This is a genomic window from Anaerostipes sp. PC18 (genome assembly GCF_039789045.1).
GTDB lineage: Bacteria > Bacillota > Clostridia > Lachnospirales > Lachnospiraceae > Anaerostipes > Anaerostipes hominis.
In genome coordinates this window covers 1433270-1490128 of sequence record NZ_CP121164.1, presented here as the reverse complement: position 1 = coordinate 1490128, position 56859 = coordinate 1433270, and the positions used below count along the sequence as shown (strand labels likewise).

60 protein-coding genes and 4 pseudogenes (2 of these 64 only partly in view) are annotated in these 56859 nt (G+C 44.7%); 9 read left to right on the top strand and 55 right to left on the bottom strand.

Annotation, left to right across the window (positions count from 1 at the left end):
- The 7 genes and pseudogenes from P8F77_RS08070 to P8F77_RS08040 all read right to left on the bottom strand — a co-directional run.
- Positions 1–699, bottom strand: partial view of an ABC transporter substrate-binding protein gene (locus P8F77_RS08070; protein WP_024727810.1) — the 5' portion only. It extends 291 nt beyond the left edge of the window; only the first 699 of its 990 coding nucleotides appear in the window; its start codon is at positions 697–699; its stop codon lies off the left edge, out of view.
- Between the two features lie 156 nt (positions 700–855).
- On the bottom strand, positions 856–1305 hold the full coding sequence (gene aroQ, locus P8F77_RS08065; RefSeq protein WP_287518019.1) for a type II 3-dehydroquinate dehydratase: 450 nt from the start codon (positions 1303–1305) through the stop codon (positions 856–858).
- Between the two features lie 14 nt (positions 1306–1319).
- A complete protein-coding gene (locus P8F77_RS08060) occupies positions 1320–1694 on the bottom strand; it encodes a VOC family protein (RefSeq protein ID WP_287518016.1) in 375 nt (124 codons plus the stop codon).
- A 9-nt stretch (positions 1695–1703) separates the two neighbouring features.
- Positions 1704–2533 (bottom strand): annotated as a pseudogene (locus P8F77_RS08055) (ketopantoate reductase family protein).
- Positions 2534–2583: 50 nt separating this feature from the next.
- Complete coding sequence (locus P8F77_RS08050) at positions 2584–3039, bottom strand: MaoC/PaaZ C-terminal domain-containing protein (protein WP_006567224.1); 456 nt, start codon at positions 3037–3039, stop codon at positions 2584–2586.
- 48 nt (positions 3040–3087) lie between these two features.
- Positions 3088–4677, bottom strand: a complete 1590-nt coding sequence (locus tag P8F77_RS08045) for a CoA-transferase (RefSeq protein ID WP_287518010.1) — start codon at positions 4675–4677, stop codon at positions 3088–3090.
- A gap of 76 nt (positions 4678–4753) precedes the next feature.
- Entirely contained in the window at positions 4754–5980 is a 1227-nt protein-coding gene (locus P8F77_RS08040) for an MFS transporter (protein ID WP_287518007.1), read from the bottom strand.
- Between the two features lie 242 nt (positions 5981–6222).
- Between P8F77_RS08040 and P8F77_RS08035 the strand changes: the two genes are divergently transcribed.
- Positions 6223–7095, top strand: coding sequence for an AraC family transcriptional regulator (locus P8F77_RS08035; RefSeq protein WP_287518005.1), 873 nt, complete (start codon positions 6223–6225; stop codon positions 7093–7095).
- Between the two features lie 25 nt (positions 7096–7120).
- Here P8F77_RS08035 and P8F77_RS08030 read toward each other — a convergent pair whose 3' ends face one another.
- From P8F77_RS08030 to P8F77_RS08000, 7 genes are all read right to left on the bottom strand, one after another.
- Positions 7121–7993: a shikimate dehydrogenase gene (locus P8F77_RS08030; protein ID WP_287518002.1), complete on the bottom strand. Its 873-nt coding sequence runs from the start codon at positions 7991–7993 to the stop codon at positions 7121–7123.
- 332 nt (positions 7994–8325) lie between these two features.
- Positions 8326–9333, bottom strand: coding sequence for a TRAP transporter substrate-binding protein (locus tag P8F77_RS08025; RefSeq protein ID WP_287517999.1), 1008 nt, complete (start codon positions 9331–9333; stop codon positions 8326–8328).
- 13 nt (positions 9334–9346) lie between these two features.
- Positions 9347–10636: a TRAP transporter large permease gene (locus P8F77_RS08020; protein WP_024727813.1), complete on the bottom strand. Its 1290-nt coding sequence runs from the start codon at positions 10634–10636 to the stop codon at positions 9347–9349.
- 2 nt (positions 10637–10638) lie between these two features.
- Entirely contained in the window at positions 10639–11124 is a 486-nt protein-coding gene (locus P8F77_RS08015; protein ID WP_034549458.1) for a TRAP transporter small permease, read from the bottom strand.
- Positions 11125–11448: 324 nt separating this feature from the next.
- Entirely contained in the window at positions 11449–12216 is a 768-nt protein-coding gene (gene aroD / locus P8F77_RS08010) for a type I 3-dehydroquinate dehydratase (protein WP_024727815.1), read from the bottom strand.
- Positions 12217–12229: 13 nt separating this feature from the next.
- Positions 12230–13402 (bottom strand): MFS transporter, encoded by a 1173-nt coding sequence (locus P8F77_RS08005; protein WP_024727816.1) that lies wholly within the window; start codon positions 13400–13402, stop codon positions 12230–12232.
- A 31-nt stretch (positions 13403–13433) separates the two neighbouring features.
- Complete coding sequence (locus tag P8F77_RS08000) at positions 13434–14309, bottom strand: shikimate dehydrogenase (protein ID WP_006567234.1); 876 nt, start codon at positions 14307–14309, stop codon at positions 13434–13436.
- A gap of 205 nt (positions 14310–14514) precedes the next feature.
- Between P8F77_RS08000 and P8F77_RS07995 the strand changes: the two genes are divergently transcribed.
- Both P8F77_RS07995 and P8F77_RS07990 read left to right on the top strand, forming a co-directional pair.
- Positions 14515–15405 carry a LysR family transcriptional regulator gene (locus P8F77_RS07995; protein WP_024727817.1) on the top strand — a complete coding sequence of 297 codons (891 nt, stop codon included), beginning with the start codon at positions 14515–14517 and terminating at the stop codon, positions 15403–15405.
- A gap of 126 nt (positions 15406–15531) precedes the next feature.
- Positions 15532–17529, top strand: a complete 1998-nt coding sequence (locus tag P8F77_RS07990; protein WP_024727818.1) for an NAD(P)/FAD-dependent oxidoreductase — start codon at positions 15532–15534, stop codon at positions 17527–17529.
- A 35-nt stretch (positions 17530–17564) separates the two neighbouring features.
- Here the strand turns inward: P8F77_RS07990 and P8F77_RS07985 are convergent, their stop codons facing one another.
- From P8F77_RS07985 to P8F77_RS07945, 9 genes are all read right to left on the bottom strand, one after another.
- Positions 17565–17744: a hypothetical protein gene (locus tag P8F77_RS07985; RefSeq protein WP_024727819.1), complete on the bottom strand. Its 180-nt coding sequence runs from the start codon at positions 17742–17744 to the stop codon at positions 17565–17567.
- A 147-nt stretch (positions 17745–17891) separates the two neighbouring features.
- Positions 17892–18515, bottom strand: coding sequence for an RNA polymerase sporulation sigma factor SigK (sigK, locus tag P8F77_RS07980; RefSeq protein WP_024727820.1), 624 nt, complete (start codon positions 18513–18515; stop codon positions 17892–17894).
- 385 nt (positions 18516–18900) lie between these two features.
- Positions 18901–19659, bottom strand: coding sequence for a D-Ala-D-Ala carboxypeptidase VanY (locus tag P8F77_RS07975; protein ID WP_034549461.1), 759 nt, complete (start codon positions 19657–19659; stop codon positions 18901–18903).
- Positions 19660–19754: 95 nt separating this feature from the next.
- Positions 19755–20498, bottom strand: a complete 744-nt coding sequence (locus tag P8F77_RS07970; protein ID WP_024727822.1) for a hypothetical protein — start codon at positions 20496–20498, stop codon at positions 19755–19757.
- Complete coding sequence (locus P8F77_RS07965; RefSeq protein WP_024727823.1) at positions 20488–21906, bottom strand: HAMP domain-containing sensor histidine kinase; 1419 nt, start codon at positions 21904–21906, stop codon at positions 20488–20490. Before P8F77_RS07965 ends, P8F77_RS07970 begins: the two co-directional genes overlap by 11 nt.
- A 2-nt stretch (positions 21907–21908) precedes the next feature.
- Positions 21909–22562: a response regulator transcription factor gene (locus tag P8F77_RS07960; protein WP_034549463.1), complete on the bottom strand. Its 654-nt coding sequence runs from the start codon at positions 22560–22562 to the stop codon at positions 21909–21911.
- An 85-nt stretch (positions 22563–22647) separates the two neighbouring features.
- Positions 22648–23256 (bottom strand): NUDIX hydrolase, encoded by a 609-nt coding sequence (locus tag P8F77_RS07955; protein ID WP_024727824.1) that lies wholly within the window; start codon positions 23254–23256, stop codon positions 22648–22650.
- A 93-nt stretch (positions 23257–23349) separates the two neighbouring features.
- Complete coding sequence (locus P8F77_RS07950; RefSeq protein WP_024727825.1) at positions 23350–24114, bottom strand: nucleoside phosphorylase; 765 nt, start codon at positions 24112–24114, stop codon at positions 23350–23352.
- 6 nt (positions 24115–24120) lie between these two features.
- Positions 24121–24705 (bottom strand): TetR/AcrR family transcriptional regulator, encoded by a 585-nt coding sequence (locus tag P8F77_RS07945; RefSeq protein WP_024727826.1) that lies wholly within the window; start codon positions 24703–24705, stop codon positions 24121–24123.
- Positions 24706–25087: 382 nt separating this feature from the next.
- Here P8F77_RS07945 and P8F77_RS07940 point away from each other — a divergent pair, with 382 nt between their 5' ends.
- Both P8F77_RS07940 and P8F77_RS07935 read left to right on the top strand, forming a co-directional pair.
- Positions 25088–25435, top strand: a complete 348-nt coding sequence (locus P8F77_RS07940; protein WP_270431771.1) for a phasin family protein — start codon at positions 25088–25090, stop codon at positions 25433–25435.
- Positions 25425–27005, top strand: coding sequence for an AarF/UbiB family protein (locus P8F77_RS07935; protein WP_095142890.1), 1581 nt, complete (start codon positions 25425–25427; stop codon positions 27003–27005). The genes P8F77_RS07940 and P8F77_RS07935 overlap by 11 nt, the downstream gene beginning before the upstream one ends.
- Before the next feature lie 125 nt (positions 27006–27130).
- Here the strand turns inward: P8F77_RS07935 and P8F77_RS07930 are convergent.
- From P8F77_RS07930 to mtaB, 10 genes and pseudogenes are all read right to left on the bottom strand, one after another.
- Positions 27131–27574 (bottom strand): annotated as a pseudogene (locus tag P8F77_RS07930) (GyrI-like domain-containing protein); the annotation flags it as partial.
- A 203-nt stretch (positions 27575–27777) separates the two neighbouring features.
- Complete coding sequence (locus P8F77_RS07925; RefSeq protein ID WP_024727828.1) at positions 27778–29004, bottom strand: U32 family peptidase; 1227 nt, start codon at positions 29002–29004, stop codon at positions 27778–27780.
- Between the two features lies 1 nt (position 29005).
- Positions 29006–29653: an O-methyltransferase gene (locus tag P8F77_RS07920; protein ID WP_024727829.1), complete on the bottom strand. Its 648-nt coding sequence runs from the start codon at positions 29651–29653 to the stop codon at positions 29006–29008.
- Entirely contained in the window at positions 29650–30051 is a 402-nt protein-coding gene (locus P8F77_RS07915; RefSeq protein WP_024727830.1) for a hypothetical protein, read from the bottom strand. Before P8F77_RS07915 ends, P8F77_RS07920 begins: the two co-directional genes overlap by 4 nt.
- A gap of 33 nt (positions 30052–30084) precedes the next feature.
- The gene (locus tag P8F77_RS07910) at positions 30085–31686 is read right to left on the bottom strand and encodes a ribonuclease J (protein WP_235824557.1); all 1602 of its coding nucleotides are present in this window, start codon (positions 31684–31686) and stop codon (positions 30085–30087) included.
- A 351-nt stretch (positions 31687–32037) separates the two neighbouring features.
- On the bottom strand, positions 32038–32487 hold the full coding sequence (locus P8F77_RS07905) for a Fur family transcriptional regulator (protein WP_024727832.1): 450 nt from the start codon (positions 32485–32487) through the stop codon (positions 32038–32040).
- Between the two features lie 26 nt (positions 32488–32513).
- Complete coding sequence (locus P8F77_RS07900; protein ID WP_024727833.1) at positions 32514–32780, bottom strand: DUF1292 domain-containing protein; 267 nt, start codon at positions 32778–32780, stop codon at positions 32514–32516.
- 16 nt (positions 32781–32796) lie between these two features.
- Positions 32797–33213: a Holliday junction resolvase RuvX gene (ruvX, locus tag P8F77_RS07895; RefSeq protein WP_024727834.1), complete on the bottom strand. Its 417-nt coding sequence runs from the start codon at positions 33211–33213 to the stop codon at positions 32797–32799.
- 5 nt (positions 33214–33218) lie between these two features.
- A complete protein-coding gene (locus P8F77_RS07890) occupies positions 33219–33473 on the bottom strand; it encodes an IreB family regulatory phosphoprotein (protein WP_024727835.1) in 255 nt (84 codons plus the stop codon).
- A gap of 68 nt (positions 33474–33541) precedes the next feature.
- Positions 33542–34861 carry a tRNA (N(6)-L-threonylcarbamoyladenosine(37)-C(2))-methylthiotransferase MtaB gene (gene mtaB, locus P8F77_RS07885; protein WP_024727836.1) on the bottom strand — a complete coding sequence of 440 codons (1320 nt, stop codon included), beginning with the start codon at positions 34859–34861 and terminating at the stop codon, positions 33542–33544.
- 77 nt (positions 34862–34938) lie between these two features.
- Between mtaB and P8F77_RS07880 the strand changes: the two genes are divergently transcribed.
- Complete coding sequence (locus P8F77_RS07880; RefSeq protein WP_024727837.1) at positions 34939–35181, top strand: hypothetical protein; 243 nt, start codon at positions 34939–34941, stop codon at positions 35179–35181.
- An 8-nt stretch (positions 35182–35189) separates the two neighbouring features.
- Here P8F77_RS07880 and thiI read toward each other — a convergent pair whose 3' ends face one another.
- The 6 genes from thiI to P8F77_RS07850 all read right to left on the bottom strand — a co-directional run bounded on the left by thiI (position 35190) and on the right by P8F77_RS07850 (position 40853).
- The gene (gene thiI, locus P8F77_RS07875) at positions 35190–36368 is read right to left on the bottom strand and encodes a tRNA uracil 4-sulfurtransferase ThiI (RefSeq protein WP_024727838.1); all 1179 of its coding nucleotides are present in this window, start codon (positions 36366–36368) and stop codon (positions 35190–35192) included.
- A gap of 12 nt (positions 36369–36380) precedes the next feature.
- Positions 36381–37523: a cysteine desulfurase family protein gene (locus tag P8F77_RS07870; RefSeq protein WP_024727839.1), complete on the bottom strand. Its 1143-nt coding sequence runs from the start codon at positions 37521–37523 to the stop codon at positions 36381–36383.
- Between the two features lies 1 nt (position 37524).
- Positions 37525–38265 (bottom strand): 16S rRNA (uracil(1498)-N(3))-methyltransferase, encoded by a 741-nt coding sequence (locus P8F77_RS07865; RefSeq protein ID WP_024727840.1) that lies wholly within the window; start codon positions 38263–38265, stop codon positions 37525–37527.
- On the bottom strand, positions 38265–39230 hold the full coding sequence (gene prmA / locus P8F77_RS07860; protein ID WP_024727841.1) for a 50S ribosomal protein L11 methyltransferase: 966 nt from the start codon (positions 39228–39230) through the stop codon (positions 38265–38267). The genes P8F77_RS07865 and prmA overlap by 1 nt, the downstream gene beginning before the upstream one ends.
- Before the next feature lie 69 nt (positions 39231–39299).
- Complete coding sequence (locus tag P8F77_RS07855; RefSeq protein WP_024727842.1) at positions 39300–39950, bottom strand: HAD hydrolase-like protein; 651 nt, start codon at positions 39948–39950, stop codon at positions 39300–39302.
- 24 nt (positions 39951–39974) lie between these two features.
- On the bottom strand, positions 39975–40853 hold the full coding sequence (locus tag P8F77_RS07850) for a cation:proton antiporter (RefSeq protein WP_268876110.1): 879 nt from the start codon (positions 40851–40853) through the stop codon (positions 39975–39977).
- A 2-nt stretch (positions 40854–40855) separates the two neighbouring features.
- Between P8F77_RS07850 and P8F77_RS07845 the strand changes: the two genes are divergently transcribed.
- A complete protein-coding gene (locus tag P8F77_RS07845; protein ID WP_155854019.1) occupies positions 40856–41245 on the top strand; it encodes a hypothetical protein in 390 nt (129 codons plus the stop codon).
- Here the strand turns inward: P8F77_RS07845 and P8F77_RS07840 are convergent.
- The 5 genes and pseudogenes from P8F77_RS07840 to P8F77_RS07820 all read right to left on the bottom strand — a co-directional run.
- Complete coding sequence (locus tag P8F77_RS07840) at positions 41218–42087, bottom strand: AraC family transcriptional regulator (RefSeq protein ID WP_024727844.1); 870 nt, start codon at positions 42085–42087, stop codon at positions 41218–41220. The two genes, P8F77_RS07845 and P8F77_RS07840, sit on opposite strands and share 28 nt — an antisense overlap.
- A 76-nt stretch (positions 42088–42163) precedes the next feature.
- The gene (locus tag P8F77_RS07835) at positions 42164–42385 is read right to left on the bottom strand and encodes a histidine phosphatase family protein (protein WP_287517966.1); all 222 of its coding nucleotides are present in this window, start codon (positions 42383–42385) and stop codon (positions 42164–42166) included.
- Between the two features lie 7 nt (positions 42386–42392).
- Positions 42393–42854, bottom strand: coding sequence for a histidine phosphatase family protein (locus P8F77_RS07830; protein WP_268876106.1), 462 nt, complete (start codon positions 42852–42854; stop codon positions 42393–42395).
- 67 nt (positions 42855–42921) lie between these two features.
- Positions 42922–43531 (bottom strand): annotated as a pseudogene (locus P8F77_RS07825) (hypothetical protein).
- 17 nt (positions 43532–43548) lie between these two features.
- Positions 43549–43821: pseudogene (locus P8F77_RS07820) on the bottom strand (hypothetical protein); the annotation flags it as partial.
- 482 nt (positions 43822–44303) lie between these two features.
- On the opposite strand from P8F77_RS07820, the gene P8F77_RS07815 reads away from it, so the two are divergent.
- Positions 44304–45122 (top strand): Cof-type HAD-IIB family hydrolase, encoded by an 819-nt coding sequence (locus tag P8F77_RS07815; protein ID WP_024727848.1) that lies wholly within the window; start codon positions 44304–44306, stop codon positions 45120–45122.
- 89 nt (positions 45123–45211) lie between these two features.
- On the opposite strand, the gene dnaJ is transcribed toward P8F77_RS07815, so the two are convergent.
- From dnaJ to P8F77_RS07775, 8 genes are all read right to left on the bottom strand, one after another.
- The gene (gene dnaJ, locus P8F77_RS07810) at positions 45212–46360 is read right to left on the bottom strand and encodes a molecular chaperone DnaJ (RefSeq protein WP_024727849.1); all 1149 of its coding nucleotides are present in this window, start codon (positions 46358–46360) and stop codon (positions 45212–45214) included.
- A 22-nt stretch (positions 46361–46382) separates the two neighbouring features.
- Entirely contained in the window at positions 46383–48242 is a 1860-nt protein-coding gene (dnaK, locus tag P8F77_RS07805) for a molecular chaperone DnaK (RefSeq protein ID WP_024727850.1), read from the bottom strand.
- Between the two features lie 73 nt (positions 48243–48315).
- Positions 48316–48891 (bottom strand): nucleotide exchange factor GrpE, encoded by a 576-nt coding sequence (gene grpE, locus P8F77_RS07800; protein ID WP_024727851.1) that lies wholly within the window; start codon positions 48889–48891, stop codon positions 48316–48318.
- A 15-nt stretch (positions 48892–48906) separates the two neighbouring features.
- Entirely contained in the window at positions 48907–49935 is a 1029-nt protein-coding gene (hrcA, locus tag P8F77_RS07795; protein WP_024727852.1) for a heat-inducible transcriptional repressor HrcA, read from the bottom strand.
- Positions 49936–50119: 184 nt separating this feature from the next.
- Positions 50120–51853, bottom strand: a complete 1734-nt coding sequence (gene dnaK / locus P8F77_RS07790; protein ID WP_287517959.1) for a molecular chaperone DnaK — start codon at positions 51851–51853, stop codon at positions 50120–50122.
- A 25-nt stretch (positions 51854–51878) separates the two neighbouring features.
- Complete coding sequence (locus P8F77_RS07785; RefSeq protein WP_186992394.1) at positions 51879–52496, bottom strand: J domain-containing protein; 618 nt, start codon at positions 52494–52496, stop codon at positions 51879–51881.
- A gap of 1 nt (position 52497) precedes the next feature.
- Positions 52498–53334, bottom strand: coding sequence for a DUF5685 family protein (locus P8F77_RS07780; protein ID WP_024727854.1), 837 nt, complete (start codon positions 53332–53334; stop codon positions 52498–52500).
- Between the two features lie 12 nt (positions 53335–53346).
- Complete coding sequence (locus P8F77_RS07775; RefSeq protein WP_024727855.1) at positions 53347–53745, bottom strand: hypothetical protein; 399 nt, start codon at positions 53743–53745, stop codon at positions 53347–53349.
- A 170-nt stretch (positions 53746–53915) separates the two neighbouring features.
- On the opposite strand from P8F77_RS07775, the gene P8F77_RS07770 reads away from it, so the two are divergent.
- Entirely contained in the window at positions 53916–54206 is a 291-nt protein-coding gene (locus tag P8F77_RS07770; protein WP_270431801.1) for a hypothetical protein, read from the top strand.
- Between the two features lie 49 nt (positions 54207–54255).
- On the opposite strand, the gene P8F77_RS07765 is transcribed toward P8F77_RS07770, so the two are convergent.
- The 3 genes from P8F77_RS07765 to P8F77_RS07755 all read right to left on the bottom strand — a co-directional run.
- Positions 54256–54573: a TfoX/Sxy family protein gene (locus P8F77_RS07765; protein ID WP_024727857.1), complete on the bottom strand. Its 318-nt coding sequence runs from the start codon at positions 54571–54573 to the stop codon at positions 54256–54258.
- Between the two features lie 11 nt (positions 54574–54584).
- The gene (tyrS, locus tag P8F77_RS07760; RefSeq protein ID WP_148459791.1) at positions 54585–55817 is read right to left on the bottom strand and encodes a tyrosine--tRNA ligase; all 1233 of its coding nucleotides are present in this window, start codon (positions 55815–55817) and stop codon (positions 54585–54587) included.
- Positions 55818–55879: 62 nt separating this feature from the next.
- On the bottom strand, positions 55880–56859 hold the 3' portion of the coding sequence (locus P8F77_RS07755; protein WP_287517953.1) for an aminoacyl-histidine dipeptidase. 469 nt of this gene lie beyond the right edge of the window; only the last 980 of its 1449 coding nucleotides appear in the window; the start codon falls outside the window, past its right edge; the stop codon is at positions 55880–55882.

Below are 56859 nucleotides of genomic sequence, written 5' to 3'. Positions count from 1 at the left end.
ATTTTTATTGTTCGCAGCTGCATTCTCTACTCCGATGTCCTGCAGGATATTGCAGACTACATTTTCCTCTGTCTTTACCTTGATGTCTGCAGAATAAGCTCTGAGCACCAGTGCAGTCGTTTTCCTGCCTTTTGGTACTTGCTTCAGCAGGTAATCCGCTTCCTCCCTTGCTTTCTCTCCATACTCCTCATAATTATCCTCTTCTCCGGTTACTTCCGTCATTTGTTTTAAAACGTTCAGGTAATCGTCCAGAGTATTCATCCTGACAATATAATATGGAATTTTTTCTTTCTTTAGAGTCTCAGCTGTATCCATCTGCTCCTCAATGTTTCCTGAAATCAGAACCAAATCCGGCTTCAGGGAAAGAACAGCATCCAGATCCGGATATTTGACAGAACCAACATTTTTAATCTTTTTTTTGTTAAGATTTTCGTGAACTACCTCTTCTTCCAGCACATCTGCAGTAGCTCCGCATAATTCTCCTCCGGAGAGCAGCCATACATCCGACAGGGAAGCCGATAACGCTACTACTTTTTCCGGTTCTTTTTTTATCTCTACTTTTCGCCCGGTGGAATCTTTTATCACTGTATATGACTCTTCTTTTATCTGTTTTTTGTCCTTGTCATGGTTTCCCCTGCACGAGGCCAGAAACAAGACACACAGCAGAAGTAATACAGTCGCTCCGCACTTTTTATTCATAATCTGGTATATATTCCCCCTCACCAGTATTTGCCAATGATCTTGCTGACAATATTTTCTTTATTATATAGTAAAACTCCTACTGGTGCAAGTTATTGACTTAAAGTGCTTCTCTTTCAGAGAGGGGGCGGCCTTATTATTTGTTGTGGTCAAATTTTAGTTACTTGTTCTCTTAAACATTTCACCAAAGGCTTTAACTGCAAGAGTATAAGCTGATTCGCCCATTCCTGCTATCATTCCTGCCGCAACAGGAGCTATAACTGAGTGGGAGCGAAAATCTTCTCTGTTAAAGATATTTGACATATGGACTTCAAGAATTGGGCACTCTAATATTTCCAGTGCATCATGAATGGCATAGTTATAATGAGTCCATGCACCTGGGTTAATGATGACACCGTCATACTTTTCGTAGAATACCTGGTGTATTTTATCTACCATTTGACCTTCATGATTGCTTTGAAAAGTATCCACCTGAATCCCAGTCTCTTTTGCCGTCTGTGCAATCAATTCATTAATCTCATCTAAGGTAATAGTTCCATACTGCTCCGGGTCACGTTTACCGTACATATTGTGATTGACACAGTGAAGCATCATTATTTTTTTCATTTTCAATTCCTCCGTTATTCTATCCAAGGCTTTTTCTCTATAATCTCTTTCAGTACATCCCTTTTACCGGCAATAACCTCAATACACAGCCCGCTAGGAAGTGCAAACCAATTATGTCCCTGAGGCAGTTCTTTTACTCCCAAACGATAAGCCTTCTCTAAAACTTCATCTACATCTTCTGTCATAATTCCCATATGATCCGCACGGCCTTCCGGTCCTTCATAATCAATCGTCTCATTCAGCTGTATTCCAGCGTGAAGCCATACCTTTCTGTTTGGTGCCTCTCCCAATTCCATACGCACCGGCATATCAAATACTTCTTCAAAAAACCGAATATGCCAATCCAGATCTTTTACCCGGAGGGCCATGTGTTCTAAATATGAAGCCATTTTATCCTCCTATTTTTCCAGACCCGGTTCATATTCCAGCAAAAATTTTTCAATTCCTTTGACGCATGTCACGAGGGTCTTGTTTACTGGTGTTGCGATACCGAATTTTTTACCCCACTCTACAACGGAACCGTTAATAAAATCAATTTCTGTTGGGCGTTTCATTTCAAGGCTTTGTAAAATGGAAGTCTTGAATGTTCCAGGAAGTCCCTCACTGGCAGCGTACCATGCGTATTCAGGATCTTCAGATTTTAATTTTACTCCGGCAGCTTTAGCCACGTTAATCCCTTCCTGGATGGCTTCGACTGCTGTATCCTTAATATAATCCTCTTCATATAACGGCCCGTAAGGAAGTCTGGTAATACCGCAAAGGGCCCCTGCAGCCACATTGATCAGCAGCTTATCCCAAATCAGGCCTTTGATATTATCACTGACTTCACACAGCAATCCGGCTTTATTAAACTCCTCACATACTGCCTGAATCCTGTCTGTGATCTTTCCTGTCAGCTCGCCTATATAAGTATATTTGCCTTGAACTCCCGCACTGACATATCCAGGTTCCAGAAGACGTCCCCCTACATAAGTTTTGCCGCTGATGACATTTTCTTCTCCAACGACTTCTGCAATCGTCTCTTCATTGCCCAGGCCGTTTTGAAGGGACATGACAAGAGTCTCCGGCCCAATGACATTCGTCTCTTTAAGCTGTGCCACCGCTTCTTTGGTTGCAAATGATTTTACAAGTACGATCACCAGATCCACTGGTCCACAAAATAAACTTCAGACCCGCCCTGTGCTAAAGTGCCTCCAATCGTGCTTCCAAGAGAACCGGTTCCCAACATACAAATTTTCATTGATATTCTCCTTTTATTCTGAATATAATTATTTTTAGTTATTTGTCATCTTCCAGCGGGAAGAACTTAAGAATATGTACCGCTGCAACGACGATCTCGCCATGCTGGTTAAATATCTCCAGTTTAGAGAATGTTTTATTTGTCTCTTCTTCCACTCTATCTACTGTATATCTACATGTCAAGGTATCACCAAAAAATACCGGTTTAATAAAACGGAGTCTGTCATACCCATAGGAAGCACTCGGCACTGGTGATTTTACCTGTTCCTGTATTTTCGTAGATGCCGTACAGCCAATAGCAAATGTAAGAATTCCATGGACAATCCGTGTTCCATACATTGTTTTTTTCATATATTCTTCATTAAAATGCATCTGGCTGTAATCTGCTGTAATACCGCCAAATAAATAAACATCTGTTTCTGTCACTGTTTTTGTAAATTCTGCTGTATCGCCAACGTGCAGTGGAATTTCAACTTTTGCAATTTTACTCATCATAATCTCCTTTTTTATATGTACTTGATTGTTTCTTTAACTACTGTTTTTCTAAAAAGAACCTTTCATAAATTCATCATAGATCCCCATGACTCCATCGGTGAAGATTCTTTGATCCATCTGTTTCAGATTTTCTGAAATAATTGGTTCAAATCCCATCTGATCGATGATATCTTTTTTGACATCCACACCCGGAGCAGCCTCTGTAAGAACCACACCTTCTTCTGTGAGAGTGAATACGGCCCGTTCTGTAATAAATACGACTTCCTGCCCCTGTTTTAATGCCTGTTCTCCGCTGAACGTAATCTCGGAACATTCAGGAACCATTTTTTCAAATTTTCCTTCCTGTTTGATCTGTATTTTTCCGTCACCGACTTCTGTCTTCAGTCCTCCGGCACGCAGGGTTCCGCACAGTACAACTTTTTTAGAACCCGCACAAATGTTTACAAACCCTCCGGTTCCCATGATCTTTCCGTTAAATTTATGTACGTTGACATTTCCTTTCGCATCCAGCTCAGCAAAGCTTAAGAACGCTACCTCCAGTCCGCCTCCGTCATAGAAGTCGAACTGTGCCGGCATCGACATCAGCGCCTTTGAATTGATACTTGCTCCAAAGAAAATTCCCTGGGCAGTAGCGCCTCCCACCGGGCCAGTCTCTACGGTCAGTGTAAATTTATCTCCTACTCCTTCTTCTCTTGCAACTGTTCCGATACCATCGGCGATTCCTACACCTACATTGCCCACGTTGCCCGGTGCGATCTCCATCAGAGCACGCCGTGCAACAACTTTCCTCTGGTCCAGCAGAAGAGGTTCTGCTTCTCCATCCTCTGCAGTATAGTCTCCGGAAAAGAACCGGTCAGAGCCATTGTAAAGCTGTTCCTGCTCCGGATTTACAACGACAACATCTACAAGATATCCAGGAATGGTCACTTTTTTCGGATGGATGCTTCCGGCTTTTACGACACGTTTTGCCTGCAGAATCACAAGACCTCCGTTGTTATGGACTGCCTGGGCCGTTGCCAGAATATCCATATAAGTAATCTCATCTTCCAGAGAAGCATAACCTTCTGTGTCCACAGTTGTAGCACGTATAAAGCATACATCCAAAGGAACTGCCGGATAAAACAGCCACTCCTTCCCTTCTATCTCCATCAGACGGATGAGATCTTCTTGTGTCACGTCATTTAATTTACCGCCTTCATTTCTAGGATCCACAAAGGTTCCAAGCCCCACATGAGATAAAATACCGGGATGGCCGGCGGCTGCGCTTCTGACCAGCTGTGCCATAACTCCCTGCGGAAAATTGTAGGCTTCAATCTCATTTCTCTCTGCCATTTCAGCCAGACGCGGTGACTGCCCCCAATGTCCTCCGATCGCACGCTTCACCATGCCTTTTTGAGCCAGCGGTGACATTCCGCGGTCCCCACGGTCTCCCAATCCGCTGGAGTGCCATAACGTCAAATTCTTTGGCTCTTTTGTCTCCAGATATCTGTCTTTCAAGGCTTCAATCAATAGTGACGGATCTACAATGCCTCCTCCGGCTCCGCAAACCGCCAGAGTATCTCCGTCATCTATTAATTCTACAGCCTCTCTTGCAGTCATAACCTGCACTTTTGTGCCCTTTTTTTCTGGTTTACGCATGTTCAAACCTCCTGTTGAAATAAAAGTTTCGATTTATAATATTGGCCACAGCCACATCTCCCTCTGTCTTTTGCCATTACAGACTCTTTCCTTCTGCTGCCAAAGACTTTTCAATGATTGCATAGCGGATATTTACAACAACCGCCAGAACAATTCCTAAAACGGTAAATCCTACAGCTACCAACAGGGAATATTCCATACCGAACATTTCAGCCAGTTTACTTGCCATTACCGTTGCTGAAAACTGGGAGAGAGCTCCTGCAATCATAACTGCGCTGACACATTTCGCCTTGGAGGCCGGAAACAGGTCTGTCATTGTAGCTGTCACCAGCTGAAGCACACCCCCTGCTGCCGTAGCGCCGACAATGAAACCGCCTGCCACTGCCAGCGTCGTATTTCTGGAAACAAACATTAAAAATTCTGTCGCTCCTGCGATGATCGGGCAGATCAAAATAAATTTGACAGGTTTGATCCATTTCAGCAGAAATGTTGTAGCTACAACCATAAGGATAGAACCTAAAGAATACATAGACTGGATCTGCCCGGCAGCCCCTTCTGTCATTCCCAGCACATCCATTCCATAGCTTTTATTTACAGCCAAAAAGATCTGGAATGTTGCTGTACAGGTGTAACCGATAACGATCAGTGCAATTCCTTCCACTGCAAATTTTGATGCCTTGGAAACTCCCACGAAACCTTTTACTTTCTCTCCGTTTTCTGTCTCTACTTTCGGCTGCGGCGCAAACTTGGCTCTCGTCAGCAGCAGTGCATTGACGATCAGGATAATAATACAAAAGACAAATGTCCAGCCATACCACATATCATTTGCCAGCAGATAGGCAATCATCATTGGCAGAATATACTGGGCAATGGAGATGACCAGCTTTGTAAGGATACTTGCGAGTCCTGAATCCTCCAGGATTTCCATCGCTCCCGGAATAACGCCGGAGTCTAAAAATCCATTGGCAACACCGCAGAGCATTGCAACAAAGTAGCCGACCTGAGCATTCGGAGATACAAGGATTCCGGCAAAGAACAAGACGTAGACAAAACTTCCGATCAAAGTGATCGGTCTTCTTCCGAACCGGTCAGACAATGCTCCTGAAAATGGATATGTAATCAGACGTCCGATTCCAAGCGCTGATGTCACGGCAACAACTCCGGCCGCTGTGGTCCCCCACTGCTGCTGAAGGGAAGTTACATTCTGTCCTATGATCGCTGCTCCAAAACCATGGACAAAGAATGTAACGTACAGCATAAATGCTGTTGGATACAAATGCTTATAACGTTTTTCCTGTTTCATTTCTCTCCTCCTGAAAAGTGTTACATGTTATTTTTTCAATAAACGGTCAGTCATTGATCTGTGTAACTTACTACAAAAATTATACCAACTATCCTGTATTTTTCTACAATGTAAATTGTAGATTATAAAAATTATCTTGCTTTTCTATATAATATTTTGTATGATTATTTCAGATTTTCTTATTTTTTAGTCAACTATCTTGTATTATATAATAATTATCTTGTAGTGTAAGGAGTATCATTATGTTCTTAGAGGAATATCGCGAGAAAGTAAGGACCCAAATATTTGAGCCGGCTCATTCTCCAAAAATCTGCCGCTTATCACACAGCTATAATAATCCAACTTGGAATTACCAGTACCATTTACATAAAAATGAGACCGAACTGGTCTATATTTCAAAAGGATGCGGGACTTATGTCATCAATACCAATTCCTATCAATTGAAGAAAGGAATGATTCTTATTGTAGAACAAGGTGCCATCCATTCCCTGTTTTCTGATGAACATGATCCTCTGAGCTGCTGGACCTGTGCCATTTCAGATTACAAATTATGCTGCCGGTCCGATCATGGATTTATGCTGCCAGCCAATGTTTGTCCTGCCATGGATTCCGGCATACATGAAAACTATATTCACCGTCTGTTTGAGGAGTTAGACTTACTGAGGAGGTTTTCTTCCGATACTCATCTGGCAGCCTGTGATGCTTTGGCTGTTTCACTGGCAAGCATTTATCTTGAACTTTTCCTTGCCGATCCGAAAACGGAGCGTCATAAAGATTCCTCTTTTGCCCGTGATATTTTAATTTATATCAACGAAAATTATGCCTCACAAATCACTCTGAAAAAACTGGCTGAACAATTTCACATCAGCACAGATCATATCAGCCATGAGTTTTCCAAGGTATATGGGATCTCACCAATCAATTATGTAATTGACCGCAGACTGAATGAGGCAAAATGGATGCTGATCAATACATCCGATTCACTGGTCTCCATTGCTAAAAAAATCGGATACGAGAACACCAATCATTTTTCAAAACTTTTTCAGAAGAGAATGCAGTATCCGCCGCTCAAATTCCGGGAACTGTATCAGCACAAAAAGAGCACCTCGTCTTGAGATGCTCTTTTCTAAACTCTTGTATTTAATACTGAATATCCAAAACTTTTTTCATATGTTCTAACGGCATATGTTTTCCTGTCCATAGATGAAAAGCTGCGTCCCCTTGGAACAGCATCATTCCCAGTCCGTTCATACATTTGCATCCGGCTTCTTTTGCCTGCTCCAAGAGCTTTGTCTGCCGCGGTGCATATACAGTATCTGTCACAATCAGATCCGGTCTCAAAAATGAGGTGTCTGGTATTACAGACTGTCCCTCCAGAGGTTTCATTCCCACCCCTGTTGCCTGTGCGAAAAGATAGCTGTCAGCGATTTCTTCCTTCAGCTTATCTTTGTCATCCAGATCATAAAGATTTACTACACAGTCTGTATTTGATCTAATCTTTTCAATGGTCTTCTCAGCGTTTTCCCAAAACTTATCTTTGATATTAAAGATCGACATTTCCTTTACTCCGTCCAGCGCGGCCTGGATCTCAATAGCTGTGGCAGCACCGCCGGCTCCGGCAATGGTCATTTTCTTTCCGATGACGTCAATTCCGTTGTCCTTTAATGATGCCATATAGCCAATTCCGTCCGTTATATGTCCGATAAGCTTTCCGTTCTCATTCACAATGGTATTTACCGCACCGCAAAGTTTGGCTGCGGGTGAAAGTTCATCCAAATATTGTCCTACTACCGTTTTATTCGGCATGGATACATTGGAGCCCTTCAGCTGCAGGGCACGGAGTCCTTTCACTGCATCTTCAAGGGTCTCATTGGTCACCTCAAATGCAAGATACGCATAATCGAGTCCCAGCTGTGCAAATGCCTCATTGTGCATTGCAGGTGAACTGGAGTGTCTGATCGGATATGCCATCAGCCCGATCAATTCTGTATGTCCTGTAATTCTTTCTGCCATAATATCCTCCTATTATTTCTGAATATGATATCATTATAGTCAAAATAAATTTATCCTAAAAGCAACGATATTTCACTTCTGCTAAATTATCTTGTCCATTTTTTTGTCCTTACAGCCGATGATAAGAAAGCTTTCGTGATTTTCAAGCAGGTATTTTGCTTTTTTCATAAATTATCCTGTGATTTGGATTTTCGCTTGCCCATTTCATCTCCCCAACCCCTCACACATTTGTGTGCATAGTGCCCGTAGGGCTTTTTATTCCATGGGGAAAACTTTCCTATGGAATAAAAACAAGCTCTTTTATTGTTTTTCAATAAAAGAGCCTGCTGATCTTAATTCTGATTCAAATATGCATTAAAAATATCTTTTGATACATTTTCCTTAATGCTTTTATATATGTCGGAAGCCGCTTTTCTTACGTCCTCCTGAGTTTTCTTATCCAGCGTCACAATCTTCGTACCACTGTCTTTTATGACCTTCATCCGGTCCTCGATCCGTTCATCCGAAGCTTTCCTTGCATATTCCTTTGCCGTCTCTGCCGCCTCCTCAATAATCTTCTGCTGATCTTTCGGAAGGTCTTTATAAAATTCATCACTTACAATCAGAGAAATATAATGGGGCAGATGATTTGTTTCTACCACGTAATCCTGCTGTTCATAAAGTTTGCTTGACACAATGACCTCATATGGGTTTTCCTGTGCGTCTATCGTCTTCTGCTGCAGGCCGATGTATACCTCACTGAACGTCATCGGCGTCGGATTGGCTTTCAGTGCCTTCCAGAAATCCATATGGTAGCTGTTTTCCATGGTACGGATTTTCTGTCCTTTAAAGTCATCAATCGACTTCACCTCTTTGTTGGTAGACATGACACGAAATCCCTGGTCCGCATAACCAAGCAGCTTAAATCCACCTTTTTCATAAACCTTTTCCATCTTCTTATAAAATACAGGATTGTCTACGGCAGCTCTTGCCTCTTCAATCGTAGTAAAGGCACTTGGCAAATCAAAGACAGCGGTATCCGGCATAAAAGTAACCTGAGGTGCCGTATTTTGCACAACAAAAGGAATATCACCGTCAGAACAGCTCTCCAGCAGTTCCCTGTCTCCCCCCAGCGTACTGTTTGGATATACCTCAATCTTCATTTTCCCTTTGCTCAATCTGTTTACTTCATCTGCAAACTTCTGAGAATATAGCTGCGTCACGGTATCTTCCGGGCTGGAAGTTCCAAGAGGCCACGCATACCGCTGCACACCGCCATCACTTTTCTTCTTGCATCCGCTAAGAGCCAAGACAGAGACGACACATAAAGCCGCAATACCAAATCTTATCAATCTTTTCATCTGTATCCCCCTCCTATAACAGCGCCAGGCTGATCTGCGGTATAAATGTAATAAGTAACAAAGCCACAAGGAAACAAAGGATCAGCGGCATTGCCTTCTTTGCGATATCCACTACCGGGATCTGAGTCAGGGATGAAGCCACAAACAAATTGACTCCGATGGGCGGAGTTACAAAACCAATCGCCAGGTTGACTACCATCATCACACCAAAATGAATTGGATTCATTCCAACGCCCACTGCAATCGGCATCAGAATCGGTGTCAGAATCAAAATAGCCGGTGTCGTATCCATAACCATACCCACAAGCAGTAAGAAGACGTTGATTACCAGCAGAATGACAATTCCATTGTGGAATGTTCCAAGAATCCACTCGCTGACTGTCTGAGGAACCTGCATCAGCGTCAGGACTCTTGAAAATGCCACGGATGCTGCCAGTATAAATAAAATAGGCGCATAGGTATGGATTCCCTCGATCATAACTCCCCATAAGTCTTTTACATGGATACTCTTGTAGACAAATAAGCTTACGAATACAGAATAAAAAACAGAAATCACCGCTGCTTCTGTAGGGGAAGCCACACCAGTATAAATACAGCCAAGGATAATGACCGGACTGAGCAGTGCAAAAAAACTGTCTTTCAGCACAGTAAGCAGGCCTTTGTCACGAAGTGCCTGTACTTCTTTCCGGATCTTTTCTTTATCCTCACCATGTTTCCTGCAGTAAAAAACAGCATATACCATCAGCAGCAGACCGATAGAAATCCCGGGAAGAATCCCGGCGATAAACAGATCACTGACAGACTGTCCGGATGCCATTCCGTACATAATAAAAGGAATACTTGGAGGGATAATGACACCCAATCCTCCTGAAACCGCAACGATTGCTGTCGCAAATTTTTTATCATAACCGAGCTTAATTAAAATCGGGATCGTCATACTGCCCACTGCTGCCACCGTCGCCGGTGCTGAACCTGAAATTGCTCCATAAAAAAGACACGTAACGATAACTGCACATGGCATTCCCGCTGTAAATTTTCCAATAAAATATACAAATACATCAAAAATCTTTTTTGAAATTCCGCCCTTTGCCATCACCATGCCTGATAAAACAAACATCGGCACCGCCAGCAGCGGAAAACTGTCGATTCCTCCCAGCATGGAACGGATGACAAACTGGCCGCTTGCCGTAAAAGAAGAGTCAAAGATTCCCGGAAGTACCGACACAATACCGAGTCCAATGGAAATCGGTATCGCAATGATCAAACACAAAAAGAAAATAATAAATACTGATAACGCTGACATACCTACACCTCCTGATCCTTTCCAACTGCGATTTTAAACTCAATCAGCCATCTCTGTAAAATACGAATTGTCACCAGCAGAAAACTTACCAGCGGTGCTGCCTGTATGTAGTACATTGGTATATGGCATGCAGGGCTAACTTGTCCGCTTTCAAATGCACTTTTTAAATACAGGATAGAGTATGGGATCAGATACAGGAACAATGCAAGTTCAATGGTATGGTTCACCACTTTAAAGATGGCCCTTCCCCTTTTAGGAAACATTGCCACAAACTGCTCAATTTTAATGGAGATACACTTTTTTGTGCAGTAGCTGACACTGATAAAGCCTGACCAGATAAACAGGTATCTTGTGATCTCCTCCGACCAGGAAAGGGATGCTCCCAGAACATAACGCGCCAAAACCTGTATGCCCATGATCAGGACCATCCCCATCAGGAAAACTCCCATTAAAAACTCTTCTAAATTTTCATCTAACCACTTTAGCATATTAATACCTCTCTTTTGTAAGCGGAGATCTGCTGTCCCCAGCATGATTCTATCTATTTGAACATGATTCCCCGCTGTAATTATTACAGCATCCAAAAGTTAATTTTTTAACAACCAATCCACTATATTATACATGGTAATAATTCATTCCACAAATAGATTTTTCAAATAGAATTAATAATTTTTATCTATCAATATTGCAAATTTTCTCAGAGTTCAATGATCCTGCCGCCTCAAATCATCTATGGTCCGCAGAAGTAAAAAGCAGATAACCTGGGGTCAGATTATCTGCTTTTATCTTACTGTCATTTTGATTTTATAATTCTACAGTCCCTGATTTGCGTGGAGGAACTGAAGCATATCATTTAATTCATTGACTGCTGCCTGACCCGGAGCAGACGCTTTTTTCGCTGCGCCGAATGTAAGCGCCGAACCGAACACTTCTCCGCAGAGACGGCTGATCAGTCCCGTTCCTGCCATAGACATAGTGATGATCGGACGGTCTGCATGATCTGTATACATTTCCTCCGTCGCTGCAAGGAGTGTAAGTACATCTCTCCTGCAGGTCGGCATGACAGCGATTTTAGGAATATCAGCTCCTAATTCCTGCATTTTCACGAGTCTGCTGACAATTTCTTCTTTTGAAGGAGTTTTGTCAAAATCATGGTTGGAAGCCACGACCTTTACGCCGCATTCATGCGCAGCCGCCACGATATCTTTTACGATATCATCTCCCGTAAATACCTCCACATCTACAAGATCTACATATCCGCTTCTCGCTGCATTTTTATTCAGTTCTGCATACGGACCTGGCTCAATGGCTTTTTCTCCGCCCTCTTTGGATGTACGGAAGGTAAAGAGAATCGGTGTATCTGAAAGAGCTTCTCTCAAATCTTTTAACACATCTTCTACTTTGGCAAAATCGAAGACTCCCTCAAACCAGTCTACGCGCCATTCCACAACATCTACCGGGATCTCCCGGAAAGACTTTGCCTCGGCGATGATCTCTTCCTTTGTCACGCCCACAATCGGCACACAAATCTTAGGAACACCTGTTCCAATCTCTACATTTTTAACTTTTACTGGATTCATTTTCTACTCCTTATTAAGCTTTCTCTTCCATTGCCTTGTATCTCACATTGACAAACAGAGCCAATAATACTCCGACAACAGTGATTCCAATGTTCATTAATAAAATGTCTGCTTTATCCATTGTACCAGCCAGAGAAAGGATTGTATAGTTAGATAAGCTGGACGCAATCATAACTATACTCGTGATAGTTCCTTTGATTTTCGGAAACAGATCGTTCGCTGTCGCTGTCACAAGCTGAAGTACAACGGCTCCTGCGGAATATCCGACAACTGCTGATCCGATGTAGCAGATAGAAGGAGTTCTCAGCAGATAAACAAGCGCAATCATAATCGCTGCGATCAGAGGATATACGAATAAGAATCTTACCCCTTTTATCTTATTAACTAAAACAGTTGTAACAACGATAGCTACGAGAGATCCCGTACTGTAGTATGTCTGCATCACAGAAGGATCACCAATCTTTGCATATTCCTTCGCGAAATCCTGAGCACAGTTCAGCCAGAGCTGGAATGTTGCTGTTCCTGTAAATCCGATGATAATCAGCGCAATACTCTCCAATGAGAAGTTTGCATGTTTGATATCCTGGATCAGAGAAGATTTTGCCCCGCCTGCTGTCTCCATCTTCGGAAGAGGTGCGAATAAAACAAGCACGCCGATGATGGCAATGGCAACACCGCATACGTATAATAATACATTTAAGGAAAGGTTTGCTCCAACGATGGCACCGATCATAAATGGCATTAACAGCTGTGAACAGGAGATTGAAAACTTGGTGAGCATCGTTGCCATACTGGATCTTGGAGCCAGAATTTCAACACAAGCCGGGATCACACCGGTATCCAGGAATGAGTTTGCGATTCCTCCTAATACAGCTGCTATGTATGCAACCGTCATATTTGGTGACATAGCAAGGCCTAAGAAAAAGATCGCATAGGAGCCTGCGCCGATGATGGATGCCACTTTTCTTCCCAGCTTATCAGAAAGAGGTCCTGCAAATGGAAGGGCGATCAAACGTCCAAGCCCCAGCGCTGCCGCTACCATTGTTACCAGCCCGATGTCAGAAGCTCCCCACTGCTTTACCAAAGTTTCTTTTACTGCTACCTGGCCTAATACAGAACATCCGATACCATGGATGAAATAATTTAAGTATAAAATAAACGCACTGGGATAATATTTTTTGTTCATAATTGATTCCTCTCAAATTTCCTCTCTAGATTTAGTCGTATTTAATATCCAACACTTCTTTCATGTGGTCGATCGGCATATGTTTTCCGGTCCACAGGTGGAATGCCGCGTCTCCCTGGAACAGCATCATACCAAGACCGTTCATTGTCTTGCAGCCGGCTTCTTTTGCCATCTTTAAAAGTGCAGTCTCTCTCGGTGCATATATAGTGTCGGTGACGATCAGGTCCGGACGCAGGAATGACGCGTCAGGTATCACTGACTGGCCTTCAAGAGGCTTCATTCCAACACCGGTTGCCTGTGCAAACAGATAGCTGTCTGCAATCTCTTCTTTTAATTTATCTTTATCATCAAGATCATAAAGATTTACGATACAGTCTGTGTTTGCACGGATCTTCTCAACGGTTTTCTCTGCATTCTCCCAGAATTTATCTTTGATATTGAAGATTGACATTTCTTTGACACCGTCCAGTGCCGCCTGAATTTCGATCGCCGTTGCAGCTCCGCCTGCTCCTGTGATTGTCATTTTTTTGCCGATCACATCGATGTCATTGTCTTTCAGTGACTGCATGTAGCCGATTCCGTCGGTAATATGTCCTGTCAAAACTCCGTCTTCATTGACGATCGTGTTGACTGCTCCTGCCATCTCTGCTGCCGGTGAAAGCTTATCTAAGTACTTGCCTACAACTGTCTTGTTCGGCATAGACACGTTGGAACCCTTCAGTTTCAGGGCACGCAGTCCTTTTACCGCATCCTCTAATGTGTCATTGTCAACTTCAAACGCCAAGTATGCATAATCAAGTCCTAATGTGGCAAATGCTTCATTGTGCATTGCCGGTGAACTGGAATGTCTGATCGGATATGCCATCAGCCCGATCAATTCTGTATGTCCTGTGATTCTCTCTGCCATGTGTCATTCTCCTTTTCTACTTACCCTGTTGTTTCTTCACCCAAAAGTTAATTTTTTAACAACCTTACAAAAACTATTATACACGGATCTTATTGATACTTCTAATACATCTTTTAATACTTTTTAATAGATTTTTGCTATCATTTATGTTATGCTTCCTTATATAAATAGCCATTGCACTTTCCCAAGAAACGAGGTACTCTCTATGAATTTAAACCAGCTTTCTTATTTTCAAAAAATCGCAACCCTGCAGCATTATCATCAGGCAGCCAGAGAATTGAATGTATCCCAGCCCAGTCTAAGCCGCTCCATCGCCAATTTAGAAGAGGAACTGGGGCTTCCTCTCTTCCGGAAAAATGGAAGAAATATCGAGCTGACTAAGTACGGAAAGATATTTTTAGAGCATGTCAATAAAATACTCGAAGAAGTGAAGATTGCTGAGGATAAAATGAAGGCTCTGGCCAACTCCAAGGGAGGCCACATCGACCTGGCCTACGTGTTTCCACTTGCCAAATCGTATATTCCCCACCTCGTGCGCAGTTTCTTAAATTCGGAAGGTTCCAGCAATATCACCTTTTCCATGACGCAGGAAATCACTAACAAAATGCTCCGTGATCTGAAGTCTGAAAAATATGACGTCATCTTCGGCTCTTACGTATCCAATGAGCCTGAGATCGAATTCGTCCCGGTCATCAATCAGGAGATGGTTGTCATCACGCCGCTGGAGCACCCCTTGAAGCATAAAAAAGAAGTTCTGCTGGAAGATCTTCTGTCCTACCCAGTCATAGGATATGACCGCACTTCCGGCCTGGGCCAGTTTACAACTTCCATCTACCGGCAAAACCGGATGGAACCTGAGATCGCATTTGAAACCTCCGATGAAAATGCCATTGCCGCTCTCGTAGCCGAGAACTTCGGCATCGGCTTCGTGGCCCATGTGGAATCTCTGAGGGAATATGACGTGGAGATCCTTCACTTAAGCAACGTGAAACCTTATCACACTGTCTACATGGCGTACCTGAAGAACAACATTATGATCCCTGCTGTAGAGAAATTTATTGTCTTCGTAAAAAAAACGATAGACAAAAACTATTGATTTCAAAAAAAATATCAATTTGTTAAATAATTATCTTTGCTTTATAATGAACTTATCATTACAGATCACCCAAATGCAATGATAACAACCCTAATTAGAAATCGATAATCTTTTGGAGGGTACACAATGAAGTGCAATTATAAAAATATTTTCAGTCCGTTGACAATCAAAAACATGACGATGAAAAACCGCATCATGATGACACCGATGGGAACCAACTATGGAGAACAGACCGGAGAGATGAGTTTTCTCCATATCAATTATTACGAACAGAGGGCAAAAGGCGGTGTCGGTCTTATTATGGTGGAAAATGCCAGCGTAGATTCCCCTCTCGGTTCAAACGGTACAACTCAGATCAGGATCGACCACGACAATTACATGCCGCGTTTCTTTAAACTCTGTGAGACTGTCCATTCCCACGGTGCATGTATCGGACTTCAGTTAAATCATGCAGGTGCGTCCGCTCAGTCTAAACGTACTAATATACAGCCGGTATCCGCATCAAATATTCCATCCAAAGAAGGCGGAGAAATTCCCCGTCCGCTTACAAAAGATGAGATTTATGCAATTGTTAAAAAATATGGAGAGGCAGCTGCGCGCGCACAGGCTTCAGGATTTGACTGCATTGAGATCCATGCGGGACACTCCTACCTGATCAGTCAGTTCTTATCTCCTACGACTAACGTCAGAACTGATGAATTTGGAGGTTCTCCGGAAAACAGAGCCAGATTTGCAAGGCTGGTATTAGAAGAAGTCAGAAAACAGGTTGGACCGATGTTCCCAATCTTCGTCCGTCTAAGTGCCGACGAGTTTATGGAACATGGAAATACCCTGGATGATACTTTGAACTACCTCCAGTATTTCCAGGAAGAAGTCGATGTTTTCGACGTGTCTGCCGGATTAAACGGTTCCATCCAGTACCAGATCGACGCCAACTACTTAGAAGACGGCTGGAGATCTTATATGGCAAAGGCTGTCAGGGAAAAATACGGAAAACCATGTGTGACTATGGGTAATATTCGTGATCCACGTGTTGCTGACGATATTCTTGCCCGCGGAGACGCTGATATCATCGGTATGGGACGCGGTCTCATCGCAGATCCATGCTGGGTGAAAAAGGTTGCCACAGGGCACGAAGATGAATTAAGGAAATGCATTTCCTGCAACATCGGATGCGCAGGAAACCGAATCGGTGTCAACCGCCCGATCCGCTGTACGATTAATCCTACGGTAAACGACGGTGCTGATTATAAAAAGCACAAGATCAATAAACCATGCAACGTTGTCGTTATCGGAGGCGGTACTGCCGGCCTGGAAGCTGCATGTACGGCTGCGGAAGTTGGCTGCACGACATTCTTATTAGAAAAGGAAGATCATCTGGGAGGACTTTCCGTGGAAATCTCCAAGATTCCTGACAAGAAACGTCTCGCTGATTTCCCTCACTATCTTCAAGTAAGGGCATCCAGGTTAAACAACTTGTTTATCTTTAAAGGACAGGAAGCCACACTGCCGATGATCAAGGCTCTGCACCCGAATATCATCGTCAATGCCACAGGATCCAATCCTCTGCTTCCGCCGATCAAAGGTCTTCACGACCATATCGACAAGGAAGGCTCCAAGGTTGCCTCTATTTCCGGCATGATCAATCATCTGGCTGACTATCCGGAAGACTGCACAGGCAAGAAGGTCGCTGTCATCGGAGGCGGTGCCGTGGGACTGGATGTTGTAGAATATTTTGCACCAAAAGGCGCAGAGGTGAGCATCGTAGAGATGATGCCTGCCATCGGTAAAGATTTAGACCCTGTTTCTAAATCCGGTGTTAATGCACTGATGAAAAAGTATAAGGTCAACCAGATGCCGAACACTGCTCTCTGCGAAGTCAAGGCCGATTCCTTCCTCGTAAAAGCAGACGGTGAAGAAAAAGACCTGCCATTTGACTATGGATTCGTCTGTCTCGGAATGCGTGCCAACGCTCCGATCCTAGAGGAGATCCGTGAGGTATATGCGGATACCAACGTAGAAATTATCAATATCGGTGACAGCGTCCGTGCAAGACGTATCATCGACGGTGTTCAGGAAGGACATAACATTTTAAGAGTACTTTCCGACATGGAATACTTATAAATAATATTCCCCAAACTCTTTTCATAACATATTCCTTAATAGAAAGAAAGGGAACCATCATCATTGGTTCCCTTTCTTATTGTCTCTTCAATATCTTCCTTACGCACAAGTTCAAATAAATCTTTTGGCTGGAACCTGGAAGCAAAGGTTTCCCACATAAGATCCATCGCCTCCTGAAGCCTTGAACGATGCAGTTTTGCAATTTCTATCCTCATTTATTTCCTCCCCGGCTTTGGCCGGTCCTGTTTATTGATTCTGTTTTTTTCAATTATATTTGTTTCTCCGGCTTCTATCAACCGAAGTTTACTTACAGAAAATAGAAACTGCCGGGATCTAATTTACAATTCCGGCAGATATCCTGATTATAGTTTTAATCTTCTTTTTATCTTCTCAACAGCTTTTTTTTCAATACGGCTCACATAAGATCTCGATATATGAAGTTCTTTTGCCACCTCTTTCTGAGTCATGGGTTTTTTGCCATATAATCCGTATCTCATGATCAGAGTTGTTTTCTCCCTGGACGGTTCCATCTCATCCACCATTTTATACAAATCTCTGATTTTTTCCTTCAGGTCCAGTTCATCTACGATATCGTTTTCATCCGCCCCCAGTACATCCAAAAGATTAATTTCATTCCCCTCTTTGTCAATCCCAATTGGCTCATATAACGAAGTGTCCTTTGCACTCTTTCTCTCCTGCCTCAGCATCATGAGCAGTTCATTTTCAATGCATCGGGAAGCATAGGTCACCAGCCGGTGCCCTTTCTCCAAGTTATAGGTATTGATCGCTTTAATCAGCCCAATCGTTCCCACGGATATCAGATCGTCCTTATCCCTGTCAAAGTTATTATATTTTTTAACAATATGTGCAACCAGACGGAGATTGTGTTCTACTAATATATTCCTGGCCTCCATGTCCCCCAGGCGGCTTTTCTTCAAGTAATATTGTTCCTCTTCCTGTGACAGCGGTTCTAAAAATGCCTGCAAGTAAAGCAACCTCCAAGCCTTTTTAACATTGTATGCCTTCCTCTGTCCAATAGTGCTTTTCCCTCTAAAAGATATTTCACCGGCTGTAAGGGTTCTCTCAAATGTGTTAAACTTACAATATAAATTGTTTTATTTAGGAGGTCTGCTATGAACGATTTATATCATATTGATGAGAATTCAAAATGGGAAATGGTTTTGGGGAATATACAAAATATGATCCAATATCTTGATCAGGAATCCATGCATAACCAGATCGATCTTGTGGCAAGCGGTCCTGCTGTCTGTGAACTTCAGGATGCCGTCTCAGAAAAGATGGGAGCATATGAAATTGCTCTTTATAAACTTCACATGGGAATTTTTAATCTGTCTTCTTCCAAGATATTTTTTACATTCCTCCAGAAATATATTTTATATATTCTTCCAAACACATATTTTTCTTTTTCATTTCCCTTGCGGCTTTCTTTCCCACATACCGGTAATGCCACGGTTCATATCCGATTTTTGTAATATTTGTTTTATTCTTTGGATATCTGAGAGTAAATCCGTATTTCCAGCTGTTTTCCATAAGCCACTGCTGTTCTTTCCTCTTTTCCTGAGTCTCATCAAGCACCGGATAATCAACTGCCACGATATCCACAGCCAGTCCTGTCTGATGCTCACTCCGACCCGGAAGCGCAACCCATCTGGATGCCTTCTCCCTGGCCTCAGCCTCCGTACATCCCTGATTCAAATACTTATTGATATCACGCTCCAGAAGATACGTCTGGCGCTCTTCTGTCCGGTATGCAGAACAGACGGAGGGATAAAGTCCTCTTTTTCTGGCCGCATCCATCATTCTCTGCAAATCCGGCAGTATCCTCCGGTCCACCTGACATCCGTTGTTTAATGTAGTCAGGTCAGGCCGAAAACCATCCGGCACATAATTTTCATGATTTATTAATATTAAGTTCCAGGGAATATTAACTGTCTGTTCTTTTTGTCTTGGCCTTACAAATCTGCTGATTGGTATTGTATTTTTTACCGGCTGCTGCGTAGACGTACAGTACTGTATCACAAGAACCGTCAGGATCCAAGCGCCTATGATCTCTAATACAAGCAGGACAAAATACTTATGTCTCCTCTGTATATATTGTTTCTTTCTCATTGGTCCGTCACCCTTCTTTCCAGAGAATATTATCTCTGGTATTATCATACCCGGACCTTGTATCACAATTCATTCAAAATTCCATCGAAGTTGTATCATCTGCTGACACTATTTTCATCTCCATAATTTACTTCAGGGTGAATATAAAATTCCCCTTCTTCCGCAAATTTTTTGCTGAAGAATATAAATGAATAGCACACATTTTCACTGCCTGACTTGTATCTTACAAAATGACTGGTTTTTATTACTGCAATTTTGTTTGTTTCTCTCAATCCAAGGTACCGGTCCCAAATCCCTATGATCTTTTCAGCATCCACAGCCTTGATTCCAGTTCCTTTTACACTGTCGAGGCTTAAGATTTTATGTGAAGAATCATCAATGACCAGTGACAAACTTTGATCCGCTGACTGTATAGATACAGTTTGGACTCTGAGACGTCTTGCATAATTTTTTGTATCCAGATAAGTCGTGGTAGTTTCATAAAACATCATTGTATTTTTATTCAGGTCAAGCTTTGGAAACATTCCCATCTCTTTCAATTTTTTTAATTCATTGATACAAACCTTTTTGAGTTCTTCTACCTCTGCCGATCCCCACTCATAAGACTGGTTCGTCACGGCAATTTCCTCCATTGAGTTATCGGCTTCCACAATGAGTGCTAATTTTTCGGCTATGGTTAAGGTATCTGTCCGGATTTCCGATGCATCTTCCACCTTGTCCAGTTCCACCCGGCCCCTCATTTTCTTATCCTGATATCCCGATATCAGGGACGGCCATAAAATACAGGAGACTGCCAAGGCCGCTGAGAAAAGGCAGATCAAAACATTCTTAAATTTCATCGAACCTCTCCTTTCTGAGCCGAACTGTGACTGCCGTTCCTCTTTCCAGCCGGCTCTCAAATTTCATCGTTCCGCCGTGCAGTTCCACGATCCGGCGGCAAAGAGAAAGTCCAAGACCCGCTCCGCCTTCTTTTCTGGCTCTGGACTTATCTGCCATATAGAATGCTTCCGTTATCCTGTTAACATCTTCTTTTGCCATTCCTCTTCCGTTGTCTTTTATCGCCAGAATATAACCGTTTTCATCTGATCTCCCTTCAAAGCGAATCAGTCCGTCCGCATCCACTGCCTTCCTGGCATTATCCATAAGATTCACACAGAGACTCTGAAGCAGATCCGGTTCTCCCCATATGATCCCCTCCTCAAAAGAAGTTTCAAGCTGAATACCTGATGTTTCCAAAAGAGGCCCTGTAAGATGAATGACTTTTTCAGACAGCTCTGCTGCCGAGACTGGTCTCATGGAAATCTTCTGCTTGTCAAGAACGATCAGATCCATCAGCTTTAAAGATAAAGCTTCCAGACGCTTTCCCTCCTCAAAAATATAATTTGCCGCCTGAAACCTCTGCTCCTCACTGAGTCCTCTGGACCGCAGGGTATCTGCGTATCCTATGATAGAAGTCATAGGCGTTTTCAATTCATGTGCAAAGCTTCCCATAAACATCTCCTGGCGCAGTGCGGAGTCTTCAAGTTCATAGATCTTTTGTTCCAGCTGCTCTGCCATTGTATTAAAATCTCCGGCGAGAAAACCTATCTCATCCTCGGACACCACTTCCGAGCGGATCTTTAAATCGCCCGCAGCGAAGTTTCTGACCGCCCGGGAAAGTATTCTCAAAGGCCGGGTCAGCCATCTGGACAGACAAAAAACAGCAATTCCCAAAGTTACGACCAGAATAATGGATATCTTCTGATACAGCTTCATCTGATTTTCTTTTAATTCATAAATCGAGGTAATATCTCTTACATTTTCCAGGTAAAATACTTCTTCATCCACGGTGAAGCGGCAGGCCGACTGCAGATAATACCTGCCGTCCTGTTTGAGAATGGAGTATCCGGTATGTTTTTCGTCCAGAGCCTTCATTACCTGATCCGGTACACGAAAACTCAGATCAGAAAACAGCTCCCGGAAGGAACTGTCACAAATCCGAAATTTTCTTTCCTTTCCCGGAGATGAGAGACTGATAGATCCGGCCAGCTTTTTAACCGTGTTTCTCGGTGAACCGCTGTCCGGAGGAGATACGGCAATGGAAGCCCCCAAAGTTGCCCGGAAAATATTATTTTCCTGATATGACATCCCTACGGTCTGGCGCAGAGAAGACTGAAAAGAAGACTGGATCAAAAAATACCCGCCAACGCTGAATGTGAGCATAGTAAGTGAAATAATGCTTAAAAATACTTTCCAGGAAAACTTCATTGCTAATCCTCCAGGCGGTAGCCCACCTTATAGACCGTTTTTATTTTCTGTTCCCATCCGATTTTTTTTCTCAGACGCTGCACGTGCAGATCGACTGTCCTGCTGTCTCCCATGTATCCGCTGCCCCAAATCTTCTCATAAATAAAGTCCCTGAATAGGGCAATGTTTTTATTCTGTATCAAAAGCAGGAGCAGCTCGTATTCTTTGACTGTCAAATTTACGGGCTGCCCCTGTTTTTTTACGATCCTGGCTGACATATCAATCTCCAGATCTCCTGCCTTCAGACGGCTTTCTGTCTTCTGACAGCGCCTGAGAACTGTCTCTACCCTTGCCAGCAGTTCTGCAATCTCAAATGGCTTGGTCAGATAATCGTCTGCCCCTGCCTTCAGTCCCTTTACTTTATCTTCTGTATTGGCCTTGGCCGTAAGAAATATGACCGGGATCTCAAGAGGCCTGATGTAGTCCATCAGCTCATAGCCGTCTATCTCCGGCAGCATGATATCCAGAAGAATCAGATCAAATCTCTCCAGTTCCAGCCGGTCGGCCGCCTTTGCCCCGTCAAAAGCACAGACACAGCAGTATCCCGCTGCTGCAAGATTCATCTGGATTAAATTTGATATGGCCGGCTCATCCTCGACGATTAAAATACGGTTCATATTCCTCTCCTCAGCTTTCCATTTATATGTTGAAAAATATAACAGATCCTTGTATCCTTTTTGTATCCTCGACTGCAAATGTCCATTATAAATTCAGAAAATCAAACGGCTCCTTATCCTGTAAAAAGTGCATGAGCATATAGGCACACATGATGGCCACATGTTCCTCCTTCAGTATCCTTTTCACTTCTTCCCTGTCTGCAAGCACAATTTCAATCTCTTCAGAGTCCTCCTGCCCTTTTTTGCTCGGTGTGCCGCTTGCATACCCATAAATCGTTGCACAGGACTCATCCGTCATGCCGACAGACATAAAGCCCGGCTTTTCAAACATCAAATCGGCGTCGATTAATTCCAGGGAAAGCCCTGTTTCCTCCTTTAATTCCCTGATTCCTGCCTCCCGGTAGTCTTCTCCTTCTTCCACCAGACCTGCCGGAAATTCGTAGATATAATCATCGATCGAATATCGATACTGCCTGACCAGCACGACCCTGTCTCGTTTTTCACCGTAGAGGCTGTATACAATAATGCCGTCCGGATCATTGCGCTTTGTCTTTAATTTCAGCCGTTCCATATTTTTAACCCTGGAAGCGATATAGTAATTCAACGTTTTTCCAACCCGGTTTGTTCCTTTTAAATGATACAGATTCAGATGTGGATTATCTGTCAGTCTGCTGACTTCACTAATTTTTTTCATGCCGAATGCTCCTTTTCTAACGATGCATCTTTTTGTTCTGTCTGTTTATATATATATTATATCGGATATGCTGTCCCCGGGAAAGCCTTTATATTACAGGGAGGCGGCACATTCAAACGCAAGTTCCATGTATTTATTAAAACTTTTGATACCGTACTCCGCCAGATCTCTTTGTTCCCATCTGTCTGCATCGAGATTATCCGCACCATATAAAAACTGGACAAACGGAATCTTACGAAACTGCGTGACTGCCAAAGCCGCAGAACATTCCATCTCAACCGCAAGGCATCCCTGTTCTCTGCGCTCTTTCACTGTACTCCTTGTTTCCCTGTAAATCGCATCCGTGGTCCATGTCTTGCCGGTCACATAAGACATTCCGCATTTCTTTAAACTATTCTTTAATATATTTACAGACGATGTCTCCGCATGGATTTCCTCACTGGCCGGCATATAGTGATAGCTGGTTCCCTCATCTCTTACCGCAGAAACAGGGACAATTATTTTATCCTGGACAGCGGACTGGTTCAGGACCCCGCAGCATCCGAACATTACTATTTTTTTCGCTCCCAGTGCTATGATTTCTTCTAAACCGGCCGCACAGGCAGGTGCACCTACTCTGGATAAAAAAAACGCGATGCTCTTCCCGGCATAATGCATTTCATAGACTGGGAGATTCCCGTTTGCGCTGCACAATTCTGCAATCTTCTGTCCGTCATTTAACTCAGCCAGCCGGTCGATCATGTCCGCTGAAAAAGTGGTGATGCATACCTCCGGAAAATCCGTTTTTTCTTTTATAACATCCCTGGGATTTATCAACGCCGTTTTTGTATTGTCGCAGCGGTCAAATATAGTCGCCATATCTTTTTATTCCTTTCTCACTAATAAATTTCGGATTTCCTTCATCATTCTTTCCGGCACTTCTCTGTTAACCGGCATAAGTCTGCTGTACATTCTCACTCCCTGATAGGAAAAAATGATCAGGTCAAACACCGCAGATATATCGACAGGATAGAATTCCTTCCGGTCAATGCCATATTGAAGAAAGCTCTTCCATGTATGACAGGAAGTTAAATACTGACGGTACAAGGCATTCTCCCCGGCGGCATTTTCCTTCATGCTGAAATATTCATAAATCGCAGTGCTCAAAGAGCCTTCACTGTCGATCATTTCCTCCTGATAGCGTTTTAAAATATCGTCCAGAATGTGAACCGCAGAAAGTCCCAGCTTCATTTTCGAATGAAACTCCTCATTCTGAGAGTCCATCATTTCATCCACGATTTCTTTAAAAATCTGTTTTGTGCTCTCATAGTGTCCATACAAGCCTCCCCGGCTTAACCCCGTGATCTCACAGATATCTTTCATTGTAACTTCTTTAAAACCCTTCTCTGCAAACAAAAGACAGGCTTTCTCCCTGATCAATCTCCTCGTCGCTTCACCTCTTTTATTCACGGAACGCCTCCTTTCCGACATATATGTCTATAAATAAACTATACGACATATATGTCGGAAAATCAATGGTATACATCCATGTACCAAAGAAAAGTACCCATTAGACAAAAGAACTCTCCCAAAATAGCTTCTTTTGTTCAAGTAACACTTGTCCGGCAGGTATTACGTCCATTTTCTACATGATTGGAGTGAGGCATTCTAAGAGCCGAACGGAAATCATGCGGAAAATGTCGCTCGGGTGGACGCGCTCCGCGCGATAAGGTATACCCACAGGGCACACCGTATTTTATACCCTTCGGGTGGACGCGCTCCGCGCGATAAGGTATACTTATTATATAGTTTGGAGTGTGTTTATTGTTTTATTGTAGAAAGGATGGTTTTTATGGATATTGGAGAAGGTATGAAGAAGATCCTGCTGGCCGGCATCGGTGCTATGGCTGCCACGGCGGACTCTGCCAAAGATATCGTCGAGGACCTTGTAAAAAAAGGTGAACTCACTGTAGAACAGGCCAAGGTTGTAAATGAAGAGCTTAAACATAAAACAAAAGAAAAACTGAAAGATCATGTGACTGTAAATATTGTAAAAGACTATGGAGACTTGATCGATGCCGTGGATGATATGTCCGCAGAAGATTTGGACCGTTTAATGGAAAAGATCAATTTGAAAAAGCAGGCAGATGCCGAGATTCGGGAGGATGCCCCAGAGGAATCAAAAGAAGATGAGCAGTGATGTCTCTAACCGGCGGCTTTTAGATATTCTCACGGTGTTAAAAAGGCATCATCTCTCAAGGGGGATGACCCCTCAAAAGCTGAAAGAGATTCTGGAAGATCTGGGGCCTACGTATGTCAAGCTGGGCCAGATTATGTCCATGCGCTCTGATGTGCTTCCTGAAGCATACTGTACAGAATTAAAAAAACTCAGGACCGAAGTAAAACCGCTGGACTTTTCTCTGGTGAAACAGGTGGCCGAACAGGAACTCTGCCGTCCCCTGGAATCTGCATTTTCTGAGATCCGTCCGGCTCCGCTAGGTTCTGCTTCCATCGCACAGGTTCACTTAGCGGTGCTCGCAGGCGGCGGACGAGTTGTCATCAAAGTCCAGCGGCCTCATATCCGGGAAACCATGGAAAATGATATTCATTTTCTAAAAAAAGCCGCCAAAATCATGAAAATTGCCATGGGAACCGGTGACCTGATCGATTTTAATACGATACTGGATGAACTTTGGAAAACCTCTCAGGAAGAGATGGATTTTATAAGAGAAGCGGACAATCTGGTGCGGTTTTATGAAAACCAAAAAGACATTGCCTATGTCACCTGCCCGCAGGTGCTCACTGAGTTTACCACACCCCGTCTGCTTACTATGACCTATATCGATGGTATCCAGATCGATCATATCCATGCACTCCGCAAGGCCGGATATGACATGACGGAGATCGGCGAGAAAGCTGCAGAAAACTACTGTAAACAGATCCTGGAGGATGGTTTTTTCCACGCCGACCCGCATCCGGGAAATCTGTGGATTGCGGGAGGGAAGATTGCCTGGCTGGATCTTGGCATGACAGGACATCTGTCTGAACACTATAAACAGCTCCTCAGAAAAGCCATCTCAGCCCTGTTAATGCACGACATCTATACGCTGAAAAATGTCCTCCTCACCCTGGGAGAGCCAAAAGACCGCATTAATCATGCCAGGCTCTATACGGACGTGGATGATATCGTCAGCCGTTATATGACTTTGGACTTCGGCGAGATGCGCCTGGGAGATTTGATTGAGAAGCTTCTGGATCTTGTAAAAAAGCATAAAATCGCCATCAGCCCGGATATCACGCTCCTCGGCAGGAGCATGATTACCATGGAAGGCACATTGGCCGCCTGCTCCCCCGAAGTCAATATGCTCTCGATCCTTTCTGTGCATATGTCATCCATAATCTATGATGACCTTGACTGGAAAAAAGAACTGATCCGCCGGGGTCGGACAGCCTATGCGTCTCTTGATAAATCCATGGAGATCCCGTCCCAGCTTTCCGACCTGTTAAATATCGCAAAAAACGGGCAGACAAAATTAAATTTAGAGCTCACAGATGCAGATGACCTGGTGAAAATGTTTCACCGTTCCGCCGGTTATCTTGTACTTGGGATCATCTCTTCCTCTCTCTTTGTTGGAGCAAGTCTTCTCTGTATGACGGAGATGAAACCATTAATTTTTGGTATCCCCTGGATCAGCTTTATTGGATTTGTTCTATCCGGGCTGATGATTGTATACTTGCTGTACCGTATTTTATTTCGCCCAAAACCCTGAAAATGCGGTGTGCCCGGTGGGTAGGCTTTATCTTTCAAAGCATATCTGAGGATCGTCTTCTTATTCTTTGAATCGGCCTGCCTGGCTCCTGCCACATAAATTTCCCGGTGCCAGTGATTCCGCCTTTCATATCCCTTCTCTTTGACAAACTTATCCATCTTCGCAAAGGATTTTGGTTCATCGTCAAATGGCCCCTTATGCATCATCTGGACACACAACCCTTCCCCCTGAGAGAAAAACTCCACCTCTTTGAGCAGCTGATGAGGCTTCTTTCGGGCTACTGCATCATATGCTTCTTTAAACATCTCCTCTGTGATCACGTCCGGCTGCTTCAGCATAATCCGGTAAACAAAGCGGTCTTTATCCAAAGGATGCTCCGGATCAGAGGTCGTCCAGATTCCTTCCAGCGGATAGACTGCATAGTCCTCATACTGACTGTCGATCTTCTTAACGCAACCTTCTGAGCAGGCTTTTTTATATCCATTCTTGATTTGAAATGCAAGTGAATATAAAACACCGACTCTCTCTGAAAAATCTTCTTTGTTAGGATCACCTTCCCCGCAGATCATAATATAGCTCTGTCCGGGTATCTCGATCAGAGACGGCTCCTGTTTTGCGCTGTAAATCTCCTTCTCCTGTTTTCTCCATTCATATTTCATAAGAAATTTCATCTCCCTTCCTACAATAAATGATACCACTCTGAACTTGTCATCCCATGTCATGTTAAAAAAACATCGGCATAAAAATATTGCCGATGTTTTGAAACTTAACTTTATTCTTCTTTTCGTCTGAGCAGATATCCTTCCGGAATTTCTTCCCCGAAATCCACATAGATCATCTGCCTTGGATGCGGGGCACTCTCCATGGAAACGCCGTCCTCATCCTCGATCGCTTTTACGGTCACCTGGAGGTTTTCTCCTCCCGGTATCATTACCTCAATGGTCTCACCTACGAGAAACTTGTTTTTCTGTTCCAGCAGTGCATACCCTCTTTCATTGTGTCCCTGCACGATGCCGATATAGGTATATTCCTTCACATAAGTATTACTGTCATAAATCTGAGAATGTTCATCTGTCTTCCCATAATAAAATCCCGTTGTAAACTGCCGGTAAGTGCACTTGGAAATCTCCTGCCTGTAATAATCCATATTGGCAAAATATTTCTCCGGTGACTCCTTGTAATCGTCAATAGCCTTTCGGTAAGTTCTCGCAACCGCCGCCACATAGAGGGCAGTCTTCATCCTTCCCTCAATCTTCAGGCTGTCGATTCCTGCGCCGATCAGGTCATCCATGTGTTCAATCATGCAGAGGTCCTTGGAATTAAAAATATAAGTCCCCCGTTCATTTTCATACACCGGCAGATATTCGCCCGGCCTGGTCTCCTCCACCACAGAATACTTCCATCTGCACGGATGGGTACACGCCCCTTTGTTGGCATTCTGTCCGGTAAAATAATTGCTTAAAAGACAGCGCCCCGAGTGGGATATACACATAGCCCCGTGGACAAATGCCTCAATCTCAAGATCATCCGGGATGTGCTCCCTGATCTCTTTGATTTCCCGAAGAGACAGCTCTCTGGCAGCCACCACACGGGATGCGCCCTGTTCATGCCAAAATTTATAAGTGGCATAGTTGGTGCTGTTGGCCTGGGTGCTGATGTGGCGTTCAATCTCCGGACATTCCTCCCTGGCGATCATGAAAACACCGGGATCGGAAATGATCAGTCCGTCCGGCTTTGTGCTTTTCAGCTCCCTGAAGTATTCCCGGATACCGCCGAGGTCTCCGTTATGAGCCACAATGTTGGCTGTTATATAAACTCTGACTCCGTGCTCATGGGCAAAACGGATTCCTTCCTTTACATCGTCCATAGAGAAATTTTTGGCTTTTGCTCTCAGCCCGTACATTTCTCCTCCGATATAAACCGCATCCGCTCCATAGAGTACAGCTACTTTCAGTACTTCCAAATTACTTGCTGGTATAAGCAGTTCTGTTTTTCTCATGTTACTCTCCTGTTTTCATACTCACTGCCACCCCGTCTCCCACAGGAAGCACGGATGTCTCCAGCAGAGGGTGGTTTTTCAGTGTATATAGGTACTCCCTCATCCGCTTGTGAATAGTCCGGTCCCTGCGCTCAACCGCATACCTGGATCTTACGATATCCCCATCCTGGAGCACATTGTCGGAAACCAAAATGCCTCCCTCAGGAAGCAGCCGTAAAATATGTTCAAAAAAACGGATGTACTGGCCTTTAGCCGCATCCATAAAGATAAAATCAAAGGTTCCGGATAGCTCTTTGAGGATCTGGACAGCATCCCCTTTCAAGAGAGTCACTGCGTCCTGTACCCCCGCTTCGGCAAAGTTTGCCTCGGCTTTCAGTATCCTTCCTTCATTCCGTTCAATGGTTACAACAGTCCCGCCCTCCGGTTGAAACTTGTGCATATAAAGAGATGAAAATCCCACAGCCGTTCCGACCTCCAAAATTTTCATCGGTTGCTTCATCAGCACTAATAATTTCAGAAACTCTTTTGTCTCAGGCTTCACGATCGGCACATGATTCTTTTTGGCTTCACGCTCAATCCTTTCAAGAAAAGCGTCCTCCTCCCTGATCAATGAACGGAGATAATCTGTTACATTTTCATCTACAATCATTTTTTCTCCTTTTCACGGATATCCCCGCACAGCACTGCCATGATCTCATCAATACCCTGAGACTGTGACAGACTGTACTTGCCGGGAACAAACTCCGTTTCTTTATATTTTGAGAAAAATTTTCTTACTTTAAATCTGTTTTTACCGATGATCAGATGCTTCTCATAAAGTTGATCGGCCACCTTTCCGGTCCCGTCTCCTTTGGAGATTACCACCTGAATCTTTCTGGTGCTGGAAGCATCGTATGCCTCGTTTGAGAAAGCATGATAGGCAAAAGAATACATGCCGAAAAATAATCCAACGATCAGACCTATGATCAGTATCTGATGGATCACCTTCCAAAAAAGCCGGAACAGGTCATCTCTATTGTTTTTTCTCTCTTCATCCTTTGTCATCATCTGTCTTTGCACTTTCCTTCCCCGCGTAAAGCTTTATACTTCTGTAATGATCGGAAGGATCATCGGATCCCTCTTCGTCTTCTTCCAGATATAATTGCTCAGCGTGTCCCGGATACAGGACTTTAACTTGCCCCAATCGGTAATGTTTTTTGTGAGACAGCTTTCCACCGCATCTTCCACAACCTGTCTGGCTCCTTCCATGAGGCTTTCAGATTCTCTCACGTAGACAAAACCACGGGATACGATATCCGGACCTGCCAAAATGCTGTTTCCGTGTTTTTCCAAAGTCACAGTAACAATGATCAGGCCATTTTGTGACAGCTGTCTTCTGTCGTTCAGTACAATATTTCCTACGTCTCCGATGCCCAGTCCATCTACAAGGATTCCCTGGGCAGGGACTTTACCGGTAACTTTCCCGGATTTTTTGTTTATCTCCAGGACATCTCCTTCTTCCATAACAAAAACATTTTCTTTCGGAATCCCCATCTCCAAAGCCAACTCACTGTGCCGCACCAGATGACGGTATTCTCCATGCACCGGTATTGCATACTGCGGCTTCGTCAGTGCATAGATCAGGCGGAGTTCTTCTCTGCACGCATGACCGGATACATGGGTATCCTGGAATACGACTTTAGCGCCTTTCATCGCCAGTTCGTTCATAATATTGGAGACATTTTTTTCATTTCCCGGAATCGGACTGGAGCTGAATACGATCGTATCTGTAGGTTTGATAGAAACCTTACGGTGCGTATTGTTTGCCATCCTTGACAAGGCTGCCATAGTCTCGCCCTGGCTTCCCGTGGTGATCATAACGATCTGATCGTCCGGTACATTTCTCATCTGATCTGTCTCAATCAGAGTATTCTTAGGGATTTTGATATATCCCAGCTCTGAAGCAGTCGCAATGATATTTACCATGCTCCGGCCTTCTACCGCTACCTTCCTTCCATGTTTGTGAGCGGAATTAATGATCTGCTGCACACGGTCAACGTTGGAAGCAAATGTGGCTACGATAATCCTTCCGTTTGGATGAGCCGCAAATAAGCTGTCCAGTGTCTTGCCTACATTCTTTTCAGACTGTGTGTAGCCTGGGCGCTCTGCATTTGTACTGTCCGCCATAAGCGCAAGGACACCCTCTCTTCCGAGTTCTGCAAATCTTGCCAGGTCGATCGCCTCTCCGAAAAGCGGAGTATGATCAATCTTAAAGTCACCGGTATGGATGATCAGCCCTGCCGGAGTGTGGATGGCAAGAGCTGCCGCATCCGCGATACTGTGGTTGGTCTTAATAAATTCTACCGTAAAGACTCCCAGTTTTATCACGTCGCCGTGTTTTACGACTGTCTTTTTCACCTGCTTTAACAGTCCATGCTCTTTTAACTTATTATCGATCAGTCCCATCGTAAGTTTTGTTGCATAGACCGGAATGTTGAGCTGTTTTTCAATATAAGGGATCGCTCCGATATGGTCCTCATGTCCGTGGGTAATGACCAGTCCCTTGATTTTCTTTGCATTTTCCTTTAAATAGGTCACATCCGGGATGACTAAATCAATTCCGAGCATCTCGTCATCCGGGAAAGCCACACCGCAGTCAACGATCAAAATGTTGTTGTTATATTCAAAGGCTGTTATATTCATACCGATCTGACCGAGGCCGCCGAGAGGAATGATCTTTACCGTTCCCGTATTCCTTCTCTGAGCCGTTCTCGGACGTCCCTGTGCTTTTGATGCGGCTGTCTGTGTCTTCGTCTGAGTCTTCTTCGGCGCTGCTTTCGCTTTCGCAGGTGCCGTCTTCTTCGGTGCCGTCTCTTTCTTTTGCGGCTTTGCCCTGACCGCGAGTTCCTTCGACTCATTCGGTATCACTGCCGGAGTTTTCGGCTGACTGTACTTTTTCGGCCAAAAGTTTTTTGACTGCTTCTTTTGCTGCTGTCCTTCTGTCTTGTTACCTACACTTGTGTTGTCTGATTTCAAAATAATTCCTCCATTTTATTACTTCCGGTTATTTTGACAATCACGACAATATCCGTACATCTTTAATTCATGATCATGGACGATGAATCCGGTCGTTTTCCCGACCTGTTTTTCCAATTCATCTAATAAATCATCGTCGAACTTTAAAACTTTTCCGCAATTCACGCATATCAAATGATGATGGTGGTGCTCATTTTTATCTTCTTTTCCGATTTCATAGCGAACATATCCATCATCTAAATTCAATTTATCAATTAATCCTAATTCACAAAGTAACTGTATGGTACGATAAATTGTCGCAATCCCGATTTCGGGAATGTCTACTCTAACCAATTCATAGATTTCTTCCGCGGTCAGGTGCTGGTCCGGTTTTGATGAAAGTGCCTTTAATACAGTTTTTCTCTGATTCGTCACTTTTAAACCCTTGCTCTTTAAAATTTTTATAAAAGATTCTTCGTTATAGCCCATCAAACCACCTCAAAATCCTGCTGCATTTATACTGTCAAATCAAAATCCTCGATTAATTCATTGAATATCTTGGATATGATCTCAAGCTCTTCTTCATCTTCTACGATCTCGTAGGAGACATAGTCATCCTCCAGTGAGATTTCTTTCATAATCAAAACTGTCCCGTCTTTATCCACGGAATCCGCAACGAGCAGGTAGTTTGTCCCTGCCAGTGTCGTCTGTTCCAGCACCATAAATTCAATCTCCCGGCCCTGGTCATCTAAAAAGAGAATTCTGCTCTCTTTGTCTTTCATTTTATCAATCCTTTCTTTACAGAGAATCCAGATACCCCTGTAAAATCATCGATGCAGCAACCTGATCAATGACCTTTTTCCGATTTTCCCTCCGGACGCCGCTTTCCATCAATACTTTATTGGACGCAACAGTAGAAAGGCGCTCGTCCCATAAAATCACATCCAGTCCGGTTCTGCGCACTAAACTATCGCGGAAAGCTTCCGTTGCCATTCCGCGTTCTCCGATCGTATTATTCATATTCTTCGGATATCCGAGGACGATCTTTTCAACCTTATATTCGGCCGCGATCTCCTCGATCCTTGCATAAGTCTTTCTTAACTTATTTTCATCTTTTCTCGTAATGGTTTCAAACGGCTGCGCTGTGATCCCCAGCTCATCGCTCAGGGCAACGCCCACTGTCTTTGTCCCATAATCAAGCCCAAGTATTCTCATAATCCCTACTTCAGCCTTGTATCAATATAATTTACAAACAGGGCCTCGATAATCTCGTCCCTCTCTACTTTATTGATCATGCTTCGTGCATTCTTATGGCTGGTAATGTAGGTGGGATCCCCTGACATAATGTAGCCTACCATCTGGTTCACCGGGTTATATCCTTTTTCCTCCAGTGCTTCATAGACATGCTCTAATATTCTGTGCACGTCCAGTTCATCTTTCACCACGGAAAAATGCTGTGTCTGATTCTTATCCATATTCTCACGTCCTTTTTCGTATCTTTTTTTTATTCTAATATATATCCGAAAAAATAGCAATGGATTTTCTACACATTTCCTGCCACATATCCATCACCGCTGATACCGGTGAGTTCAACTTCCACAATCTGATTTTCCAGAGGTTCTTCACTTTCCACCGCCACTTTGACGTATTCTTTTGTGTGTCCCACATAGAAATTTCCGGAGCTGTTTCTTAATTTTTCTTCGATCAGAACTTTTCTTCGTGTCCCGATCTGCCTGCGTTCAAACGCATTTTTATGTTCCTCGTTCATGGCGATCAGGACTGCGCTCCTTCTGGCTTTTTCCTGATCATTTACCTGGTGTTCCATGACGGCGGCCCTGGTGCCTGCTCTTTTTGAATATTTGAAAACATGCATTTCATACAGGTCGATTTCTTCCAGAAACTTTCTCGTTGCCTCGAATTCTTCTTCGGTCTCCCCCGGAAATCCTACGATGATATCCGTTGTCAGTGCGGGATCTTCGTAAGCTTTTCTCAGGATCTCTGCTTTTTCTCTTATCTCGTCCGTCGTATATTTCCGGTTCATCCGTTTCAGGGTAGCATCGCATCCGCTCTGAAGGGACAGATGAAAATGTGGACAGAACTGCTCTATATTTTTAAGCCTTTTTACAAAATCTTCTGTGATGATCCCCGGTTCCAGAGAACCTAAACGGATTCGATCCACTCCCTCGATCTTTCCTATTTCTTCGAGCAGATCAATCAGTCCTTTGTCCCCGTCAAGATCCGTCCCGTAGGAACACACATGAATCCCTGTGATGACAAATTCCCTGCATCCATTTTCTGCAAGGCCTCTGATCTCAGAGAGGACATCTTTCGTATCCCGGCTCCGGACTCTTCCTCTGGCATAGGGAATAATACAGTAAGAGCAGAACTGGTTGCATCCGTCCTGAACCTTGATATACGCTCTCGTGTGTTCATTTAAATGTCTCACATGCAGCGCTTCGTATTCGCTTCCCGAGGACAAATCCAAAACCTCAGCGTCCCGGCGGTGGCCTTCCAGGTAATTTTCGAGGATCGGGATCAAATCTTTCTTTTTATTATTCCCAATAATCAGATCGATCAGCGGATCTTTTTTCAATTCATCCTTCCCCACCTGGGCATAGCATCCCACGGCGGCCACCACGGTATCCGGATTCAGCTTCTTTGCCCGGTGCAGCATCTGCCTGGACTTCCGCTCTGCTATATTCGTCACAGAACATGTATTGACGATATAAATATCCGCACCCTCTTTGGGGCTGACGATCTCAGCCCCTGCATCCGTGAGCATGTCAAACATAGCATCGGATTCATATTGATTGACCTTGCATCCCAAAGTCACGACTGCGGCTTTCACATTATTTAAACTCATGGAGTGTTTCTTTTCCTTTCGTTGTTATTGACAATTCAAATGTTAGCTTGTACACTATCGTCATTGGAGGATGAATCATGTGCGAAGTACAATTAATGCTGAATTCCATAAAAAAGGTCAACGACTTTATCAATATTATCAAAGAATATGACGGCGGCTTTTACATAATCTTGGGTTCCTACCTTTTGGACGCCGCAAGTGTCATGGACCTGTTCAGCCTAAACTTAAATGAACCAATTCTTCTGGCCTTTCAGATTCCCGAAAAAAGGGATGAGATTCTTCAAAGGCTGGAACCCTTTCTCTGTTCTTCCCCTCAGTAACCCATTCTTTATTTTACAACGATCACTTCTGTAGTTTCGATCGCTTTTTCCATCAGTTCATCTATGACATCAGAAAGATTTTCTTCTGATTTCTCAATTTTCTTTAAGTTTCCTTTGGTCACAGGATGTTTTGCCACAAAGATCGTACAGCAGTCCTCAAACGGCTGGATTGAAGTCTCAAAGGTGTCAATCCTCTCTGCGATATTTACGATTTCCTGTTTGTCCATTCCGATCAGCGGACGGAACACAGGCATATGACACACGTCGTTTGTGATCGCCAGGTTATGGATTGTCTGGCTGGCAACCTGACCGATACTCTCGCCGGTGATCAGCGCCAGTGCGTCATTTTCCTTTGCAAAGTGTTCTGCGATCTTCATCATATAACGGCGCATGATAATCGTAAGCTGGTCATGCGGACATTTCTCGTAGATAGCAAGCTGGATATCCGTAAAGTTTACCACATGAAGATGGATCGGCCCTGCATACTTTGAAACGATCTTTGCCAAATCCACGACCTTCTGTTTTGCCCGCTCGCTCGTATACGGAGGTGCATGGAAGTAAGTCGCATCAATGCGCACCCCTCTTTTGGCAATCATGTATCCTGCCACAGGACTGTCGATCCCCCCTGATAAAAGCAGCATGGCTTTTCCGTTTGTTCCCACCGGCATGCCTCCCGGTCCGGGGATCTCCACAGAATAAATATAGATCTGCTGTCTAACCTCAATGTTTACGAGTACGTCCGGACAGTGCACATCTACCTTTAAGTCCGGCCACGCATCCAAAAGCTTTTCTCCCACCAGACAGTTGATGTCCATAGAATTCATCGGAAATTCCTTATCTCCCCGTCTTGCATTGACCTTAAAGGTGAAATCTTTCTTTCCATACTGGCTGTCGATGTAACGTACTGCAGCATCCGTCAGATGTTCCACATCCTTTGTATGCTCGATCACCATCGGACAAATGCCCGTGATCCCGAAGACAGTCTTTAACGCTTCCACGGCTTCCTCATAGTCAAAATCCTCCTGTCCTTCCACAAAGACGCGCCCGGACTCTTTTCTCACTTTAAATTCTCCCACCGGCTTCATGGCATACTTGATCTGTCTGACCAGTGCATCCTCAAACATGTAGCGGTTTTTTCCTTTAATGCCGATCTCGGCATATTTTATTAAAAAAGCTTGTACTTTCATCTTTTCTCCTTCTTATCTTCTTACGAATTTCCTCAGCATCGGAACTAATTCCTCCAGCGCCGCTATGACCTGATCCACTTCTTCCTTTGTGTTATAGACAGAAAAGCTGAACCTTAGTGTCCCGTCCCGGTACTCAGGGCTGAGTCCGATGGCTGACAGAGTACCGCTTACATGCGGGCGGTTGGAAGAACATGCCGATCCGGAAGAAACATAGATTTCCCGGTCTTCAAGTGCGTGCAGCAGCACCTCACTTCTGATGTTTTTAAAACTGATGCTTGCCACGTGGGGCGCATCACCGGAATTGTCTTTAATCTCGGGAATCTCCGTGATCCGGCTTCTGAAATACTCTCTGACTTCTCCGATCTTCTGCGCATTTTCTTTCAGATGCCCTGCCATGATCCCGCAGGCCTCTGAAAGTCCCGCAATCCCTGGAACATTTTCGGTACCCGAACGCATTCCTTTCTGCTGTCCTCCGCCTAAGATCATCGGCTGTATTTTTGTCTTCTCTTTCACATACAAAAAGCCGACACCTTTTGGACCATGGATTTTGTGGCCGCTCATGGACATCAGATCAATTCCTGCCTTTTTCGGTATCACCGGAACTTTTCCGTATCCCTGGATTGCGTCTACGTGGAAGACTGTCTCCGGATTTTTCTTCTCTATGATGCTTCCAATCTCTTCTATGGGTTCCACCGCGCCGATCTCATTGTTGATCAGCATACAGGAGACAAGGATCGTATCCTCTCTGATACTGTCTTCAAGCTGTTTTAAATCGACAATCCCTTTTTCATCCACGTTCAGATAGGTGACTTCAAATCCTTCATTTTCTAAAAAGAACATCGGTTCATACACAGAGGCATGTTCAATCTTCGTGGTGATGATGTGTTTTCCCCGCCTTTTGTTGGCCATCGCTGTTCCAAGGATCGCAAAATTATTGGACTCCGTGCCTCCGGATGTAAAAATGATCTCTTTTTCCTTTGCCTTCAGCGTCCCTGCGATGATCTGCCGGGCCTTTTTCACAATATTTTCCGCCTCGATCCCTTTTGTATGCTTGGCAGAGGGATTTCCATAGGATACTTCCATCGCCTCATTCATGACCTTCAGAACTTCCGGAAATACTTTTGTCGTTGCCGCATTATCTAAATATACCACCATGTTATTCCTCCAACTCAAACATTAAAACCGACAGCATGGCCATGCCGGCGGTTTCCGTTCTTAAAATTCTTCTGCCGAGGCTTAAAACCCTGCCTCCCGCTTCCTTCAGGCGTTCGATCTCCGAAGGTTCAAATCCTCCCTCCGGTCCGATAAAAATACCGATCGAATCCTTGCCTTTTGTCTTCCTGATCAGCTTTCTTGAGTATTCCATGCCCTCAGCCGCTTCATACGGCACGAGGAGCACAGATAAACCTTCCGCTCTTTTTACGGCTTCCTCAAACGTGAGCACCCGGCTGACTTCCGGGATCACGCCTCTCTTTGACTGTTTTGCCGCACCAAGTGCTATGGCATTCCACCGTTCCAGCTTCTTTTTCGCCTTTTTGTCATCCAGCTTCACAACGCAGCGCTTCATTTTTACCGGCACGATCTCACTGGCTCCAAGTTCTACCGCCTTTTGAATGACCAGCTCCATCTTGTCCCCTTTGGGCAGGCCCTGAAATAGGATGATTCTTTCACAAAGTTCCGACTCCACCCCGTGGATATCAAGGATTCTGGCCGAAATCCCGCGGTTTCCTTCCAGATCTTCCAGCTCACACTCATATTCCAGTCCCCGGCGGTTGGAGAGCAGCACATGCTCTCCCTTTTTCATCCTGAGCACATTTTTTATATGATTGACGTCTTCCCCTGCAATCCTGATCAGGTTTCCGTCCACCTGGCTTTCTTCTATAAAAAAACGATACATTATTCTTTCCTTTTCTTCGCTGTGACTGAGACCCACTCTTTGAGCTTTCTTGTTTTTACCGCCTCAAAACCATATCTCTCCAGCTTATCGAGCACTTCCTGTTCCTTCGTATCGATAATACCGGAGATTACGAATGCACCGTCTTCCTTCAGGAACAAATCTGCGATCTCAATCAGCGGAAGTATCACATCTGCCAGTATATTGGCGGCTACCAGATCATACCGGTGCTCTCCCAAAGACCGTGCAAAGTCCATATCATCCAGTACATTCCCGCCGTATACTTCATACTGGTCCCTGTCAATATGGTTCACTTCCATATTTTCTTCTGCCGCTGTTACGGCTCTCGGATCAATATCTGTCATGACCGTTTTCCCGGCTCCCAATTTCAGGGCAATGACAGAAAGGATGCCGCTTCCGCAGCCCACATCCAGCATAACGGTATCCGGACGGATTTCCTCTTTCAGCCCTGCTATGCAAAGTCTGGTCGTTTCATGGGAACCTGTACCAAAGGCAGTGCCGGGATCTATTTCTATCACCACATCTCCCTCTCTTTGATCAGGAAGCTCCTCCCAGGTAGGCTTGATAATGATCGTATCATCCAGTCTCAGCGGCTTGAAAAACTGTTTCCAGTTGTTAATCCAGTCTTCTTCCTTCGTAAAGCCATATTCGATCGTGCCGTCTCCGATGTCCATGAAACTCTTTACCCTGTTGAGCATCTCCTCAATTCTGATGGTCACGTCTTCCAGATTTTCGGATTCATCAAAGTAACAGTGGAGCAGGGCCCTGCCGTCATCCGGTTCCTGGTGGTCCGGCAATACCTCGATGAACATCTCCCGAATCTCTTCTTCCGTCAGAGGCACCCGGTCCTCCACTTCCACGCCGCACGCCCCAAGTTCTGTTAGTTCATAACTCAGCATATCCTCCGCTCCTGTCACGGTGCTGATCGTAATCCTGTTCCATCCCATGAAATCTGCTCCTTTAAACTTCTTATCCGTTTCACTATACCAGTTAATTAGTGTATCACAGAAACAGGCTCAGAACAAGAAGTCGCGCATGGTTTTTGTAACTCCGGGGTACTTTCTTAATTCTTCCTCCTTTTCCTTTGGACAAATCACTGCGATATCCCTGCACCCCGCTTCATAGGCACTTCTGATCCCTGACAGGGAATCTTCATAAATGCGGATACGTGCCATATCCACTCCAATAAGATCCGCCGCCTTTTTAAACATGGCGATTTTATTTTTATAAGTCCCGTCATCGTAGACGATCTCAGACGGCTCAAACCAGCGCTCCAGCCGGAAAGATTCGATAAAAAAATCTATATTTTCTTTGATGGAGGCACTGGCAATGGTAAAAGGAATCTTTTGCGCCTTCAAATAATCGAAATATGTCTCTGCTCCTGGCACCAGATGAAAATGCTCTTTATCCTCTCTGCAGAATTTCCGGTAATATTCTTCCTTCATGCGGGAATATCTGGTCAGTTCCTCCTCACTTGCTTTTCCATCCATCATATATTGAATGTTTACTATGTTCGGAGTTCCGTTCAGCTTTGTGTGCAGCTCTTCATCCGTGATATCTCTTCCCCGCAGTAGTCTGGAAATCTCTCCCCATGCCAGCACATGCTTATCATCATCAAAAAACAGTGTCCCGTTAAAGTCAAAAATTACACCTTCATATGTCTCCATTTTCTATCTCCTATTCGTCTTAAATCACCAGTATGTCGTCTTTGTAAATCTTCGAATTTTTTTGTCTCTCCATGGATGATCTTCCTCAATCGTGATTTCCCTGAGAGAAATCTCATTTGCGGCTTCAAATGACGGAACATTCACCGCGATATCATCGCCGGCCATCATCACTGTATCTCCCTTTGGAATGATGATGTCGTCCTCCCGCCGGATTACCATAGCCAGAGAGCCCTCCGGCAGGGTGACATCCTTAAGCTTCTGATTCTCCCAGTGGTGTCCGGATGAGATATGAAGCTGCATCAGTGACAGACCAAAAACAATATGAAACACATTGCTCTGCATATACACTCCGCCGGCTGAGGCAAAGATTGCAAAAACGATGGACGACGCTCCTCTTAATCCTGCAAATGAGACAAATATCTTTTCACGGAATTTCAGATATCTTTCCGTCAATATAAAAACCATCGCCGGCCTTGCTGCCAGTGTGAGAAACAGAATGATCACAAGAGTTGCCGGAAGTGATGAAGCTATCTGAGACGGATAGGACAGCAGTCCTATGAGAAAGAATGTTGCTATCTGAGCAAGAATGGTTACATTATCGAAAAAGCGGACGACATTGGCCTTGTTTTTCGTCTTTGCATTTCCCATAAGGATGCCTGTCAGATAAACCGACAGAAATCCATTTCCTCCAAGGATTCCAGCCAGAGCATACGAGGTCAGAGCCACTGCCAGTACAAAAACCGCATCAAATCCATCGGTACAAAACTTAAACTTCCGGATAATCTTTGGTCCGGCAATCCCCACTGCCGCGCCAATGCCAACACCCAAAGTAGAAAGTACTGCCGCTCTCCCGGCAGCGGGTCTCGCATGTTCCCAGTTTGTGGAATACCCTCCGTAAAACAGTTGTGGAAAAACTCGGAACAGAAGGTTTAAAGCATCATCTAAAATATGCGGATGTCAATCATAGCCTTCCACTTGAACAAGTAACAATGGAAGTCATTGAGGCTTATCAAATTTCTGCTGGATACTTTGACACAATTACCCACTGTAAATATAAACTTCCCTCTGTCACCTCCATTGGGAGACTATACCAAAGACTTATCTTTAATGTACATCAAGAACATGAGGCATGGGAAGATGTTATAAAGAAAGTATTTTCCTCCTTTATCAGCGATGAAATATCAAATTTTAATTCAAGTATCTTTCCATCAATCTATATAGACATTTTAAAGCCCTGGTCAACTGCCAGGGCTTATTATATGATTCCTTATTTAATTGCAGCCAGTTCTATATAGCCTCTTGTCCCAATCGGTTCCAGCTGAATCCTCGGGTTACTCTCATCCCACTGGCATCCAATGACAGACGGATCGTATTTCTTCATCGCATTCCACACTTCTTCAATGGCCTGACAGTAGTTTTCTTCTTCAAATGGTTCGCTCTGGAACATTAAATACCTGGCAGCCGGCAGTTCTATCACATCAAATCCTTCCGGTACCTCACCGTCATAATCTTTGGATACCTCCACACCCTGGACATATTCTGATGTATCCGGCTCCCGGTAGGCAGGCGGCAGCCAGAGGCAGACAGGTTCTCCCCTGATAGATTTGATACTTAATAAAAGTCCCCATACGTCACATCCTACTTCCTCACAGTATGCAAAATAGTCTGAGGCTTCTTTTCCTCTCTTGATGATCACCTTTCGTTCCGGCTTCTCCATCACTTGAATGAATACATTTCTCAAATTTTCCATGATTGGTCTCCTTTCAATCTCCCTGAATTTCACGCCGTACGGGGTAAAAAGATATAACGGTACAGGATTCATGGCATATTCACGGGGATTGCATCCGAATTCACGCTGAAACGCACGCTGATACCCATCCACACTGTCAAATCCCATCTCAAAAGCCACGTCCGCTATTTTACAGGTACTGTCTCTCAGCTTTAAGGCTGATTTAGACAGACGGAGCCGCCGGATATAATCAGCTGGTGTAGTTCCCGCATACCGTGTAAACAGCCGATAGGAATGCCATGGAGAATACAGCGACACTCTCGCCAAGTCGGCCAGAGTAATATTTTCCGCCAAATGTTCTTCTATGAATTCCTGCATGCGCTGGACTGCCAAAATCTGTTCCCTCATATCTTTCACCTCCTTTATACCTGTCATTATAGATGGATCAAAAGAAAAACTCTCGACTATTTTTGCCTATCTGAATTTACTGTTCCAAATAGGTTGTATCCCCAATACTTTGAACATTAAATCTCCCATCCTTATATATAATTTTAGTGACGCTGGAATTTTCAAGATGTCCGGGTACTTTTTGCTCTGTCATATCAGAGAGCATAGTAATGATCGCCATTCCATGGGAGACAACCAGGACGTTTCCCCCGCCCTTTTTCTCCGTATCCTTTGCAATGTTTCTGAGCGCCTTTTGCATCCGGGTCTTAACATCCCAGATTCCTTGAGACATCCTCCATCATTTTTGAAAATTTCTCACCTTCATAGGTTCCGAAGCAGACTTCTCTGAGACCTTGTTGTTCCCTCAGGGAAAGTTCAGGTTGGCCCAGTCCCTTCAGAATAATTCCTGCGGTCTGCCGGTTTCTTCCCAGGTCGCTGGAATAAGTATAGTCAAACTTGATCCCTCTCTTTTTAAAACCACAGGCCAACTTTTTTGTCACCTTTATTCCTTCGTCAGTTAGCGGAGCATCAGCCCATCCCTGGGCGCGCTTTGCTTCATTCAGCATAGTCTTCCCGTGCCTGACCACATAGATTACTGTATCTTTCCCTGTTTTCTCTGCCGCTTTTTCCTGTCTTTTATCTGGCACCTCTGTCTTTCCGGCGCATCCTCCCATAAGAAAAATACAGAACAATATGATAAAAATCGATATGATTTGTTTCAGCTTCATGGCAGTCCCTCCTCAGTCTTTTTGTTATATCATAACATGTGAACATGAGAAGTTAAACAACACCCGGCTATTCCGTCTCACTCCAGAAAATATCCTCAGCCACCAGACATTCCGGATTCAGTTCTACGCCTTCCAGCATGATTTCCTTAAACTTCTTATAACCGGCCCGGTCGATCAGATGGCCTCCGTGCAGGTACTCCGGCTTATAGTCCATGACCCAGGCAGAAAATTTCTGCCAGTTGCCCAGGACTCCCAAAATCACTTCTTCCGTGGCCCAGTTAAGAAACATCTTTCCGGCTCTCGGAATCTGGCGTCCTGTTCTTCCTCCCAGGATCACCCGGTAAAACTTCGTCGGTTATCATTGATCTTGATATGGTAATGGCTCGGAAAAATGATCGGTTCGATCTTCCTGGCTCCGATGGTCGGATAGCCTGCCTTTGGCTCCCACGGCTCCGGCTCATGGGCCACCGTATCCATGCTGGCCCCGCAGAGAGTTCCGTTCACCTCTTTGATATACCGCTCCAAGCAGGCATTGACTGCCGGGATATTTTCATATTTAATGCCCGGAATATCAAAGGTCTGGCGTGTTCCGAAATGGAAGTTGTCGTCGCCCCAGGTTCTTTGGACTGGCTGAAACAATTCAGCCGTACTTTGCCCACATTGGTATCATGATTCATTGCTGCACACTCCTTCCTTAATCCACCAGATCTCTGGCTGTCATGTAAGGGAATACCGGTCCGTCAAGACAGACATACACTTCATCGATGCGGCAGTGGCCGCACTTTCCGATGGCACAGGACATCTTTCTCTCAAAACTCATCCACAATTTCTCCGGGTCCGCACCGCAGTTTAACAGCTCCAGCCCTGTAAATCTCATCATCGGAGGAGATGACCACCAGATGTTTGCCCGTAAACTTTTGCCGGATTTCTGCCCGGTTTATACTCAATAGTCGGATTTTTCTTTCCAGGCAATCTCTTCAAATTTTTTTCACCTCATCATAGCATATGATATCCGTGTAAGACATTGTCAAGTGAATATTCCATCTTCTTGTCCCTCCATTTCTTATTCCGGTGCTCTGTCTATAAATTTTCAGGTTTCATTACTCTCATTATACTGCCGCACTGTAATTATGAATAATTGTAGTTTATCATCATATGATAATAATTTATTATTTATATATGCAGACATACTTTCTTAATGCTATACTAAACATGTGATGTTAGGGTCAAAATATATTTTGACCCCTGGATACCTACGGATTGTTTCGCATTTTGTGCTTCCACAATCCTAGAAACATTCGAAATCCGCCCTAATCGGGCTACTTTCTCATGTTTTGCGGGTCCCAAAGTCCTGCTTTTTCATGCAAGCATGAAACGCATGACCTTTTGACCTTGGTATCAACATGTACATTTGATAACTTTTTATATACAGAAAGGATTCTGCATCAGATGAAATATAAATTAATTGCCCTGGATTTAGACGGTACCTTAAACACCGATGATAAGACAATCACCCCGAAAACCCGGGATGCCCTCCTTAAAGCACAGCAGCAGGGACTTATCATAGCTCTCTGCTCCGCACGCCCGGTTCCGGGACTTTATAAAGATATGAAAACACTGGAGCTGGAAAAACACCATGGAATACTGATCGCCTATAACGGCGGTAAAATACTGCGGGCCGAGGATAAAGAGATTCTTCACCAGCAGATTTTTCCCCGCGGTCTGGCCATAGAAATTTTAAAACATTTGGAACATTATCCGGTCACCCCGATCATAGACGACGGAGAACGTTTTTATGTAACCGATGAGAACGGATATATGGTCCGGCACGAATGCCGAAACAATCAAATGGAATGTACAGAAGTCCCATCATTGACAGACTGTCTCAATTTTGACCTGGTGAAAATTTTAATGTCTGTACGGCCCGAAGAACTTTGGGATATGCTTCCACAGGTCAGCAAGCCCTTTGAAGATGCTCTGGTCTTCGTAAGAACTGCGCCTTTTTACATAGAAGCCATGCCAAAGGGACTCAATAAGGCTGAGGGACTGCGCCGGACATGTGAACTGCTTCATATCTCCCCTGAGGAAGTCATCTCCTTTGGGGATGCAGAAAACGACCTGGAGATGATCAAATTTTCCGGCCGGGGCGTTGCCATGGGAAATGCCTGCGATGCTCTGAAAGAGGCCGCTGATGAGGTGACTCTGACAAATAACGAAGATGGAATTGCACATAGTCTGGAACGTCTTTTAACTGCTGGTGGCTGCTAATACTCCTTCTGCCTTTATCCACTGTCTGCTGATTATGGGCATGATAAAACAGGATTATGATGAATATAAGAACATCATAATCCTGTTTTTTATTTTTTATGTTTCCCGAAAAATCCTTTATGTTCTTCTTTCTTCGGCACTTCCCCCATGGATTCCTGGAACTTTTTAAGGGCATTCTTCTGCTCTTCGTTCAGATGTTCCGGCACCTGTACAACAAGGGTCACATAGTGGTCGCCCCGGACATTCTTGTTCCGGAGAGTCGGAACACCTTTTCCTTTCAGACGCACACGGGTGTCCGTCTGGGTTCCTGCCTTGATCGTATAGTCATAAGGACCGTCTACCGTATTGATCTTGATGGTTGCGCCCAGAGCTGCCTGGGTAAAGGAAATCGGCTCCGTGGAAATAATATCGTATTCCTGTCTCTGGAATTTCGGATGCCGGTCCACGGAAACAACCACGAGGAGATCTCCCCTCGGTCCTCCGTTTGTTCCGGGCTCCCCTTTTCCGCGGATTCTGATGCTCTGTCCGTTGTTGATGCCGGCCGGCACTGTGACCTCGATCGTCTTTCTCTGGCTCACATAGCCGCTTCCGTGGCAATCCGGACATTTTTCCTTGATGACCTGGCCGGTTCCGTGACAGTCCGGACATGTCTGGACATTTCTCACCGTGCCGAACATAGACTGCTGGGTATATACTACCTGGCCTTTACCGCCGCACTTCGGACATGTCTCCGGATGGGTGCCGGCTTTGGCACCGCTTCCATGACAGGAAGCACACTCCTCTTTCAGAGAAATTTCCAGCTTCTTCGTTGTTCCAAAAACTGCCTCCTCAAAGGTTACATGAATCCTTGCACGCACATGGGCACCCTGAGTCGGAGTATTGGCCGCACGCTGGCTTCTGCCTCCGCCGCCGAACATACCGCCGAAGATATCTCCGAAAATATCTCCCATATCCCCGCCGAAATCAAAACCGCCAAACCCTCCTCCGTTGAATCCTCCGGGTCCGCCCTGCTCAAAGGCAGCATGACCAAACTGGTCATACTGCGCTTTCTTTTCAGGATCACTTAAAACTTCATAGGCCTCGGAAGCTTCTTTAAACTTTGCCTCGGCTACTTTATCTCCCGGGTTCGTATCTGGATGATACTGTTTCGCAAGTTTACGGTAGGCTTTCTTTATTTCTGATTCTGAAGCACTGCGGGATACCCCCAGCACCTCATAGTAATCTCGTTTATCTGCCATAATCGTCTACCTTCTTTTTCTCTTATACTTCTTTGTAATCTCCATCTACGACATCGTCTGCTGCACCTGCTGCTCCGGCAGTGTCTCCTGCAGTATCCTGAGCTCCCTGGGCATTGGCTGCAGCAGCTTCATACATCTTGGTGAATAATCCCTGTGCACTGTTCATGAGCTGATCTTTTTTATTCTTAATATCTTCTACCTGAGCTTCTGTAAGTTCAGCGTCTTTTGTCTGCTCTAACAAGTCTTTCAATGCTTTCAGGTCTTCCTCAACTTTGACTTTCTCTGTTGCATCTACTTTGTCACCTGCTTCTTCCAGGGCTTTTTCTGTCTGGAATACCATAGAATCAGCTTCGTTTCTAGTATCGATCGCTTCTTTTCTCTTCTTATCCTGGTTTTCAAATTCTGCTGCTTCTTTTACTGCCTTTTCGATATCTTCATCAGACATATTGGATCCGCCTGTGATGGTGATGTGCTGTTCTGCACCGGTTCCGAGGTCTTTTGCGGATACTTTTACGATACCGTTGGCATCGATATCAAAGGTTACTTCGATCTGAGGCACACCTCTTCTCGCAGGTGCGATGCCGTCCAGACGGAATCTTCCCAGGGATTTGTTATCTTTTGCAAACTGGCGCTCACCCTGTACGACGTTGATGTCTACGGCTGTCTGATTATCTTCTGCTGTAGAGAAGATCTGGCTCTTCTTTGTCGGGATCGTTGTATTTCTCTCGATCAATCTGGTTGCCACGCCTCCCATAGTCTCGATAGATAAAGACAATGGTGTTACGTCCAGAAGAAGGATGTCGCCTGCACCTGCGTCTCCGGCTAATTTACCTCCCTGAATAGAAGCACCGATGGCAACACATTCATCCGGGTTGATTCCCTTAAACGGCTCTTTGCCTGTGAGCTGTTTTACTTTATCCTGTACAGCAGGGATTCTTGTGGAACCTCCTACAAGGAGAACCTTGCTCAGTTCGGAAGCTGCGATTCCTGCGTCTTTTAATGCTGTGTTGACAGGAGTTGCTGTTCTCTCTACGAGGGACAATGTCAGCTCATCAAACTTCGCTCTTGTAAGATTCATATCAAAATGTTTCGGTCCTTCGTTTGTCGCTGTGATAAACGGAAGATTGATGTTTGTGGTTGTTGCAGAAGAAAGTTCTTTTTTCGCTTTCTCGGCAGCTTCTTTCAGTCTCTGCATTGCCATCTTATCTCCGGATAAGTCAACACCTTCCTGTTTTTTGAACTCGTCTAACATGTAGTTTGTGATCACATTGTCGAAATCATCTCCCCCCAGTTTATTGTCACCGGCTGTTGAGAGAACTTCGATGACGCCGTCTCCGATCTCAATGATGGATACATCGAAGGTACCTCCTCCGAGGTCATAAACCATGATCTTCTGTTCATTTTCATTGTCCAGTCCATAAGATAAAGCCGCTGCGGTAGGCTCGTTAATGATACGTTTTACATCGAGTCCTGCAATCTTACCTGCATCTTTTGTTGCCTGTCTCTGAGCATCGTTAAAGTAAGCCGGTACTGTGATGACAGCTTCTGTTACTTTTTCTCCAAGATAGTTTTCTGCATCCGCTTTCAGCTTCTGAAGTACCATTGCTGAAATTTCCTGCGGTGTATAGTTCTTGTCATCAATCTTTACTTTGTAATCTGTTCCCATGTGGCGTTTGATAGAAGAAATTGTCTTCTCTGCGTTTGTCACTGCCTGGCGTTTTGCAGGTTCTCCGACGATACGCTCATCTGTCTTTGTGAATGCCACGACAGACGGTGTTGTCCTCACACCTTCTGCATTTGTGATAACGGTTGGTTTTCCGCCTTCCATAACTGCTACACAGCTGTTTGTTGTTCCTAAGTCAATACCAATAATTTTACCCATGATAAATTTCCTCCTAAAATAAATCTTTCTATATTTCCAATGCTTTCGCTTGATTTCCTCAAGTGTCTTACATTTAGTTCGCTACTTTTACCATACTGTGCCGAAGTACGCTTTCTTTATACATATATCCTTTTTGAAGCTCTTCGACCACAACATTTTCTCCGGCTTCTTCGTCTTCCACGTGCATCACCGCATTGTGGAGATTGGCGTCAAACTCTTTTCCCTCGGCATCCATGGCCTTCACTCCCAATTCATCGAGAGTTCCCATAAGCTGCTTATAAATCTGTTCGATGCCCTGAACAAACGGAGAATCTTTTTCTTCTTCCGCCACGGCTGAAAGCCCCCGCTCAAAATTATCAACGACCGGAAGAAGTTTTTCTAAAACTCCCATGGCTCCCATGTCATATCTCTGAACAAACTCTTTGGCCGTCCTCTTTCTGACATTTTCAAACTCTGCCATAAGGCGCTGATACTTATCGGTCAGCTCTTCGATCTGCTGGTCTTTCTCTTTTACCAGATCGTCTGCCTTCTGCTTTTTCGATGCTTTCTTGTCTGCCTTCTTTGTATCTTTTGCTTTTTCTGTTTCTTTCTCTTCTGTCACTGTATTTTCTTTCATTTCCTCTTCCTGAACTTTTTTCTCTTCTTCCATAATGCACCTTCCCTCCTATGTTTTTTTCTTGAACAGATCGTTGATCTCATCCGTCAGATTCTGGAGTGTCTTCACAACCCTCTTGTAATCCATCCGTTTCGGACCAATGATCCCGATCGTTCCGGTTCCGCCTTCCTCCAGTTCATAAGTGGCTGTCACGATGCTGCAGTCGCTCATGTTCTTGACCGGAGCTTCATCTCCGATATAAACCTGGATTCCGTGGTGGTCATCACTTTCCAATGTGTCGCCCACCAGCTTGTTCAGCGCCTTCTTTTCCACTAAAGCATCCAACAGCTCAGTAGCTGTCTCCGGCGAGCCAAGCTCAGGATACTTCAAGATATTGGAAGCACCTCCCGTATAGATCTCCAGCTGATCCGCGTTGTGGATAACGACTGCGATCTCCTCCAGAATCCTTTCCAGGATCTGGCTGTGGATTCCGGCCTGATCCTTCATCGTCTGGATCAGCTCCAGGTTGATTTCCTTCAGGGTCAGCCCCTGGAGAAAGGAGTTTAATAATACGTTCAGTTTCAGGACTTCGTCATTTGCCAGTGGTTTTTCCACGTCGATGATCTGGTTCTTTACGACATTGCCGTCTGCCACGATGACCGCCAGCAGACTGTACTCATCCACCTGGGAAAGCTGCACAAACTTGAGCTTTGTATTTTTGTACTGAGGGGCAGATACCATCGTCGCATAATTCGTACTGGATGCCAGGACATTGGCAACCTGCTTCAGCATCACTTCCATCTTGTCAACTTTCTTGACAAGCTCCAGCCGTTCTTCTTCGTCCGACTCTCTGTCCTGCATCAGCTGGTCCACATAAAAACGATATCCCAGATCCGAAGGTATCCGCCCGGCCGACGTGTGCGGCTGCAGAATGAAACCCAGATCCTCAAGATCCGCCATCTCATTGCGGATCGTAGCGGAACTTAAGTTCAGTCCCTCCATCTTGGAAATCGTCCTGGAACCAACAGGTTCCCCGGTCTCCAGATAATTTGCTATAATCGCTTTTAGTATTAGTCTTTTACGATCATTTAAATCCATGGTATCTTTCCTTTCATTATTAGCACTCAACTCAAACGAGTGCTAATATCTATAACATAAGTTATCACTTTTAAAAATCATTGTCAACCCCTCCTATTATATTTTTTCGTTAAAAAAATAGTAGGAACCTGTTTTTCTGAACATTGTTCCTACTATATCCAATCTTTATCATATTATTTTAATCTTACGGCAAAACCGAAAAAAGTTCTTCTTTCGCTGCATTCAGTTCACCGGCCTGTTCCCTCGTAATCTTTTCAAGCTTCACATGTTTGAGTGCTTTCTTTAAATTTGCTGCTGCATCTCTGATGGCTTTCTTCTTTTCTTTTTCGATCTCTTTCTTGTGCTCTGCAAGATACTGCTCCGCTCTGACAAGCGTCTCTTCCGCCTCATGGTAGGACTGAACCGCTTCTTTGTGTTCCTTATCGAACGCTGCATTTTCCTTTGCATTACGGATCGCCTGTTTGATTTCTTCCTCGGACATATTGGAACTTGAAGTGATTACAACGCTCTGTTCCTTTCCGGTCCCCAGGTCTTTTGCCGATACCTTTAAGATACCGTTGACATCAATATCGAAGGTCACTTCGATCTGAGGCACCCCTCTCACAGCCCGTTTGATCCCCTTGAGCCGGAAATTGCCGATGACCTTGTTTTCATTGGCCATCATACGTTCTCCCTGGAGAACCTTGATATCCACGGCTGTCTGGAAATTGGCGCCTGTAGTAAAAATCTGGCTGTGACGGGTAGGAATTGTCGAATTGCGCTCTATGATCCTGGTAGCCATGCCTCCCATCGTCTCGATGGATAAGGAAAGCGGTGTTACATCCATGAGCAGCACTTCATTGGTTCCGGCCTCTCCTGCAAGTTTCCCTCCCTGGATGGCAGCTCCCAGTGCGACACACTCGTCGGGATTTAAGGACTGGTCCGGACGCTTTCCGGTGATCTCTGCCACCTTCCGCTGTACCGCCGGGATCCTCGTAGACCCTCCGACCATCAGCACCCTGTCGATCTCTCCTGCAGACAGTCCCGCATCCTTCAGCGCGTTTCTCACCGGTTCTTCGGTTTTTGATACAAGGCTGTAAGTCAGCTCATCAAACTTTGTCCTCGTAAGCTGGATATCCATGTGGTGTGTCTCACCCCGTTCCACGACGATGAACGGCAGGTTGATATTTGTCTCAGACATGCTGGAAAGTTCGATCTTGGCTTTCTCTGCCGCTTCCCTGATCCGCTGCATTGCCTGGACATCTTTTTTTAAATCAATTCCATCTGTCTTTTTAAAAGTTTCAACCAGATACGCTGCCACTGCCTCGTCAAAATCATCACCTCCCAGGTGGTTGTTTCCTGAAGTTGCCAGCACCTCAATCACACCGTCTTCGATCTGAATGACAGATACATCGAAAGTACCGCCTCCCAGGTCATAGACTATGATTTTTTGCTCCGTTCCGTTGTCCAGCCCATAGGCCAGTGCTGCTGCAGTAGGTTCGTTTATGATACGCTTTACATCAAGACCTGCGATCCTTCCCGCATCCTTGGTGGCCTGTCTCTGGGCGTCATTAAAATATGCAGGCACGGTGATCACTGCCTCTGTCACTTCCGTTCCCAGATAGCTCTTGGCATCTTCCTTTAATTTCATCAGGATCTGGGCGGAAATCTCCTGTGGGAGATAATTCTTTCCGTCGACTTTTACCCTGTAATCCGTTCCCATATGCCGTTTAATGGATGACACTGTCCGCTCCGGGTTTGCCGCAGACTGCCTTTTGGCCGCATCTCCAATCAGTCTCTCCCCATTTTTGGTCATGGCCATGACCGACGGCGTTGTCCTTGAACCTTCCGCATTATGTATGACAACGGCTTTTCCGCCTTCCATCACGGCAATACAGCTGTTGGTCGTCCCTAAATCAATCCCTATGATCTTACCCATAAGTCCTCCTGTTTATGTTCCATTGTTAATAAGGCCTGCAGCAGCAGTTGATGAGCATATTCAGCATACAAAGCTGCATGCAGCAGCTGCTTCCCATACTGCTTCTTCCGTACCCGGACCCCATATTCTGATACCAGTTTCCGCTCTGCTGCATCTGCTGGAGGAGCATCCGGTATTCCATGTTGGAAGGGTCCATCTGTACGGCCGTCTGCGCATGCTCCAGCGCGGTTACATTGTTGCCGATGCCCATGTTTGCCACAGCACTGAAATAAAACCACTGTGCATTTCTCTCTGAGATACCTCCGAGCACCTGAAGCGCCTCCCGGTAATGTCCTGCCCGCAGGTAATTATAGGCGGCCGTCATTTCTGCCGAACCGGTTCCGGCATTGCCGTATCCCCCATAGGAGGACTGCTCTCCCTGATATGGATTTCCATATGGGTTTCCGCCGGATGCGCCGTACTTTCTAAAGTCCATAACCTTTTTGTAGGCCTCCTGGACTTCTTTAAACTTCCGCTCTGCATATTCCGGCTGGTTTAAGTTAGCATCCGGATGATATTTCTTGCTCAGCCTCCGGTATGCTTTTTTTATTTCCTCATCAGTCGCATCCTGGGATACGCCTAAGATTGTATATGCTTCATCCATCTCACTCTTCCTCACTGCCTTTTCTTTTGTTCTTTGCGATCTCAAATTTCGTCCATGCTCCAGAATAAATGATATTCCTGAGAATTTCAATATCCTTTAAGATCGGCAGGCGTTCAAACACAGCGGCACACTCCGTCATCATCATGGTCAGGACCGTCTCTGCTCTCTGATCAAACTCTTCGCTTTTCGCATAAAAACTCCATGGATTGTACCGTTCGTTCTTCAGATCATCGGATAAATCTTCGTAGGCATCCATCAGATAGATGAACTTTCCAAGAAAGAATCCCATCGTTCTCAGATCATCAGACCACTCATCCTCCCTGAAGACAAAAATCTCTCCGAGCATCTTTCCCGTGAGGCCTGCCACACGATCCAGCTGATCCGTGTTCTCCCCTTCACAGACAGAAAGCTTCTTTATATAATCTCTGACAGCCCGGCTCTGTCTCGGATATCTCCGGGCGATCTCCATACATGGTTTCCTGATGCCATCTGCCAGCAGAAGGCTTTTAAGCTTCTTATCGTCCTGCCAGTCATCCAGCAGATTATAATAAGTAAGAAGCATTCCCATATCCGCCGCATAGTCGCTCAGCTGATTGCACATAACCTTCTGCCTTTTCGTTGGGTGGAGTCCGCAGAAGTGCTTACCGGAGTGAAGCTTCGGCTCATAAAGCCCGTTTAATAAAATGGCAAGAAACGTCATGTCAAAGCTCAGCGTCAGCTGACCTTTTTTTCCGTAATGCTTGTAAAGCCGCCGGCACAGCCCGCAGTAATAAGCACGGTACCGCTCATAATCTTTGATCTTCATCTCAGGCTTATTGACAGTCAAATATCCAAACATGCAAGCCTCCTTTTACGATCTCGCCTGGAATTCTTTCCGGCATTTCGGACAGGTGATCACGATATTCCCCTTGCCCTTCGGTACCCTGATATCCTGACCGCAGCCCGGACACCGGAAAAACTTGTGCGTTTTGCGCTGTTCAAAATGAAGTTTCTTCCTCCTGAAAAAACCGGTAATCTTGCTGGTCCTCCTGAGAAATGCCGCATTTTCAGCCGATCTTTTGGCAATGTTCCTGGAAAAAATCCGGAAATAGGAATAAATCAGCAAAACAACCCCTAAATAATATAAAAGAAACGCTTTCTTTATAAATATAGGAAGAAACATCCCCGCCAAAGCCACGATCAGCAAAAATTTCGAAAGAGAATCTGTACCGTAACGCCCTCTTAAAAAACTCTGAATCTTATCTCTCATCAACTCACCTTTCTTTACGTTCAAATATAATCATGAAACACTGGAAAATGTCATAGGTAACATTATAGCATTTTCATTTGCCGGAAAACATAAAGAAACTATAAAATATCTGAACTTTTTGTGTCATAGAAAAATACATGCCTCATATAATGAAGAAAGGAGATGATGAGATGACAGATTTAACAAGGCTTCGCATGGAGCAGGAAAAACTGAAATTAAATCAAAAATACGCCTCCCATTCCGATCCGTTTCACACAGAACCGGAAGAGAGCGCCAGCTACTGGTCTTTTCTGAAGCTGCGCACGATTTTTTCTATCATTCTGCTGCTGTTTGTCCTCTCCCTTTCTAAAACAGCCGGTTCCAGAGATGCCCAGAAAATCAGGTCCGTCATTCAGCACATCGACCAGAGAGACCCTTATACCCAAAAAGCTCTCAATGAAATCCAAAAAAATTTCCATTAACCCTCAAACAGCCGCTTCCTCTTATTCGTTGGAAGCGGCTGTTTGCAGATTATTTTTTCTTTGGTTTTGGCTCCGGAAGTTCCTCAAATGAAGCCCGAAGAAAACGGTGAAGCAAATCCCGATCTTCCGGATCTTCGATGAGAAAATAAGGTTTTGCCCCGTCATAGGGCGGTTCTTTCGGACACTCAGGCAGAATCTCTTCCCCGGCTTTCGTGATCTTGACAAAAAATTGATTATCACAGATGACACCTATAAATTTCCCGTCCAGATAAATACCGTATTCTCCGAACATTTTTCTGTAAGAGACATCTCCGGCACCCTCTGCCTGACCGCATACATATTCTACAAATTCAACACTTGAAGCCATATCTTCACCTCTTAATTTCCTTCTTTAACCTGACAGAACTTTTTCTTTCCCTTTTTCAGGAGCAGACGTTCTTTGTCATCAAAATCTGCCGAAGTAAACACCTGTTTAAAGTCCGTCACTTTCTCCCCGTTGACGGATACGCCGCCCTGGATCACGGTCCTTCTGGCATCAGATCTTGTAGAGCAAAGTTTCGTATCTACCAGCAGAGTCAGTATATCGAGTCCTTCTTCAAGCCGTGCCTTGGAATACTCATGCACCGGCGCATCCTCACTGGCCGCACCCTGCACAAACAAGGCTTTTGCTCCGGCCTGTGCCTTCTTCGCCTCTTCCTCGCCGTGGACGATCTTCGTCACTTCATATGCCAGCACTTCTTTTGCTTTATTGATCTCGGCATCCTGAAGCGCTCCCAGCCTTCTCACCTCTTCCATCGGAAGGAAGGTTAAGAGTCCGAGACACTCTTCTACTTTCACATCTTCGATGTTTCTCCAGTACTGATAAAATTCATACGGAGAAGTCTTTTCAGGGTCCAGCCAGACGGCTCCCGCCATCGTTTTGCCCATCTTCACACCGTCGCTTCTGGTAAGCAGGGTAAGCGTCAGCCCAAACGCATTTTTCTGCTCCTTGCGGCGGATCAGATCCGCGCCCGCAAGAATATTGCTCCACTGGTCATTTCCACCCATTTCCAGGGTACATCCATATCTGCGGTTCAGCTCCAGGAAATCATATGCCTGCATGAGCATATAGTTGAATTCAAAAAATGTAAGTCCTTTCTCCATACGCTGTTTATAGCACTCGGCAGTCAGCATTTTGTTGACAGAAAAATGTACTCCGATCTCTCTTAAAAAATCTACATAGTTTAAGTCCAAAAGCCAGTCTGCATTATTTTCAAGGATTGCCTTGTCGTTGTCAAACGAGATAAACCGGGACAGCTGCTCCTTAAATCGCATGGCATTGTGTTCAATGGTTTCTTTTGTCATGATATTTCGCATGTCGGACTTGCCGGAAGGGTCACCGATCATAGTCGTGCCGCCCCCTAAAAGGGCAATCGGTCTGTGCCCTGCTCTCTGCATATGCATCATGGCCATGACCGTAAGGAAATGCCCTGCGGTAAGGCTGTCTGCGGTAGCGTCAAACCCGATATAGAACGTTACCTTTTCCTTTCCAAGCAGATCGCGCAGCTCCTCGTGGGTCGTCTGAGCGATAAAGCCTCTTTCCTGCAAAATATCGTATACATTTTCACTCATTGGTCTACTCCTTTATCTAAATTGTTCATTTTCAATTTCAGCCGTGTAATGAATTCTGACTTTTACGGAAACTCTTCGATGATCTTTAACAGCAGTTCCCATGTCCTTTTAACGGAAGGCACAGAAAGCCTCTCACCAGTCGTATGAATATCAAATATATCCGGCCCGAAAGACACGATGTCCAGCCCCTTGATCTTGGATGCAAAAATGCCGCACTCCAGTCCTGCATGGATCATCTCTACTTTCATTTCCTTTCCGTACATCTGCCGGTAAGCCTTCAAAAATACGTCTCTTAATACCGAGTCCTTCTTATATTCCCATGCCGGATAATCGTTGACCCGCTCATAACTGCCGTTAAGCTTCCGTGCCAGAGACTCAAGGCGGCCTGACAGCTCCTCTTTATAAAAAGGCACCGAACTGCGCACGCCGAAAGAAAAAGATATTTCATCTCCGTCCATCTTAAGAATCCCCAGGTTTAAAGAGCTTTCCACCAGACCTTCGATGTCTTGACTCATTGTGTGTATGCCGTTTGGTGTATGGGTAAGAAAATAAAACACTGCGTCCTGAGTATCCCTGGTAAGACAGTCCCTCTTTTGGGGATCAGAGAATTCAAGTCTCACCTCCATGCCGTCATCGGTATCACGAAACTGCTCTTTAAAGCTTTTAATCAGTCTTTTTGCCGCCTCTTCCAGTGCCTCTCGGTCTTCACAGATCAATTCCACATAACACTCGTTGGGAATAGCATTATCTTTCTGTTCCGAAGCCCCGTAGATTCGGTTTATATGAAGCCCTTTCACGCCGCAGAGCAGCCGTCCCATCAGGATATGGGCATTCCCCCGGTTTTTATCGATCTCGGTTCCCGAGTGTCCTCCCAGGAGGCCGGTTATGGAAACCGTGCACATTCTGCCCGTTATCTGCTCATATTTAAGAGGAAGGGAGACCTTGACTGTCGTTCCCCCTGCACATCCCGCAAGCAGAATTCCTTCTTCCTCCGAATCGATATTCAGAAGATACCTGCCTTCAAGAACCGAGGTGTCAAGGG

What these genes read in the sequence shown, in the direction of transcription:
- aroQ (WP_287518019.1), bottom strand. Translation starts at nt 1,305, where the DNA reads ATGAAAAAAATAATGATGCTTCACTGTGTCAATCACAATATGTACGGT.
- P8F77_RS08060 (WP_287518016.1), bottom strand. Translation starts at nt 1,694, where the DNA reads ATGGCTTCATATTTAGAACACATGGCCCTCCGGGTAAAAGATCTGGAT.
- P8F77_RS08050 (WP_006567224.1), bottom strand. Translation starts at nt 3,039, where the DNA reads ATGATGAGTAAAATTGCAAAAGTTGAAATTCCACTGCACGTTGGCGAT.
- P8F77_RS08045 (WP_287518010.1), bottom strand. Translation starts at nt 4,677, where the DNA reads ATGCGTAAACCAGAAAAAAAGGGCACAAAAGTGCAGGTTATGACTGCA.
- P8F77_RS08040 (WP_287518007.1), bottom strand. Translation starts at nt 5,980, where the DNA reads ATGAAACAGGAAAAACGTTATAAGCATTTGTATCCAACAGCATTTATG.
- P8F77_RS08035 (WP_287518005.1), top strand. Translation starts at nt 6,223, where the DNA reads ATGTTCTTAGAGGAATATCGCGAGAAAGTAAGGACCCAAATATTTGAG.
- P8F77_RS08030 (WP_287518002.1), bottom strand. Translation starts at nt 7,993, where the DNA reads ATGGCAGAAAGAATTACAGGACATACAGAATTGATCGGGCTGATGGCA.
- P8F77_RS08025 (WP_287517999.1), bottom strand. Translation starts at nt 9,333, where the DNA reads ATGAAAAGATTGATAAGATTTGGTATTGCGGCTTTATGTGTCGTCTCT.
- P8F77_RS08020 (WP_024727813.1), bottom strand. Translation starts at nt 10,636, where the DNA reads ATGTCAGCGTTATCAGTATTTATTATTTTCTTTTTGTGTTTGATCATT.
- P8F77_RS08015 (WP_034549458.1), bottom strand. Translation starts at nt 11,124, where the DNA reads ATGCTAAAGTGGTTAGATGAAAATTTAGAAGAGTTTTTAATGGGAGTT.
- aroD (WP_024727815.1), bottom strand. Translation starts at nt 12,216, where the DNA reads ATGAATCCAGTAAAAGTTAAAAATGTAGAGATTGGAACAGGTGTTCCT.
- P8F77_RS08005 (WP_024727816.1), bottom strand. Translation starts at nt 13,402, where the DNA reads ATGAACAAAAAATATTATCCCAGTGCGTTTATTTTATACTTAAATTAT.
- P8F77_RS08000 (WP_006567234.1), bottom strand. Translation starts at nt 14,309, where the DNA reads ATGGCAGAGAGAATCACAGGACATACAGAATTGATCGGGCTGATGGCA.
- P8F77_RS07995 (WP_024727817.1), top strand. Translation starts at nt 14,515, where the DNA reads ATGAATTTAAACCAGCTTTCTTATTTTCAAAAAATCGCAACCCTGCAG.
- P8F77_RS07990 (WP_024727818.1), top strand. Translation starts at nt 15,532, where the DNA reads ATGAAGTGCAATTATAAAAATATTTTCAGTCCGTTGACAATCAAAAAC.
- P8F77_RS07985 (WP_024727819.1), bottom strand. Translation starts at nt 17,744, where the DNA reads ATGAGGATAGAAATTGCAAAACTGCATCGTTCAAGGCTTCAGGAGGCG.
- P8F77_RS07975 (WP_034549461.1), bottom strand. Translation starts at nt 19,659, where the DNA reads ATGAGAAAGAAACAATATATACAGAGGAGACATAAGTATTTTGTCCTG.
- P8F77_RS07970 (WP_024727822.1), bottom strand. Translation starts at nt 20,498, where the DNA reads ATGAAATTTAAGAATGTTTTGATCTGCCTTTTCTCAGCGGCCTTGGCA.
- P8F77_RS07965 (WP_024727823.1), bottom strand. Translation starts at nt 21,906, where the DNA reads ATGAAGTTTTCCTGGAAAGTATTTTTAAGCATTATTTCACTTACTATG.
- P8F77_RS07960 (WP_034549463.1), bottom strand. Translation starts at nt 22,562, where the DNA reads ATGAACCGTATTTTAATCGTCGAGGATGAGCCGGCCATATCAAATTTA.
- P8F77_RS07955 (WP_024727824.1), bottom strand. Translation starts at nt 23,256, where the DNA reads ATGAAAAAAATTAGTGAAGTCAGCAGACTGACAGATAATCCACATCTG.
- P8F77_RS07950 (WP_024727825.1), bottom strand. Translation starts at nt 24,114, where the DNA reads ATGGCGACTATATTTGACCGCTGCGACAATACAAAAACGGCGTTGATA.
- P8F77_RS07940 (WP_270431771.1), top strand. Translation starts at nt 25,088, where the DNA reads ATGGATATTGGAGAAGGTATGAAGAAGATCCTGCTGGCCGGCATCGGT.
- P8F77_RS07935 (WP_095142890.1), top strand. Translation starts at nt 25,425, where the DNA reads ATGAGCAGTGATGTCTCTAACCGGCGGCTTTTAGATATTCTCACGGTG.
- P8F77_RS07925 (WP_024727828.1), bottom strand. Translation starts at nt 29,004, where the DNA reads ATGAGAAAAACAGAACTGCTTATACCAGCAAGTAATTTGGAAGTACTG.
- P8F77_RS07920 (WP_024727829.1), bottom strand. Translation starts at nt 29,653, where the DNA reads ATGATTGTAGATGAAAATGTAACAGATTATCTCCGTTCATTGATCAGG.
- P8F77_RS07915 (WP_024727830.1), bottom strand. Translation starts at nt 30,051, where the DNA reads ATGATGACAAAGGATGAAGAGAGAAAAAACAATAGAGATGACCTGTTC.
- P8F77_RS07910 (WP_235824557.1), bottom strand. Translation starts at nt 31,686, where the DNA reads ATGAATATAACAGCCTTTGAATATAACAACAACATTTTGATCGTTGAC.
- P8F77_RS07905 (WP_024727832.1), bottom strand. Translation starts at nt 32,487, where the DNA reads ATGGGCTATAACGAAGAATCTTTTATAAAAATTTTAAAGAGCAAGGGT.
- P8F77_RS07900 (WP_024727833.1), bottom strand. Translation starts at nt 32,780, where the DNA reads ATGAAAGACAAAGAGAGCAGAATTCTCTTTTTAGATGACCAGGGCCGG.
- ruvX (WP_024727834.1), bottom strand. Translation starts at nt 33,213, where the DNA reads ATGAGAATACTTGGGCTTGATTATGGGACAAAGACAGTGGGCGTTGCC.
- P8F77_RS07890 (WP_024727835.1), bottom strand. Translation starts at nt 33,473, where the DNA reads ATGGATAAGAATCAGACACAGCATTTTTCCGTGGTGAAAGATGAACTG.
- mtaB (WP_024727836.1), bottom strand. Translation starts at nt 34,861, where the DNA reads ATGAGTTTAAATAATGTGAAAGCCGCAGTCGTGACTTTGGGATGCAAG.
- P8F77_RS07880 (WP_024727837.1), top strand. Translation starts at nt 34,939, where the DNA reads ATGTGCGAAGTACAATTAATGCTGAATTCCATAAAAAAGGTCAACGAC.
- thiI (WP_024727838.1), bottom strand. Translation starts at nt 36,368, where the DNA reads ATGAAAGTACAAGCTTTTTTAATAAAATATGCCGAGATCGGCATTAAA.
- P8F77_RS07870 (WP_024727839.1), bottom strand. Translation starts at nt 37,523, where the DNA reads ATGGTGGTATATTTAGATAATGCGGCAACGACAAAAGTATTTCCGGAA.
- P8F77_RS07865 (WP_024727840.1), bottom strand. Translation starts at nt 38,265, where the DNA reads ATGTATCGTTTTTTTATAGAAGAAAGCCAGGTGGACGGAAACCTGATC.
- prmA (WP_024727841.1), bottom strand. Translation starts at nt 39,230, where the DNA reads ATGGGATGGAACAGGATTACGATCAGCACCGTGACAGGAGCGGAGGAT.
- P8F77_RS07855 (WP_024727842.1), bottom strand. Translation starts at nt 39,950, where the DNA reads ATGGAGACATATGAAGGTGTAATTTTTGACTTTAACGGGACACTGTTT.
- P8F77_RS07840 (WP_024727844.1), bottom strand. Translation starts at nt 42,087, where the DNA reads ATGAGGGAACAGATTTTGGCAGTCCAGCGCATGCAGGAATTCATAGAA.
- P8F77_RS07835 (WP_287517966.1), bottom strand. Translation starts at nt 42,385, where the DNA reads ATGCAAAAGGCGCTCAGAAACATTGCAAAGGATACGGAGAAAAAGGGC.
- P8F77_RS07830 (WP_268876106.1), bottom strand. Translation starts at nt 42,854, where the DNA reads ATGAAGCTGAAACAAATCATATCGATTTTTATCATATTGTTCTGTATT.
- P8F77_RS07815 (WP_024727848.1), top strand. Translation starts at nt 44,304, where the DNA reads ATGAAATATAAATTAATTGCCCTGGATTTAGACGGTACCTTAAACACC.
- dnaJ (WP_024727849.1), bottom strand. Translation starts at nt 46,360, where the DNA reads ATGGCAGATAAACGAGATTACTATGAGGTGCTGGGGGTATCCCGCAGT.
- dnaK (WP_024727850.1), bottom strand. Translation starts at nt 48,242, where the DNA reads ATGGGTAAAATTATTGGTATTGACTTAGGAACAACAAACAGCTGTGTA.
- grpE (WP_024727851.1), bottom strand. Translation starts at nt 48,891, where the DNA reads ATGGAAGAAGAGAAAAAAGTTCAGGAAGAGGAAATGAAAGAAAATACA.
- hrcA (WP_024727852.1), bottom strand. Translation starts at nt 49,935, where the DNA reads ATGGATTTAAATGATCGTAAAAGACTAATACTAAAAGCGATTATAGCA.
- dnaK (WP_287517959.1), bottom strand. Translation starts at nt 51,853, where the DNA reads ATGGGTAAGATCATAGGGATTGATTTAGGGACGACCAACAGCTGTATT.
- P8F77_RS07785 (WP_186992394.1), bottom strand. Translation starts at nt 52,496, where the DNA reads ATGGATGAAGCATATACAATCTTAGGCGTATCCCAGGATGCGACTGAT.
- P8F77_RS07780 (WP_024727854.1), bottom strand. Translation starts at nt 53,334, where the DNA reads ATGTTTGGATATTTGACTGTCAATAAGCCTGAGATGAAGATCAAAGAT.
- P8F77_RS07775 (WP_024727855.1), bottom strand. Translation starts at nt 53,745, where the DNA reads ATGAGAGATAAGATTCAGAGTTTTTTAAGAGGGCGTTACGGTACAGAT.
- P8F77_RS07770 (WP_270431801.1), top strand. Translation starts at nt 53,916, where the DNA reads ATGACAGATTTAACAAGGCTTCGCATGGAGCAGGAAAAACTGAAATTA.
- P8F77_RS07765 (WP_024727857.1), bottom strand. Translation starts at nt 54,573, where the DNA reads ATGGCTTCAAGTGTTGAATTTGTAGAATATGTATGCGGTCAGGCAGAG.
- tyrS (WP_148459791.1), bottom strand. Translation starts at nt 55,817, where the DNA reads ATGAGTGAAAATGTATACGATATTTTGCAGGAAAGAGGCTTTATCGCT.